Annotated in this window: 49 protein-coding genes (1 of these 49 only partly in view); 24 read left to right on the top strand and 25 right to left on the bottom strand. The window is 71.2% G+C overall.

Translation table 11 applies throughout. The annotated features are described in order from the left end of the window. Window positions 1–2,099: the 5' portion of a TPR end-of-group domain-containing protein gene (locus tag ABD340_RS24245; RefSeq protein ID WP_344591836.1), read on the bottom strand. 424 nt of this gene lie to the left of the window's left edge; only the first 2,099 of its 2,523 coding nucleotides appear in the window; its start codon is at window positions 2,097–2,099; the stop codon falls past the left edge of the window. Window positions 2,100–2,279: 180 nt separating this feature from the next. Here ABD340_RS24245 and ABD340_RS24250 point away from each other — a divergent pair, with 180 nt between their 5' ends. Then, complete coding sequence (locus ABD340_RS24250; protein ID WP_344591838.1) at window positions 2,280–3,233, top strand: phosphodiester glycosidase family protein; 954 nt, start codon at window positions 2,280–2,282, stop codon at window positions 3,231–3,233. 171 nt (window positions 3,234–3,404) lie between these two features. On the opposite strand, the gene ABD340_RS24255 is transcribed toward ABD340_RS24250, so the two are convergent. Further along, entirely contained in the window at window positions 3,405–3,818 is a 414-nt protein-coding gene (locus ABD340_RS24255; protein WP_344591839.1) for a hypothetical protein, read from the bottom strand. 377 nt (window positions 3,819–4,195) lie between these two features. Then, on the bottom strand, window positions 4,196–4,705 hold the full coding sequence (locus ABD340_RS24260; protein ID WP_344591841.1) for a methyltransferase family protein: 510 nt from the start codon (window positions 4,703–4,705) through the stop codon (window positions 4,196–4,198). A gap of 268 nt (window positions 4,706–4,973) precedes the next feature. Between ABD340_RS24260 and ABD340_RS24265 the strand changes: the two genes are divergently transcribed. The 5 genes from ABD340_RS24265 (at window position 4,974) to ABD340_RS24285 (ending at window position 10,901) form a co-directional block, all read left to right on the top strand. After that, entirely contained in the window at window positions 4,974–6,224 is a 1,251-nt protein-coding gene (locus ABD340_RS24265; protein ID WP_344591843.1) for a cytochrome P450, read from the top strand. Between the two features lie 4 nt (window positions 6,225–6,228). Next, window positions 6,229–7,350: an NAD(P)-dependent alcohol dehydrogenase gene (locus tag ABD340_RS24270; RefSeq protein WP_344591845.1), complete on the top strand. Its 1,122-nt coding sequence runs from the start codon at window positions 6,229–6,231 to the stop codon at window positions 7,348–7,350. 9 nt (window positions 7,351–7,359) lie between these two features. Continuing rightward, complete coding sequence (locus tag ABD340_RS24275; protein WP_344591847.1) at window positions 7,360–8,379, top strand: NAD(P)H-dependent flavin oxidoreductase; 1,020 nt, start codon at window positions 7,360–7,362, stop codon at window positions 8,377–8,379. Window positions 8,380–8,644: 265 nt separating this feature from the next. Continuing rightward, a complete protein-coding gene (locus tag ABD340_RS24280) occupies window positions 8,645–10,282 on the top strand; it encodes a TlrC/CarA/OleB/SrmB family ABC-F type ribosomal protection protein (RefSeq protein WP_344591849.1) in 1,638 nt (545 codons plus the stop codon). Between the two features lie 73 nt (window positions 10,283–10,355). Then, the gene (locus ABD340_RS24285) at window positions 10,356–10,901 is read left to right on the top strand and encodes an AAA family ATPase (RefSeq protein ID WP_344591851.1); all 546 of its coding nucleotides are present in this window, start codon (window positions 10,356–10,358) and stop codon (window positions 10,899–10,901) included. A 42-nt stretch (window positions 10,902–10,943) separates the two neighbouring features. On the opposite strand, the gene ABD340_RS24290 is transcribed toward ABD340_RS24285, so the two are convergent. From ABD340_RS24290 to ABD340_RS24310, 5 genes are all read right to left on the bottom strand, one after another. Further along, window positions 10,944–11,405: a carboxymuconolactone decarboxylase family protein gene (locus ABD340_RS24290; RefSeq protein ID WP_344591853.1), complete on the bottom strand. Its 462-nt coding sequence runs from the start codon at window positions 11,403–11,405 to the stop codon at window positions 10,944–10,946. An 81-nt stretch (window positions 11,406–11,486) separates the two neighbouring features. Continuing rightward, window positions 11,487–11,966 (bottom strand): RrF2 family transcriptional regulator, encoded by a 480-nt coding sequence (locus tag ABD340_RS24295; RefSeq protein WP_344591913.1) that lies wholly within the window; start codon window positions 11,964–11,966, stop codon window positions 11,487–11,489. Window positions 11,967–11,968: 2 nt separating this feature from the next. Then, window positions 11,969–12,835, bottom strand: a complete 867-nt coding sequence (locus tag ABD340_RS24300; protein ID WP_344591855.1) for an arylamine N-acetyltransferase family protein — start codon at window positions 12,833–12,835, stop codon at window positions 11,969–11,971. Window positions 12,836–12,848: 13 nt separating this feature from the next. Further along, entirely contained in the window at window positions 12,849–15,944 is a 3,096-nt protein-coding gene (locus tag ABD340_RS24305; RefSeq protein WP_344591857.1) for an AfsR/SARP family transcriptional regulator, read from the bottom strand. Window positions 15,945–16,118: 174 nt separating this feature from the next. After that, window positions 16,119–16,352 (bottom strand): cell division protein SepF, encoded by a 234-nt coding sequence (locus ABD340_RS24310; RefSeq protein ID WP_344591859.1) that lies wholly within the window; start codon window positions 16,350–16,352, stop codon window positions 16,119–16,121. A 103-nt stretch (window positions 16,353–16,455) separates the two neighbouring features. On the opposite strand from ABD340_RS24310, the gene ABD340_RS24315 reads away from it, so the two are divergent. Further along, a complete protein-coding gene (locus tag ABD340_RS24315) occupies window positions 16,456–17,334 on the top strand; it encodes an NAD(P)-dependent oxidoreductase (RefSeq protein ID WP_344591861.1) in 879 nt (292 codons plus the stop codon). 59 nt (window positions 17,335–17,393) lie between these two features. On the opposite strand, the gene ABD340_RS24320 is transcribed toward ABD340_RS24315, so the two are convergent. Further along, entirely contained in the window at window positions 17,394–17,927 is a 534-nt protein-coding gene (locus ABD340_RS24320; RefSeq protein ID WP_344591862.1) for a TetR/AcrR family transcriptional regulator, read from the bottom strand. 83 nt (window positions 17,928–18,010) lie between these two features. On the opposite strand from ABD340_RS24320, the gene ABD340_RS24325 reads away from it, so the two are divergent. Beyond that, window positions 18,011–18,883: a TIGR03620 family F420-dependent LLM class oxidoreductase gene (locus tag ABD340_RS24325; RefSeq protein ID WP_344591864.1), complete on the top strand. Its 873-nt coding sequence runs from the start codon at window positions 18,011–18,013 to the stop codon at window positions 18,881–18,883. Between the two features lie 54 nt (window positions 18,884–18,937). Here the strand turns inward: ABD340_RS24325 and ABD340_RS24330 are convergent, their stop codons facing one another. Beyond that, window positions 18,938–19,105 (bottom strand): hypothetical protein, encoded by a 168-nt coding sequence (locus tag ABD340_RS24330; protein WP_344591865.1) that lies wholly within the window; start codon window positions 19,103–19,105, stop codon window positions 18,938–18,940. Window positions 19,106–19,604: 499 nt separating this feature from the next. On the opposite strand from ABD340_RS24330, the gene ABD340_RS24335 reads away from it, so the two are divergent. Together ABD340_RS24335 and ABD340_RS24340 are read left to right on the top strand one after the other, a co-directional pair. Further along, on the top strand, window positions 19,605–20,048 hold the full coding sequence (locus ABD340_RS24335; RefSeq protein WP_344591867.1) for an inorganic phosphate transporter: 444 nt from the start codon (window positions 19,605–19,607) through the stop codon (window positions 20,046–20,048). Between the two features lie 18 nt (window positions 20,049–20,066). Further along, window positions 20,067–20,297 (top strand): hypothetical protein, encoded by a 231-nt coding sequence (locus tag ABD340_RS24340; protein ID WP_344591869.1) that lies wholly within the window; start codon window positions 20,067–20,069, stop codon window positions 20,295–20,297. A gap of 8 nt (window positions 20,298–20,305) precedes the next feature. Here the strand turns inward: ABD340_RS24340 and ABD340_RS24345 are convergent, their stop codons facing one another. Further along, window positions 20,306–21,262: a zinc-binding dehydrogenase gene (locus tag ABD340_RS24345; protein ID WP_344591870.1), complete on the bottom strand. Its 957-nt coding sequence runs from the start codon at window positions 21,260–21,262 to the stop codon at window positions 20,306–20,308. A gap of 93 nt (window positions 21,263–21,355) precedes the next feature. Here ABD340_RS24345 and ABD340_RS24350 point away from each other — a divergent pair, with 93 nt between their 5' ends. Beyond that, the gene (locus ABD340_RS24350; protein ID WP_344591871.1) at window positions 21,356–22,117 is read left to right on the top strand and encodes a hypothetical protein; all 762 of its coding nucleotides are present in this window, start codon (window positions 21,356–21,358) and stop codon (window positions 22,115–22,117) included. Here the strand turns inward: ABD340_RS24350 and ABD340_RS24355 are convergent. Beyond that, window positions 22,107–23,471, bottom strand: coding sequence for a hypothetical protein (locus ABD340_RS24355; RefSeq protein WP_344591872.1), 1,365 nt, complete (start codon window positions 23,469–23,471; stop codon window positions 22,107–22,109). The two genes, ABD340_RS24350 and ABD340_RS24355, sit on opposite strands and share 11 nt — an antisense overlap. A 485-nt stretch (window positions 23,472–23,956) precedes the next feature. Next, window positions 23,957–24,505, bottom strand: a complete 549-nt coding sequence (gene def / locus ABD340_RS24360) for a peptide deformylase (protein ID WP_344591873.1) — start codon at window positions 24,503–24,505, stop codon at window positions 23,957–23,959. 231 nt (window positions 24,506–24,736) lie between these two features. Between def and ABD340_RS24365 the strand changes: the two genes are divergently transcribed. Next, window positions 24,737–26,032, top strand: a complete 1,296-nt coding sequence (locus tag ABD340_RS24365; RefSeq protein WP_344591874.1) for a PucR family transcriptional regulator — start codon at window positions 24,737–24,739, stop codon at window positions 26,030–26,032. Here ABD340_RS24365 and ABD340_RS24370 read toward each other — a convergent pair. Beyond that, window positions 26,007–26,921 carry a CE1 family esterase gene (locus tag ABD340_RS24370; RefSeq protein ID WP_344591876.1) on the bottom strand — a complete coding sequence of 305 codons (915 nt, stop codon included), beginning with the start codon at window positions 26,919–26,921 and terminating at the stop codon, window positions 26,007–26,009. The two genes, ABD340_RS24365 and ABD340_RS24370, sit on opposite strands and share 26 nt — an antisense overlap. Window positions 26,922–27,069: 148 nt before the next feature. Here ABD340_RS24370 and ABD340_RS24375 point away from each other — a divergent pair, with 148 nt between their 5' ends. The 3 genes from ABD340_RS24375 (at window position 27,070) to ABD340_RS24385 (ending at window position 29,746) form a co-directional block, all read left to right on the top strand. Continuing rightward, window positions 27,070–27,726 carry a hypothetical protein gene (locus ABD340_RS24375; RefSeq protein WP_344591877.1) on the top strand — a complete coding sequence of 219 codons (657 nt, stop codon included), beginning with the start codon at window positions 27,070–27,072 and terminating at the stop codon, window positions 27,724–27,726. Further along, complete coding sequence (locus ABD340_RS24380) at window positions 27,723–28,202, top strand: DUF6644 family protein (protein ID WP_344591879.1); 480 nt, start codon at window positions 27,723–27,725, stop codon at window positions 28,200–28,202. Before ABD340_RS24375 ends, ABD340_RS24380 begins: the two co-directional genes overlap by 4 nt. Before the next feature lie 101 nt (window positions 28,203–28,303). Continuing rightward, window positions 28,304–29,746, top strand: a complete 1,443-nt coding sequence (locus tag ABD340_RS24385; protein ID WP_344591880.1) for a serine hydrolase — start codon at window positions 28,304–28,306, stop codon at window positions 29,744–29,746. An 89-nt stretch (window positions 29,747–29,835) separates the two neighbouring features. Here the strand turns inward: ABD340_RS24385 and ABD340_RS24390 are convergent, their stop codons facing one another. From ABD340_RS24390 to ABD340_RS24410, 5 genes are all read right to left on the bottom strand, one after another. After that, complete coding sequence (locus ABD340_RS24390) at window positions 29,836–31,113, bottom strand: ABC transporter substrate-binding protein (RefSeq protein ID WP_344591881.1); 1,278 nt, start codon at window positions 31,111–31,113, stop codon at window positions 29,836–29,838. Window positions 31,114–31,117: 4 nt separating this feature from the next. Beyond that, complete coding sequence (locus tag ABD340_RS24395; protein ID WP_344591883.1) at window positions 31,118–32,125, bottom strand: branched-chain amino acid ABC transporter permease; 1,008 nt, start codon at window positions 32,123–32,125, stop codon at window positions 31,118–31,120. Next, window positions 32,122–33,003, bottom strand: coding sequence for a branched-chain amino acid ABC transporter permease (locus tag ABD340_RS24400; RefSeq protein ID WP_344591884.1), 882 nt, complete (start codon window positions 33,001–33,003; stop codon window positions 32,122–32,124). Before ABD340_RS24400 ends, ABD340_RS24395 begins: the two co-directional genes overlap by 4 nt. A gap of 2 nt (window positions 33,004–33,005) precedes the next feature. Continuing rightward, window positions 33,006–33,770, bottom strand: a complete 765-nt coding sequence (locus ABD340_RS24405) for an ABC transporter ATP-binding protein (RefSeq protein WP_344591886.1) — start codon at window positions 33,768–33,770, stop codon at window positions 33,006–33,008. 129 nt (window positions 33,771–33,899) lie between these two features. Next, window positions 33,900–34,658 carry an ABC transporter ATP-binding protein gene (locus ABD340_RS24410; RefSeq protein WP_344591887.1) on the bottom strand — a complete coding sequence of 253 codons (759 nt, stop codon included), beginning with the start codon at window positions 34,656–34,658 and terminating at the stop codon, window positions 33,900–33,902. 209 nt (window positions 34,659–34,867) lie between these two features. Here ABD340_RS24410 and ABD340_RS24415 point away from each other — a divergent pair, with 209 nt between their 5' ends. The 4 genes from ABD340_RS24415 to ABD340_RS24430 all read left to right on the top strand — a co-directional run bounded on the left by ABD340_RS24415 (window position 34,868) and on the right by ABD340_RS24430 (window position 39,752). After that, a complete protein-coding gene (locus ABD340_RS24415) occupies window positions 34,868–36,289 on the top strand; it encodes a PucR family transcriptional regulator (RefSeq protein ID WP_344591888.1) in 1,422 nt (473 codons plus the stop codon). Window positions 36,290–36,416: 127 nt separating this feature from the next. Continuing rightward, window positions 36,417–38,006, top strand: a complete 1,590-nt coding sequence (locus tag ABD340_RS24420) for a long-chain-fatty-acid--CoA ligase (RefSeq protein WP_344591889.1) — start codon at window positions 36,417–36,419, stop codon at window positions 38,004–38,006. Next, on the top strand, window positions 37,918–39,255 hold the full coding sequence (locus tag ABD340_RS24425) for a DUF6351 family protein (protein WP_344591890.1): 1,338 nt from the start codon (window positions 37,918–37,920) through the stop codon (window positions 39,253–39,255). The genes ABD340_RS24420 and ABD340_RS24425 overlap by 89 nt, the downstream gene beginning before the upstream one ends. Window positions 39,256–39,398: 143 nt before the next feature. After that, a complete protein-coding gene (locus tag ABD340_RS24430) occupies window positions 39,399–39,752 on the top strand; it encodes a DoxX family protein (RefSeq protein ID WP_344591891.1) in 354 nt (117 codons plus the stop codon). Here the strand turns inward: ABD340_RS24430 and ABD340_RS24435 are convergent, their stop codons facing one another. From ABD340_RS24435 to ABD340_RS24445, 3 genes are all read right to left on the bottom strand, one after another. Further along, entirely contained in the window at window positions 39,753–41,186 is a 1,434-nt protein-coding gene (locus ABD340_RS24435) for an ATP-binding protein (protein WP_344591893.1), read from the bottom strand. It lies immediately after the preceding gene. Then, window positions 41,183–42,841 (bottom strand): NAD(P)/FAD-dependent oxidoreductase, encoded by a 1,659-nt coding sequence (locus ABD340_RS24440; RefSeq protein ID WP_344591895.1) that lies wholly within the window; start codon window positions 42,839–42,841, stop codon window positions 41,183–41,185. Before ABD340_RS24440 ends, ABD340_RS24435 begins: the two co-directional genes overlap by 4 nt. Window positions 42,842–43,147: 306 nt before the next feature. Continuing rightward, complete coding sequence (locus tag ABD340_RS24445; protein ID WP_344591896.1) at window positions 43,148–43,540, bottom strand: ATP-binding protein; 393 nt, start codon at window positions 43,538–43,540, stop codon at window positions 43,148–43,150. A 113-nt stretch (window positions 43,541–43,653) separates the two neighbouring features. On the opposite strand from ABD340_RS24445, the gene ABD340_RS24450 reads away from it, so the two are divergent. Both ABD340_RS24450 and ABD340_RS24455 read left to right on the top strand, forming a co-directional pair. Beyond that, entirely contained in the window at window positions 43,654–44,439 is a 786-nt protein-coding gene (locus tag ABD340_RS24450) for a helix-turn-helix domain-containing protein (protein ID WP_344591898.1), read from the top strand. Next, window positions 44,436–44,603, top strand: coding sequence for a DUF397 domain-containing protein (locus ABD340_RS24455; protein WP_344591899.1), 168 nt, complete (start codon window positions 44,436–44,438; stop codon window positions 44,601–44,603). The genes ABD340_RS24450 and ABD340_RS24455 overlap by 4 nt, the downstream gene beginning before the upstream one ends. Window positions 44,604–44,692: 89 nt before the next feature. Here the strand turns inward: ABD340_RS24455 and ABD340_RS24460 are convergent, their stop codons facing one another. Next, complete coding sequence (locus ABD340_RS24460) at window positions 44,693–45,127, bottom strand: Rrf2 family transcriptional regulator (RefSeq protein WP_344591901.1); 435 nt, start codon at window positions 45,125–45,127, stop codon at window positions 44,693–44,695. Window positions 45,128–45,255: 128 nt separating this feature from the next. Here ABD340_RS24460 and ABD340_RS24465 point away from each other — a divergent pair, with 128 nt between their 5' ends. Continuing rightward, window positions 45,256–46,011, top strand: coding sequence for an SDR family NAD(P)-dependent oxidoreductase (locus tag ABD340_RS24465; protein WP_344591902.1), 756 nt, complete (start codon window positions 45,256–45,258; stop codon window positions 46,009–46,011). Between the two features lie 69 nt (window positions 46,012–46,080). Further along, entirely contained in the window at window positions 46,081–46,428 is a 348-nt protein-coding gene (locus ABD340_RS48040) for a transposase (protein ID WP_425547431.1), read from the top strand. 47 nt (window positions 46,429–46,475) lie between these two features. On the opposite strand, the gene ABD340_RS24470 is transcribed toward ABD340_RS48040, so the two are convergent. Beyond that, window positions 46,476–47,081: a TetR/AcrR family transcriptional regulator gene (locus ABD340_RS24470; RefSeq protein WP_344591904.1), complete on the bottom strand. Its 606-nt coding sequence runs from the start codon at window positions 47,079–47,081 to the stop codon at window positions 46,476–46,478. Window positions 47,082–47,160: 79 nt separating this feature from the next. Here ABD340_RS24470 and ABD340_RS24475 point away from each other — a divergent pair, with 79 nt between their 5' ends. Next, window positions 47,161–47,931: an SDR family oxidoreductase gene (locus ABD340_RS24475; protein ID WP_344591906.1), complete on the top strand. Its 771-nt coding sequence runs from the start codon at window positions 47,161–47,163 to the stop codon at window positions 47,929–47,931. 118 nt (window positions 47,932–48,049) lie between these two features. Here ABD340_RS24475 and ABD340_RS24480 read toward each other — a convergent pair. Further along, window positions 48,050–49,157: RNA-guided endonuclease InsQ/TnpB family protein (locus ABD340_RS24480; protein WP_344591907.1), on the bottom strand; the 1,108-nt coding region annotated here is incomplete at its 5' end.

Here is a 49,157-nt window from a genome sequence, read left to right on the forward strand (position 1 = left end):
CTCAGATCCAGCAGCCGGGTGCCGCGGACGGCGTCGAGGTCGATGACGCCCCCGCCCCGCACGCGCAGAACCTGGGTGTTCTCGCTGGGATTCAACGGGTCGCGGTCGGCCCAGATCGTGGATTCGCCGGGGCCGTTCTCCCTCTCCCGGTCTTGGGCCATGTCACCCAGATCGATCTTCAGCTCGTCGTCCTCGTGCGTCCAGTCGCCTCGGTCGAGCGCCTCGACATGCCGGCGGAGCAGCGAGGTGACCGAGTCGGCGACATATCCCGGGCCGTGCCTGCGCAGGCCGATGCGGATGACCTGGCCGGGGCGCCCGCCCGGTCCGGGGTCCATGTCGACGGCGAGGTACTCGTCGTTGCCGGCGGTGGCGAACGGGATCCAGCCGTCCCGGTCGGACGAGCGCCGGACGGCCCAGGGCGGGCCGGGATCGAGAATGCCGCGCTGCGGATCGGTGAAGAGCAACGTCGTGCCGTCCATCCAGTAGCGGGCGTGGCCGGGCCCTAGATAGGACAGGTCAGAGGCGGTCATCCATACGTAGCCGTTGTCGATGATCCCGGTGTCGCCGTCGCCGTCCATCACCTCGTAGAGGGCGCGCAGGTCGTCGGGGAGCGGGTAGTCCAGGTCGGCGAAACTCTCCTCGCGATCCTCCGCCGGAGGGGGCAGCTCATCGGGGTGGCCGAGGATCGCCTCGCGGCGCCGGAGGTAGTCGCCCAGCAGCCGGACGGCCTCGTCGGGATCGCCCGCCTGGGTCGGATCGGCGGGCCCGTCCTGATCATCGCCGGGATCGTCGGGCAGCGCCTCCTCGTCGAGGACGCAGGCGGCGGCCGAATCCTCATCGACGCCGCCGACGGCGACCTCGAACCAGCCCGAGGCGTGCACGGCCATCCTGATCACCTTGCCCCGCCTGTGGGGGAAGGGCAGCGGCTCGCCGTGCAGGTCGCGATCGTGGTTCTTGATGCCGTCGGCCATGGTGTACCAACCGCTGGTGCCTCCGCCGCCCCTGAGGTCGGCGCTCCGCCAGCCGTCCGGGGCCTGGGCGGCGACCGTCGCCGCGATCCGCCGCAGCACGTCGGTGGTGTGCGGGTCCTGTTCGTTCTCGCCGGCCCGGCGGCCGGTCAGCCGCTGAAAGCCCGCATGGCGGCGCAGGCCGGCGAGGTCGGGGTCGGCGAGTATCTCCTCGGTGATCCACGGTTCGAGGCGGATCGCCTCGGCGAGGTCGTCGAGCGCGGCTTCCTCGTCGCCCAGCAGTGATCGGACGTAGCCGCGGTAGTGGCGCACCTTGGCGCCGGGGTGGAGGGACGCGGCCTCGTCGAGCACTCGCAAAGCGTCGTCGGGACGTCCGGACTTGGCGAGCCTCAGCCCTCGGGTCAGCCAGCCGCGCAGGAACGCGGGATCCTCCCGGGTGGCGCGCTCCCAGTCCACCGGCCGGATGCTCTCCAGCAGGCAGATCGCCGGGCCCGCCATGCCGCCGTCCGCGGCCCGTTCCAGGGCCGCGGCGGCCTCCGCCGGATCGGCCTCCTTGAGCAGCCAGCCCCTCCACAGCTCGGCGAGCCCGGCCTCCGCCCCCGCGGCCAGCGCACGATCGAACGCTGCGAGCGCCACATGCAGCAGCTTCGCGTCGAGCGCTGCGAACGCGACGTCCAGCCAGCGATCGGGCGACCCGTCCGCGGCGGCGACCGCCGGGGCCAGCGGCCCGGACGGGCGGCGGGGCATGTCCTCCAGCATGAACCCGCGGAGCCCGACGGGCTGCAACGACCGCTCCGTGAACACCGCCGCGTGGGCCATCAGCGGCTTCAGAACGTCCCGGACGAAACTGCCGCCCGCCGATGCCGCGGCAAGGAAGTCCAGCACGACGGCCGTACGGTCGAAGGTCATCCCCTTCGGATCGGTGAATCCGAGCACGTCGACCACGTAGACCTCGCCCTCGGCCTCGAAGATCAGCCCTTCCGGGATGTCGCCCTCGCACCGTCCGGCCTTCGTCGGCCCGTAGGCGCAGCGCCAGCGCGTCCCGTCCGGCCAGGGGCGCTCCACCGCCCCGTCCTCGGACGGTTCCCAGCCCGCCGTCACCAGCCGCTCGCGCACCCTCTCGACCGTCATGGCGCCATTATGAACATCAAGATCACGCGTTGTGGACGTCGGCGGACCGGCATGAGTGTTCCGGCCCAGGACCGCTGTCGGCGGCGGGAGCCGTCTGGCATGATCACTCGGATGTCGGAGGAGCAGTCGGACAAGCCGGGCAGTCCTCGGGGGTTTCCGCGACCGAAAGGGTGGCGGTGGTTGCTCGCCCTGATTCTGGTTCCCTCCCTGGTGGCGCTGCTCGTGGTGGTGGTGGCTTACGGGAAGGGCGGCTGGTACGGCGTCAACGTGGTGCTGCGCCGCGGCGCCAGCATCTGGGTCGACACGTCTCCGAACGACCCTCGCCTGTCGCCTGGCATCCGGTTGTCGCTTGCCGGGCAGCGCACGCCTGACCCGGCCGGACCGGTGGGCTGGCGCCAGGTCGCCGCCGGGCTGGACGTCGCCGAGCTGCCCGTCAGGGTGGCCGGGAAGCCAGTGGACGCTCTGCTGCTCAGCAGGATCGACCCGGCCCGCTACCGGTTCCGGGTGCTCAGCCGCCCGGCCGGCGACCGGGACGTCGGCGAGTGGATGGCGGCCACCGGGGCGGCGATGGTCGTCAACGGCAGCTACTACGCCAAGGACGGGCCCCCGGACACCCCCGTCGTCAGCGATGGCCGCCGGCTCGGGCCCGCGTCGTACCAGGCCACGCACGGGGCGTTCGTGGTGGGTGGGCCCGGTGCCCGGCTGGCGGACCTCGCCGGTGTCGACTGGCGGCGGGTCACCGCCGGTGCGAGCCAGGCGATGGTGTCCTACCCGATGCTGATGGGGGCCGACGGGCGCGGCCGGGCCGTCGGAGACGAGCGATGGCTGGCCAACCGCAGCTTCCTCGGGCAGGACGGCGCCGGGCGGATCATCGTCGGCACCACCCGTGACGCCTATTTCTCCCTGCCCTCGCTCGCCGCGTTCCTTCCCCGGGCCGGGCTCGACCTGCGCCTGGCCCTGAACCTGGACGGCGGGCCGGTCGCCTGCCAGAAGGTGTCGGCCGGCGGGTACCTGCGGGACTTCTGCGGGCGTTACGAGACGGCGGTGCACGGTGGCCGGCTTCAGTTGCTGCGGCCGCTGGTCGACTTCCGGCGCTCGGCCCTGCCGATAGCGCTGGTCGCCGTCCCGCGCTGAACCGCCAGAACGCGTGCCCGGGCAGGTTGCCGCGCGCCAGTCGCGGCAGGACCTGGGCGGTCAAGGGCCGGCGGGTCCTCAAAACGAGTCTGGCCCCGCGGCGTTGCCGCGGGGCCAGTCATTACTGGAGACCGGCCTGGTGAGCCGGTCCCTGTTGCACGACTGCAGCCGTCAGGTGTCCTTGCGGGCGCCGCCGCGGACGAAGTGGCCGATGCTGCGGACGATTTCGCGGACGTTGACGCAGGCGATGAGGCCAGCGTAGAGGCCGGCGGCGAGGCCGGCGCCGCTGCCGAGGCAGACGGCGGCGAGGCCGCCTTGGAGGACGTTGGCGCCGTCCATGTCACCGCTGGCATAGCCGCCGATGGCGCCGGCGATGATGCCGCCGAAGAAGCAGGCGATGGCCTTGGCGACGCCGCTGATGCGGACGTCTCCCTCCGCGTCCTGCAGGTTGACGATGTAGTGGGTGAGGGCGATGCCGGCGATGCCGGCGCCGACGCTGAGGCCGACGGTGGCGAAACCGTCACCGATGATCACACCAGCGCCACCCAGGAGGAAGGCGGCGAGGTAGGCACAGATATGCCACATTGGGTTGCTCCTTTTGCGTAGGTGCCCATGCCTTTACATAGGGCGTTCGGGGTAACCGTTCCGCGGTCGGCCTGCCGCGCAACACCCAGCCAGGAGCTTGAGGTATGACACTTTCCTCATCGCGCGGCCGCCAGGACGTCACCGCGCACCGCGCTTCCGGCACGCGGCCGAAGGCGCCGAACGAGCGACAAGCACCCAAGGAGAGCAGAGATGCTCTGCCGCGGGTCGCGGCTCAGGGGCCCTCGACGGCCGGCGGTGCCCCTGGCTGCCTTCTCCCGCGCCGGAGTACCGGCCAAGAGTGAGGAGACGGCTGTTGTTACCGCGCCGGTATCCGGGTGTGGGATCTGAGGCGCGCCGTCCGCTGACCGGCGCGACCGTCAGCCGGGGTGCCAGGGGTGGAGGCGGGGGATCCAGGCGGGGACGGCGTGGCGGTATCGGTCGTAGTCGGCGCCGAAGCGGCGGAGGAGGACCGGTTCCTCGCGCCAGCGCACGTACGAGCCGACGATGCCCCAGACGATGGCGGCGTACACCAGTAGGACGGGGCGGACCAGCATGAGTGTCTGGCCCAGGACCATCGCCAGGATCGCCACGTACATCGGGTTGCGGACGTACCGGTAGAAGCCGCCGACGACCAGCCGCTGCGGCGGCGCTGCCGGGAGCGGGGTGCCGAAGCCCTCCACCACGAACCGCCAGAACGCGTGCGAGATCACGTACAGCCCCGGCAGGAAGAGCAGCAGCCCCGCCGCCCGCAGCGGCCACCAGAGTCCGTCGCCGGACTCGTAGCCGGTGAGCAGCCACGGCACCAGCAGCGCCACGGTGATCGGTGTGAGAGAGAACGCGATGCTGCCGAGGGCCGCGCTCCGTCTGCTCCTGGTCTTTCCGGCCATGAGGTTCACCTGCCCCATGAGTTCAACGGCTGATGAATTTCATGCTAACCGTCCGGGGGGCGCGCGTCGAGGGGCGAACTTCCGCTCCGCGGGGCCTCGGGGCGGTCGGGTGGTTAGCATTTGGCGTGCGGCTCGGGTGTGCGGTGGAGTCGACGCGCGCCCCGGCCGGTCGAGTTGACCGAATGGGGTTCGGGATCTACGTTCCTTGCGGGCGGCGTTCGACACTTAGCTTCGGGGGAAGCCCCCCACTCCGGCTGGAGGAGCCCAGATGAGCCTCACTGTGGAGGAGGCGGGCCGGACGCTCGCCGATCCGGACGCGTACGCCGACGAGGACCGGCTGCACGCGGCGATGGCGCTGCTGCGCCGCGAAAGACCGGTCAGCTGGGTGGAGGCGCCCGGTTACAACCCGTTCTGGGCGATCACCAAGCACGCCGACGTGATGGAGATCGAGCGCAACCACGAGGTGTTCCTGAACGCCCCGCGCCCGCTGCTGACCACGGCCGAGTGGGACGAGATCAACCGGACCCGGGCCGAGCAGGGCATCGCGCTGCGCACCCTCGTCCACATGGACGACCCGGACCACCGGGTGGTGCGGGCCATCGGCGCCGACTGGTTCCGGCCCAAGGCGATGCGCGGGCTGGAGCCGCGGATCAAGGAGCTGGCCCGGCGGTACGTGGACCGGATGGCGATCCTCGGCGACAGCTGCGACTTCGTCCGGCAGGTGGCGGTGCACTACCCGCTGTATGTGATCCTGTCGCTGCTCGGGCTGCCGGAGTCGGACTTCGACCGGATGCTCAAACTCACCCAGGAGCTGTTCGGCGGTACCGACACCGACATGCGCCGCGGGGAGACGGCCGAGGAAACGCTCGAAGTGCTCACGGACTTCTTCGCCTACTTCCAGGAGCTCACCAAGGCGCGGCGGGCCCGGCCGACCGACGACCTGGCCTCGGCGATCGCCAACGCGAAGGTCGACGGGGAGCCGCTGAACGACTACGACACCACCTCGTACTACGTCATCATCGCCACGGCCGGGCACGACACCACCAGCTCGACGATCTCCGGCGGGCTGCGGGCGCTGATCGACAATCCCGACCAGCTGCGGCGGCTGCGGGACGAGCCGGAGCTGATGCCGCTGGCGGTGGACGAGATGATCCGCTGGGTGAGCCCGGTCAAGGAGTTCATGCGCACCGCGACGCGCGACTACGAGCTGCGGGACGTCAAGATCCGCGCGGGCGAGTCGGTGCTGCTGTCCTACCCCTCGGCCAACCGGGACGAGGAGGTCTTCGACGACCCGTTCCGGTTCGACGTCGGCCGCGATCCGAACAGGCATCTGGCGTTCGGGTTCGGCGTCCACTACTGCCTGGGGGCGGCGCTGGCGCGGATCGAGACGCGGGCGTTCTTCGAGGAGCTGCTGCCGCGGCTGGAGTCGATCGAGCTGGACGGGACGCCGGAGAGCACCGCGACCACGTTCGTGAGCGGGTTGAAGCGGCTGCCGATCCGCTACTCGCTGCGCGGCTGAGCCGATGCGCGTCGACGCCGCCGTGCTGCGCGCCGCGGACGGGCCCTACGCGATCGAGCCGCTGGAGCTCGCCGACCCCGGGCCCGGCGAGGTGGTCGTGCGGATCGCCGGCGCCGGGATGTGCCACACCGACCTGCTGGGACGCGCCCCCGGCGACCGGGTGCCCAAGCCCGTGGTCCTCGGCCACGAGGGCGCGGGCGTCGTCGAGGCCGTCGGCCCCGGCGTGACCGAGGTCGCGGTCGGCGCGCACGTGGTGCTGTCGTTCGACTCGTGCGGGTCGTGCCGGAACTGCCGCGCGGCGCGTCCCGGCAACTGCGCGCGGATGGCCGCGCTGAACATGGCGTCGGTGCCGCTGGACGGCGTGCCGCGCGCGGCCGGTGAGGACGGGCGGCCGGTGCACAACCGGTGGTTCGGGCAGTCGTCGTTCGCCACGCACGCGCTCGCGACCGTGCGGAACGTGGTGCCCGTCGACCGGGACGCGCCGCTGGAACTGCTCGGCCCGCTGGGCTGCGGCATGCAGACCGGCGCCGGGTCGGTGTTCTTCTCGCTCGGCGTGCGCGCGGGCGACAGCCTCGCCGTGTTCGGCGCCGGCGCGGTCGGCCTGGCCGCCGTCATGGCCGCCCGGATCGCCGGCGCCACCACGATCGTCGCCGTGGACGTCAACGGCGCGCGGCTCGACCTGGCCCGCGAACTGGGCGCCACGCACGTCCTGGACGGAGCCGAGGGCGGCCTCGCCCAGCGTATCCGCGAGATTTCGGGTGGCGAGGGCGTCCAGTACTCGTTCGACACCACGGCCGTGCCCGGCGTGGTGTCGGCGGCGGTGGCGTCCCTGCGGACGACCGGCGTCTGCGGACTGGTCGGCATCGGCGCCGAGGAGTACCGGCTCGACCCGAGCCTGCTGCTGATGGGCCGCACGGTGAAGGGCATCATCGAGGGCGACGCCGTGCCGCAGACGTTCATCCCCCGGCTGGTCGAGCTGTGGCGGCAGGGCCGCTTCCCGTACGACCGGCTGATCGCCACCTACCCGCTCGACGAGATCGGCCGTGCCGAGGCCGACGCGCTCGCCGGCAAGGTCGTCAAGCCGGTGCTGCTCCCCGGTGAAGGCCGGGCCGCTCGGCCTTCGTAGGATCGTCGTATGCGGGAACGGCTGCGGCTCGACCATCCGATAGTGCAGGCGCCGATGGCGGGCGGCGGGTCGACGCCGGCGCTGGCGGCGGCCGTGGCGGAGGCGGGCGGCCTCGGATTTCTGGCGGCCGGCTACAAGCCGGCCGCCGCGGTACGGGAGGAGATCGCCGCGACCCGGGCGCTCACCGCGCGGTCCTTCGGCGTGAACCTGTTCATGCCGTCCGCGGACGCGGTGGACGATGCGGCCGTCGCCGCGTACCGGGAGCGGCTGGCGCCCGAGGCGGCGCGGCTCGGTGCGGAGCCGGGCGCCGTCCCGCCGGGCGGCCGGACCGACTCCTGGGACGACAAGATCGCCGACCTGCTCGGCGATCCGCCGGCCGTGGTGAGCTTCACCTTCGGCTGCCCGGACGCCGAGACCGTCAAAGCCTTCCAGGACCGGGGCGCGTACGCGATCGTGACCGTGACCACGCCGCGCGAGGCCGTGACGGCCGCCTCCGCCGGAGCCGACGCGCTGTGCGTGCAGGGCGCGGAGGCGGGAGGGCACCAGGGGGCGTTCACCAACGCCTTCGACGATCCGATCCCGCTGCGTACGCTGCTGGCCGCCGTCCGGTCCGTCACGACGCTGCCGCTGATCGCCGCCGGGGGGCTCGGCTCCGCCGGGCACATCGCCGAGGTGCTGGGGCTCGGCGCGGCCGCGGCGCAGCTGGGCACGGTGTTCCTGCGGTCGCCGGAGAGCGGTGCCAGCGCTGTGCACAAGGCCGCGCTGGCCGACCCCGGCTTCACCCGCACCGCGCTGACCAGGGCTTTCAGTGGACGACCCGCGCGCGGCCTGGTCAACCGGTTCATGACGGAGTACGGCGAGCACGCGCCCGCCGCCTACCCCGACGTCCACTACCTCACCGCGCCGCTGCGGAAGGCGGCCGCCGCGCGCGGGGACGCGGAGGCCGTCAACCTGTGGGCGGGCACCTCGTTCAAGGAGGCCGCCGTAGCGCCCGCCCGCGACATCGTCGCCGCCCTCACCGCCGGGTGACGACGCCCGGGATCCGCGAGCGAAACCCGGTCTGGAAAAGGTCTTGCGCTGATGCCGTTCGATCTCTACTGTGACGCGCATGGGTACGCTGTGATCGATGAGGGCGGGCGGCGTTGAGCCTGGCTCCGCCGTGGCCGTGTCCTCTCCCGCGTTCGTGAAAGCACCTCTTCTCTTCCTCTTCTAAGAAGGTCGTTCTCCGGCCTCCTTCGGTGCTGCGTGCGCGCGGACATGTCATCCCCCCTCATCGAGCACAGGAGGTGTGCCCATGCGCACTGCCCAATTGGCCTTGCACGGCGTTACCAAGCGCTACACCGACCGCGTCGTCCTCGACCGGGTCGAGCTCACGGTCCGGCCCGGGGAGAAGGTCGGCGTCATCGGGGACAACGGGGCCGGGAAGTCCACGCTGCTCAAGGTCCTGGCGGGGGTCGAGCCGCCCGACAACGGCGAGGTGCGCCTCGTCGCCCCGGGCGGGGTCGGCCATCTGGCGCAGACCCTCGGGCTTCCCGCGAGCGCCACCGTTCAGGACGCCGTCGACCTGGCGTTGGCGGACCTCCGGGAGATCGAGGTCCGGATGCGGGCCGTCGAGACCGGGATGGCCGCCTCCGACGGCGAGGGGCTCAGCGCCCTGATGGAGGTCTACGGGGGTCTCGTCGAACAGTTCGAGGCCCGCGGCGGCTACGAGGCCGACGCCCGGGTGGACGGCACGCTGCACGCGCTCGGGCTGCCGGGGCTGGAACGGGACCGCGCGCTGGGCACTCTGTCGGGCGGGGAACGCTCCCGGCTGGCGTTGGCGGCGACGCTCGCGGCCCGGCCGGAAGTGCTGCTGCTGGACGAGCCCACCAACGATCTGGACGACCGGGCCGTGCGGTGGCTGGAGGAGCATCTGCGCGCCCATCGCGGGACCGTCGTCGCCGTGACGCACGACCGCGTGTTCCTGGAACGGCTGACCACGACGATTTTGGAGGTGGAGGAGGGAAAGGTCTCGCGTTACGGCAACGGCTACGGCGGCTACCTCGCCGCCAAGGCCGCCGAGCGGCGCCGGCGGCTGCGCGAGTACGAGGAGTGGCGGCAGGAGATCGACCGCAACCGGCGGCTCACCGAGGTGAACGCGGCTCGGCTCGACGCCATCCCGCGGAAGATGTCGTTGGCGGTCTTCGCGGCCGGGCCGTTCCGGGCGCGCGGACGCGGGCACGGCGCGATGAGCCGGATCCGCAACGCCAAGGGACGCCTGGAGCACCTGACCGACAACCCTGTCGCCCCGCCGCCCGAACGGCTCGCCTTCGCCGCCCGCGTCGACACCGCGGACGAGCGGGGCGACATCGCGGCCGAGCTCACCGACGTGCGCGTGGGGGCGCGGCTGCGGGTGGAGTCGCTGCGGATCCGGCCCGGGGAACGCCTCCTGGTCACCGGCCCCAACGGCGCCGGAAAGAGCACGCTCATGCGGGTGCTTTCCGGGGAGCTCCGGCCAGAGGACGGAACGGTGCGGCGCCCCGTCCGGGTGGGCCACCTCCACCAGGAGGAGCCTTCGTGGCCGCCCGGCCTGACCGTCGTCCAGGCGTTCGCGCGCGGCCGGCCGGGCGACCTGGACGAACACGCCGAGACGTTGCTGCCGCTGGGCCTCTTCAGCCCCGACGACCTGCGGCAACGCGTCGGCGACCTGTCCTGCGGGCAGCGGCGCCGGATCGAGCTGGCACGGCTGGTGACCGAGCCGGTCGACCTGCTCTTGCTGGACGAGCCGACCAACCACCTGTCACCCGCCCTGGTGGAGGAACTGGAGGAGGCGCTGGCGGGCTACAAGGGCGCGCTGGTGGTCGTCACCCACGACCGTCGTATGCGCGACCGCTTCAACGGCACGCGCCTGTCGATGCACGCCGGGCGCGTCGCCGAGCTCCAGGCGGCATGATGCAGCACTGCGAGTCGACGTGCGACGACATCCCCGGCGCCGTCGCCTACGTCGCGCGGGAGCCGGGTCCTCCATGAGTGAACGGTTCGTGGTGGTGACGGGAGGGCCGGGGTCGGGGAAGAGCTCGCTGATCGACCATCTGGAGAAGGCCGGGTTCGCGCGGTCGGAGGAGGCGGGGCGCGGCGTGATCCGTGATCAGGTCGCGGTCGGTGGTCCCGCGCTGCCCTGGAACGATCCCGGCCTGTTCGCCGAGCTGATGCTCTCCTGGGAGATGCGTTCGTACGCGCTGGCGGCCGAAGGCGCGGGCCCGGTCTTCTTCGATCGCGGCGTGCCGGACGTCGTCGGCTACCTGCGCCTGGAGGAGCGGCCCGTGCCGGCCCATGTGGCTGAGGCGGCGCGGCGGTTCCGGTACCACCGCCGGGTGTTCGTCGCGCCGCCCTGGCCGGATATCTACCGGCGGGACGAGGAGCGCAAGCAGTCCTTGGACGTGGCCGAGCGGACCTACGAGTCGATGGTGGAGACCTACCGCGAGTACGGCTACGAACTGGTCGAGCTACCGCGGAGCCCGGTGGAGGAGCGGGCCCGGTTCGTCCTGGAGTCGCTGGGAACGCTTTTGTGACCACAGGCGGCGGCCCGGCTGTTCGCCGGGCCGCTGTGGCGGTCAGATGGCGCGGGCGGAGCCGGCGGGCTGGCGGATGGTCACGTTGATCCGGTTCCAGGCGTTGATCGACGCGATGGCCATGACCAGGGCGGCCAGGTCCTGCTCGCTGTAGTGGTCGGCGGCCAGGTCCCAGACGTCGTCCGGGACGCCGGCCGGGTTGTCGGCCAGGCGGGTCGCCGCCTCGGTCAGGGCCAGCGCGGCCCGCTCCTCGTCGGTGTAGTACGGGGCCTCGCGCCAGGCCGCCACCGACCAGACGCGCTCGTCGGTCTCGCCCTCCTTCTTGGCGTCGCGGGCGTGCATGTCGACGCAGAAGCCGCAGCCGTTGATCTGGCTCGCCCGGAGCTTGATCAGGTGCAGCGTGGACGAGGGGATGCCGCACTGCCCGAGGAAGGCCTCCATGGCGAACATGGCCTTGTAGGCGCCGGGGGCGAGTTCGGTGGGGTTGGCGATGCGTGCCTGCATGGTGGCGCTCCTTCAATTAATTGGATACTCGATATCCAGATTTTGGATACGAGACGGCCATCGTGGTCGGGGAAGCGAAACTCAGTTGCGGTCGTGCCAGGCGCGGAGCTTGGTGCCCAGACCCGGGGCGTTGGCCTCCGCTTCGGCCTTCACATCGGCCAGCGTCTGCTCGGCCAGCGCCCGCCGCCAGGCCAGCTCGCCCCGGCGCATCGCGGAGCTCACCGCGCACGGGACGTCGGAGGCGCCGTCCGCGGAGTCCCTCCCGGCCCCGCGCCGCCGGATCTCGGTGCACTGGAACGCCGGTTCCGGCCCCTCGATCGCGGCGACCACGTCCATCATGGTGATCTTCTCCAGCGGGCGGGCCAGCCGGAAACCGCCCCGAGCGCCCGGCGTGGACGTGGCGATCCCCGCCCTGACCAGCGACTGGAGCTGCTTGTTGAGGTAGGGCGGCGGCAGCTCGAAGTGCGCCGCCAGCCTGGTCGTGGACACCGGCTGGCGGTCCTCGCCCAGCCAGTCGAGCAGCAGGCAGATGTGCGCGCCCCACTCGACGCCCTCGTTCATCCTCACCCGGCCACCCCCGCGACGAGCCGGGACTCGTCCTCGGCGTCCAGCTCGATGCCGAAGACCCCGGCGAGGACCTTGGGGACCTCGCCCGGCTCCAGCGTCCGGGTCTCGACCGGCTCGGCGCGCCCGTCGGCGTGCGTGGTCGTGAACTTCACGCCGTCCAGTTCGTGGTGGACGTACGGGCCGTACCGCTGGGCGTAGACGCGTCCGGTGAACGGCGACCGCGGATGCGTGGACACGAAGTGGTTCCCCACCTCGTAGTCGATCCGGTACGCCGGCGCCACGGCGAACGTGTGCCGCCGCAGCCACCCCCGCGGGCCGCGCTGGTGCAGCGCCCACTGCTGGACGCCGGCCACCCCGCCGAGCGAGCCGGTGAGCCTTTCCAGCCGGTACGCCCAACCGTCCTGCTCCGACTCGGCGCCGTCCGTGAACTCCAGGGGCGCCAGCGGACCGGCGCCGAAGCCGACGTCGCAGATCCAGAGCCGCCCGTCCAACTCGACGCGGACCAGCGCGTGCGTCGCCGGCAGGAGCTTCTCCATGCCCATCGAGACGCGGGCGGTGAAGGCGGTGAAGGTGAAGCCGAGCCGTTCCAGCACCGCCGCGAACAGCTCGGTGTGCTCGAAGCAGTAGCCGCCGCGCCGCCTCCGGACGAGCTTGTCCTGGACGGCCTCCACCCCCAGCGGGATGCCGCGGCCCAGGAAGATCTCCAGGTTCTCGAACGGGATCGAGGTGACGTGCGCCCGCTGGAGGGCGCGCAGGGTGCCGAGGGTCGGGGCGCGGTCGCCGTCGTACCCGAGGCGTTCGAGGTAGGCGTCGAGGTCGAGCCGCTCGCCCTGCCAGGCGAGATCTTCGGCCGGGTGCGTCATGCCACCTCCTCGCTCAATCTGGATAACTGACATCTAGATTAGACCACGATCCGTCCGCCGCCAACCCCTCCTCGAACGCGGCCTCGAAACCGTCCGCCCCCAGGCCCGCCCGTGCCGCCGCCGCGATCCGGTCCACATCGGCGCGCTCGCCCGGCGGGAGCGGAGCCCCGATCGACGCGCGCATCGCGGCGGCCGTCCCCAGCAGCCTCGCCGCCGCCGCGTGCCGTCCCGCCAACGCCCGCGCGCCCGCCAAGCCCTCCACGGCCAGTGCCACCGCGCGCGGATCACCGGTCGCGCGCGCCGCGTCCAGCGCCTCCCGATGCAGCGCCAGCGCGGCCCCGGCCGCCCCGCGCTGCTCGGCCACGAAACCCAGCTGGGTCAGCACGAACGCCACCCCGGTACGGCCGCCGATCGTGCGCAGCCAGTCCAGCCGGGCACGCAGATGCGACTCCGCCGCGTCCAGATCGCCGCGCCGCCGCGCCACGAGCGCCAGCCCGAGCTCCGCGAACTCCAGCGCGGACCGGCTCGGCACCTCCCCCGCCAGCCGGAACGCACGCTCATGCAACTCGTGCGCCCGGTCCAGATCACCGGTCAGCAGCGCCAGCCGCCCCAACTCCGCCAGCCGGAACGCGGCCTGCTCGCCGAGCCCGAGCTCTTCCGCCAAACCCAGCGCCTCGCCGCGCAGCGCCGCCGAACGCCCGTAATCGCCGACGATCTCGGCATGCCGGCCGAGCGCCTCGATCGCCTCCAGCCGTCCCCACGGATCGCCCAGCTCGCGGAACATCCGCAGGCTCCGCTCACCGTCGCGGGCGAGCGCGTCCAGGTCACCCCGCACCATTGCCTGCTTGGCACGCAGGCTGAGCGCCGCGGCCGCCCCCCAGCGATCACCGTGCGCCTGGAACGTCTCCAGCGCCCGCGCGACCCGCGCCGCGTTCGCGTCCAGATCGCCATACGGCCAGTGGACGTACCCGAGGAACCACTCCGCCCTGGCACGCGCCACGGGATCGTCGAGATCGTCGTACGCGCGCAGCGCCTCCAACCTCAGCCGTTCGGAGTCGTCCCCGTCCCCCGAGGACATGACCATTCCGGTGCGCCATGCCAGCGCCTCGGCCCGCCGGCCCGGATCGGCGTCCGCGGCGACGGCCAGCGCGGCGTCCAGCGACCGGGCCGCCTCCCCGAACCGCCCCCGCAGATACCAGTACCAGGCGAGCCCGTTCACCAGGCGCAACGCAAGATCCCCGGTGGCCTGCTCCAAGGCCGCGCGCAGGTTGCCGCCCTCCCGGTCGAGCCGTTCGAGCCACCGCCGCTGCTCCGGCCCGCGCAGCCCGGACGCCCCGCGCTCGGCCAGCTCGGCGTAGTAGCGCGCATGGCGCCGCCGGACGGCGTCCCGCTCGCCCGCCTCCTCCAGCCGCTCCAACCCGTACGCGGCGACCGACTCCAGCAGCCGGTAGCGCACCCCGCCGTCCTGGACGACCGTGACCAGCGACCGGTCCACCAACCGGGCCAGCACATCCAGGACGTCCGTCCCCGGCTCGGCGCAGACCCGCTCGGCCGCCTCCAGCGCGCAGCCGTCCGCGTGCACGGCCAGACGTCGCAGTACTTTGCGCTCCGGGTCGTCCAGCAGCTCCCAGCTCCAGTCGATCATCGCGCGGAGGGTGCGCTGCCGGGCGGGCGCGTCCCGCCGTCCCGAGGCCAGCACCCGGAAACGATCGTCGAGCCGCCCGGCCAGCTCCCGCATGCCCAGCGCCCGCACCCGGGTGGCGGCCAGCTCCAGGGCCAGCGGGATCCCGTCCAGCCGCGCGCAGATCATCGCGACCGCCGCGTCGTCGACGACCGCCCCGGGCGCCGCGGCCGAGGCCCGCGCCAGGAACAGCGCGGCCGCGTCGGACCGCCCCAGCGGCCGGACGGCCAGCAGCCGCTCGCCCTCGATCCCCAGCGGCTCCCGGCTGGTCGCCAGGATCCGCAGCCCGGGCGCCGCCGCCAGCAGCCGCATGGCCAGCTCCGCCGCCGCTCCGATCACGTGTTCGCAGTTGTCGAGCACGAGCAGCATCCGCCGGGCCCGCAGCGCCATGGCGAGCCGTTCCACCGGGTCGCCATGGCCGGAGTCGTCGCGCAGGCCGAGCGTCCCGGCCACGATGTCCGCCAGCTCGGCCGGCCCGCCGGACGCCGGTTCGACCAGCCAGACCCCGTCCGGGAACACGGCCGGCGGATCGGCCGCGGTCGCCAGCGCCAGCCGGGTCTTCCCCACCCCGCCCGGCCCGGTGAGCGTGACCAGACGGGCGGCGGCGAGCACGCCCCGGGCCTCCTCGATCGCCTCATCGCGGCCGATCAACTCGCTGAGCGGCGCCGGAAGGTTCGTCCGCGGACGCGCCGGGAGCCCCTGGCGCAGGATCGCCTCGTGCAGCGCGGCGACCTCCGGGCTCGGATCGACGCCCAGCTCGTCCGCGAGACGACCCCGCAGCTCCCGATACGCGGCCAGCGCCTCACCCTGGCGTCCAGACAGGTAGAGGGCCCTCATGTACGCGGCGCGGAGGCGCTCCCGCAACGGGTGCCGCGCCACCGGACCGGCCAGCTCGCTCGCCACCAGGACGTGCTCGCCCACCTCCAGACGCGCCTCGGCCAGATCCTCCAGCGCGCCGAGCCGCCGCGCCTCCAGCGCCATGATCGCGGCCTGCGCGAAACCCGCGTCGGCGAAGTCCGCGAACGCCTCACCTCGCCACAGCTCCAGAGCCTCGACCAGCAGCGACACCCGCACCCGGGGATCGGGCGCCCTCCCCGCCCGAACCAGCAGCGACTCGAAACGCCCGGCGTCCACGTCCGCGGTCTCCAGCGCGTAGCCCGGAGGCCGGAAGGCGATCAGCTTGCGCGCACCCGGCTCCGCGTCGTCCAGCACCTTGCGCAGCTGGGAGATCCGCGCCTGGAGGGTGCCGGTCGGGTTGCGCGGCGGCCGCCCGTCCCACAGATCCTCGACCAGCCGCCCGGACGACACGGCCCGTCCCGGCGTGACCAGCAGATCGGCCAGCAGCGCCCGCACTTTGGGCTCGGGCACATGGACGAGGCGGCCATCGTCCGTCCACACGCCCAGCGGACCGAGCACCCCGAAACGCACACCGCCAGGCTAGGGGGTGTTTCATAAGCCTGCTGTCCGGCTGCGCGACGCCCAGGCACGCACCTCGCCGCGTTGTTGTCGGTCGACAGCCAAACCCGGGCTGACTCCCTCCTCCGCCTTGCGATGCACGCACGTGAACGCCGCTCGCTACGGACGAGACTTATGAAACACCCCCTAGACGAGCGCGGGCTTGAGCCTCCCCGCGGGCAGCAGCAGGAAGACCTTCGGGCTGAGACGCTCCATGTCGCCGCCGCGCCCGCAGATCAGGCCCGCGGCGAAATCCACAAGCTGCCGGGCCTCGTCGTCGGACAGGAGCGTGAGGTCCATGACGACCACGTAGCCCTGCCGGAAGAAGTGCCCGACGTAGATGACCTCGGCGTAGTCCTTGGGCTGCAGCGTCTTGACCACCACATCAGTCTGCCCTGTCCCTCCTGTTCGTCAAGACCCAGGGTGTCCGTAGTAGATCCGTAGCGCCGTCTCCCAATGTGGGTTCCAACGAAAAGGAGCACACATGACAGCGAACGTTACGGTCGTCGGCCTTGGCCCCATGGGAGCGACCATGGCCGAGACCTTTCTCGCTTCGAAACACCCGACCACGGTGTGGAACCGCACGGCCAGCAAGGCCGACCCCTTGGTGGCCAAGGGCGCGACCAAGGCGGCCACCATTGCCGACGCCCTGGCGGCGTCCGAACTGGTCGTCATCAGCCAGATCGACTACCAGGCCATGTACGACTCGCTCGGCCCGGCTGTCGACGCACTGAAGGGGCGAGTGCTGGTCAACCTCAGCTCGGGCAGCCCCGAGGAGCTGCGCAAGGCGTCCGAGTGGGCGTCCGAGCACGGTGCCGTACTGGTCACCGGCGGCATCATGGCCCCGCCGCCGGGCATCGGCAAGCCGGGCTCGTACGTCTTCTACAGCGGCCCCGAGTCGGCCCTCGACTGCCACGGCGAAACCCTGAAGGTGCTGGGCGACGTCACCTACGTCGGGGACGACCCGGGCCTGGCGATGCTCTACTACCAGGCGCAGCTGTTCCTGTTCTGGTCCACGCTCAGCAGTTACATGCACTCGGTCGCGCTGCTGGAGACCGCGGGCGTGAGCGCGCGCGACTTCCTGCCTTTCGCGGCCAGGTTGGTCCGCGAGCTGGCCGAGGAAGGCCCGATGGCGTTCCTGCACATCCTCACCGACGAGATCGAGGCCGGCGACTTCCCGGGCGACCTCAACAGCCTCAAGATGCAGGCCGTCGGCGCGGCCCACGTCGTCGAGGCCAGCCGCGACGCCGGGATAGACACCGCCTACCCCGCCGCACTCCGCGACCTCTTCGAACGCGCCGTCGCCGCCGGCCACGGCGCCGACGGCCTGGGCAGCGTCATCGAGGCGCTCAGAAAGCCCTGACCGCTCATCGGCCGGTTCCGCGCTCCTGGTTCTGCTCAACCTGCCGCTGCTTGTGATCGCTAGATGGGGCGTAGGCCGTCCAGTAGGAGGTTCAGGAGTCGCTCCGTGCGGCCGCCGCGGGTCTGCTCGTCGGCCCAGGCGATGCCGTAGACCATGGTGAGGAACTCCGGCGCCTCCACGTCGGGCCTGATCCCGCCCGCCTGCTGCGCGCGGGACAGGAGGTCCGTGCCCGCGGCGTTCATCGCCTTGCACGAGGCGTACAGCTCGGTGGACTCGTCCCGCAGGGTCGTGACGAACGCCGTGGTCAGCCCGCGGTAGGCGGTGCTGGACTCCATCACGGCGAGCGCCCAGGCGGCGAGCGCCTCCCTTGTGGCGGGGGCGTCGCGCGCCTGGGCGGCCAGCGCGTCGAACCCGTCCCGCAGGAGGGCCTCCAGGAGCGCGTCCCGGGTGGGGAAGTGCCGGTAGAGGGTCCCGATGCCCACGCCTGCGCGGCGTGCGATGTCTTCCAGGGACGCCTCGACGCCGCTTTCGGCGAACGCGGCGCGCGCCTCGGCGAGGAGCCGCTCATAGTTGCGTCGTGCGTCGGCTCGCATGTCCTTCTCCTTGCGAAGCGGAGGCTGCCTCCTTATCCTAGTGGAGGATAAGCGGAGGCAGACTCCGCTTGGGAGGGATTGCCATGGATGCGATTCGCGGCCGGTTCGGAGTCTGGGTGGCACCGGCCACCCTGTTGAACACGCCCGTCGCGGTGCAGCGCGAGCAGTTCGCCCGGATCGAGCGCCTCGGCTACGCCTCCCTGTGGAGCGGCGAGGCGCCCGCCGCCTCGAATTTCGGCGGTCGCGAGGCGTTCGCGCAGCACGGGTTGATGCTCGCCGCCACCGAACGGCTCGTCGTCGGCACCGGCATCGCCAACATCAGCATGCGCGCCCCGGCGGCCATGCACAGCGGCGCCGCCACCCTCGCCGAGGCATACCCTGACCGGTTCGTCCTGGGCCTGGGCGGGCAGTCGGGCGAACGTCCCCTGACCATGCTCCGCGAGTACCTTGACGCGATGGACGCCGCCTCCTGGGGTGTCCCCTACCCGCGCGTGCTCGCCGCGCTGGGCCCGAAGGCGCACCGGCTCGCCCGCGAGCGGGCCGGCGGCGTGCACCCGTTCCTTCAGCCCGTCGAGCACACGGAGAACGCCCGTGCCGCGCTCGGCCCGGACGGCCTGCTGATCCCGCACCAGGCCGTCGTCCTCGAAACCGACCCGGACGCCGCCCGCGGCCGCCTCCGCGCTCTCTTCGGCGCCGGCTGGGCCGGCGACAACCCGTACACGCGCAACTTCAGGCGGCTGGGCTACACCGACGACGACCTGCGCGGCGGTCCCAGTGACCGGCTTGCCGACGCTCTACTGGCCTGGGGTGACGAGCCCGAGGTGGTCAAGCGGCTGCGGGCGCACCTGGACGCGGGCGCCGACCATGTGCTCGTCCACCCGTTGGCGCCCGACCTGGTCTCGGCCGTGGACCAGCTGGAACGACTGGCCCCGGCGCTGAACGGCGCTCGCGGCTAGGCGATCCCAGGAGCCGCGGGCCCTGGACGGTGGTGCCGTCCAGGGCCCGCGGGGTCAGCGGCCGCGCTGCAGCTGGCGGGTGGGCAGCCGGCGGGCGTTGCGGCGCTGCGCGCCGCGGGCGAAGGCCGCCGACTTGGGGTCGGCGTTCCGGCCCTTGCCCTTCTTCTTCATCGCCTTCTGGAAGGGCGTTTCTTCGCTTGCGTTGTGGTTTTGGGCACGCATGGGCTAACACCTCCGGGCACGTTGGAATTCGGCCATGAAAGGCCGCAAAGAATGGTTCCGATGAAAAGCGCCGGTAGGGGAGCGTGACTCGTCGCGCCCGGTCGCGTCGATGCCGGAGCAGTGCTCGGGACAGCGGGCGATCAGGTATGCGTGCGACGGGTGGGCGCCCCTGGGCGCCGAGGATGGGAGCGGGCCGCGGAAAGCGCCGCGGCGGCTCGACCGGTGGGAATCACAGCTCCATGGCCGCAATATTAGCCGCATGATCAGGGTGCGTGTCAACCCCGTGCATTTATATTCGGGTGGTGTCGAACGATCGATTCCGGGCTGTGTTTCAAAGTCCCGGCCTACGGCGCTCGCCCCATCGGCCAGGTGACGCGCTCGTGCGGTACCTGAGGCCACTCGGTCACGTCGGTTCGGTGGTGCTTTAGCCGCCCGCGACCTGCGGTTGGCAGCCGCCGGCGTGCGGGTCTGGTCGCGCTGTGCAGATGGTGTTGATCCCATGGTGGCGGGGTGGGTCGGAATCATCAGGACGATGGGCAAGGGCATCACCGACATCGAGTCGCCGCAGGGGTTCGCCGCCGAGTCCGGCGCGACCTCGGTCATCCTCGCCTCCACCCACCTGGGGTTCGCGCTGTCGACCACGCAGGTGTGCTCGGGCGCGATCCTCGGGTCCGGGCTCGGCCGCAGGCTGGCCGAGGTCCGCTGGGGCGTCGCGGGACGGATGGCGATGGCCTGGCTGCTGACCCTCCCCTCCGCGGCGGCCGTCGGCGCGCTGGCCGCCTCGGTCAGCACCCGCGGCGACGCCGGGGTGCTCGTCACCGCCCTCGCGGCGCTCGCCGTCGCAGCCGGGATCTACGCGGCATCCCGCCGCGCGCCGGTCGACTCCCGCAACGTCAACGAGGTCCCCGAACGCCGGACCGAGTCCGCCGCCACGGCGGCCTGAGAGCACTGGAGCAGCCGCATGGACATCAAGTGGTCATCACTCGGCCAGGTCTTCGTGGTGAGCCTGGGCGCGACCGTCGCCGTCGTGGTGATCTTCGCGGTCGGCCTGCTGGCCGCCTCCGCCCGCCAGGCCGCGGCGGAGCGCGGCCGGTCCACGGTCATACCGGCCACTGCGGCATGCCTGTGCTTCGCCGCCTGCGCCGCCATCGTCCTGTACGGCGTCTACCTGATCGTCCCCCACTTCCACTAGGGCTGGGGCTAGGGGAGCAGCAGGGTTTTGCCGATGACGGTGCGGGATTCGATGGCGGTGTGGGCGTCGGCGGCGCGTTCCAGTGGGAAGGTCTGGCCGATGACCGGGCGGAGGCGTCCGGCGGCGGCCTCGTCCAGGGCCTTGCCGAGGAGGCGGCGGCGCTCGTCCAGGTCGTACTGGACGTCCTGGATGCCGCGTACCTCGATGCCGCGGTCGGCGCGGGCGTCGGCGAACCCGCCGGTGGTGGCGCCGTGTGCGGAGAAACGGCCGCCGTCCGCTGTGGCCTGGAAGGCGGCGTTGCCGATGTCGTCGCCGACGCCGTCCAGGACGACCTGTGCGCCGGTGCCCCCGGTCATGGCACGGGCACGTTCGGCCCAGCCAGGCTCGGAGTAGTCGACGGTGGCCTCGGCGCCCAGTTCGCGGGCCAGGGCCAGCTTCCGTTCGCCGCGTGCGGCGGCGATGACGCGGGCGCCGGCGGCGCGGGCCAGCTGGACGAGCAGGATGCCCATCCCGCCGGTCGCCCCGACGATCAGCACCCATTCGCCGGGCCGGACGGCGGCGGCCTCGATCACGCCCATCCCCGTGACGCCGTCGTGGATCAGGGCGGCGGCGTCTTTGAGGTCGGCGAGCCCGTCCGGCACGCGGAGGGGCGTGTCCGCGGGGACGACGACCCGGTCGGCGTAGCCGTTCTCGGTGAAGGTGGCGACGCGGGCGCCGAGCAGGGCCGGGTCCGCGCCCTCGCCGAGCGCGGTCACGGTGCCCGCGACGCCGCCGCCCGGGACGTACGGCGGGGTGATATCGAAGAATTCGCCGGCCCGGCCGGCCCGGATCCACGTCTCCACGAACAGCGTGTCCATCGCCACGACCTCGATCAGGACCTCGCCGGGGCCTGGCAGCGGGTCGGGCGCTTCGTGCGGCTGGAGGACCTCGGGACCGCCGAACTTCTTGGCTTCGATCAATCGCATGGACCCAGTCTGAAACCTCAAGTCTTGTTGAGGTCAAATCTGATCTGCTGGGTTCCGGGGCGTTTGCTCGGAAAAAGCGGAATAGTTAGTGGGATGTCGATGCCGCTCCCATCGCCGTCCCGCCCCGGCGCGGAGATGATGATGCTGGCCCTGGGCGGTGCGACGCCGCCCGCGTGGGGGTGGGGGCTGCTCCAGACCTCGCAGGCCATGCTCATGGAAATGGCCGGGCTCGCCCCGCATCCCGAGTCCTGCCGGTCCGGCGCGCCGGACGCGTACTGGGCGGACATGGCCATGCGAGACCAGGCAGGCCGGGTCTGGACGGGCACCAAGACCTTCCTGCCGCGCCGGATCGACGGCGTCCAGATCAGGGCGGACGTCGCCACCGCGCTGATGTCGCCCGACACCGCGTTCATCCCCGGCATCCCCGGCGCCTGGTCGGGGGTGGTCGCGGGCGTGCCCGGCCACGGCTACCTCGACCCCAACGGGGTCGGGCGGCTGCCCGTCCACCCGGACGCCGTGGCCGCGGTGACCGCGCATTTCCGGGTGTTCTTCCCGGTGGACGGCGGCCATGGGACGGTCATGCCGCTTGTGGAGAGGGCGACGGGTCTGACCGGGCGGTCGTATGTCCTGGCCGCGTTCCTCGCTCAGGACGTCCAGGCGCACCGGCATCACCTGGACGTCCTGCGGGCCGCGGAGCCCGGATGGGAGCACACGGGCAACGCGTGCCATCTCGTGCGCGGCGCCGAGACCGTGCGGCTGGAGCATCTCTGGCTGGACGGCCGTTCGTGCGAACTCCCGGTGGCGGAGTTCCACGCCGTCCTCGACGCCTACGAGGATCTTCTTCCTAGGGGTTGACCGCCCACACCATGCGTCGGCCTTCTCCATCGCCGTTGGACTTGTTCCCGGGGTGCTCGGAGACCGACCAGATCGCGCCCAGCGTCGGGGAGGTCGCGCTCCCGCCGGGCCAGTGCGACAGGTCCTCCGGACCGATGGGCAGCGGCGCGTCGCCCGTGGCCCGCAGAGGCCCGGTGACCGCGGGCGGCCGGACGTCGGGAACCGCGGTGTGGAGCGTTCCGGCCGAGGTCAGGCCGTGGCTCTGGCTCAGGTACCACTTGCCGCCGAACCGGGTCGCGCCCTGGACGTTGCTGACCGGGAGGGTGTAGGCGGCGTTCGCGTTCCACCGGCGGTCGGGGTCCATGATCAGCTCGCCGCCGCTGAACGCGCCCGCCATCGGCCAGGTGGCCACCCGGCCGTTGGTGTCCTCGGTTCCGGCGCAGTACTCGCCGGCGATGAGGGTGTCGGTGCCGCTGCGGTCGAGCGAGGTGTGGGAGAAGTTCGGCGATCCGTCCTCGGCGCCCACGTTGTCGGAGCACTTCGTCCCGGTGGCCGCCGTGTGCGTCCACGAGCCGACCTGCGGCATGATGTAGCGGTAGCCGTACCCGTAGTAGGTGCCGTTCTGGTACCCGATCAGGTGGTCCCCGTCCGTGGTGCCGTTCTCCGAGGCGCCCAGGTCGAAGATGCGGCGCATATCGAACACCCTGAAGCCGCGCCCGGTGTCGGCGACGAACAGGTAGTCGCCGTACCACACCATCCCGCCGGCGTGCAGCGAGGTGTTGTAGTTGCCGTTGGTGTTGTCCTGTGACACCCGGACGGAGTCGTAGCTGGTGATGCCGTTGCTCTGCTTGGGATACACGAGCAGGACGTGCCGGTACGCGCCGGTGGTGCGGTTCATGAAGCTGACGCGGACGCCCTTCACCGTGCTGTCGGTGTTGGCGTCGTACCAGCTCACCAGGACCGGCTGGTAGCCGTCGCCCCACTGCTGGTCGGCCTGCATGTCGGCGACCGTGGTCACGCCCTGCGGGTACCACTGCGTGGACTCGTTGTCGTCGTCCTGGAAGCACAGGCTCCGCTGGATCGACGGCTTCACGCCGGGGCCCACCGCGGCCGAGTTGCATGCTCCGCCGACGGTCACCGGGGCACCGTCGTCACGCTTCCGGTTGAGGTCGTTCATGATGTTCGTGACGGTGCCCTTCTTCAGGGGAAGGGCGTCGGCCCGGTCGCGCAGCGCGGTGCCGTAGGCGTTGGGGCGAAGCTGGAAGTTCGCCAGGGACAGCACGTCGGCGGAAGCGGGACTCTGCAGGGCGATCAACGCCGTGCCGGTCAGGGCGACTGTGATCGCGGGGGCGGGCGTTCTGCGGCGCCACTCCATACGGTGCTCCTCGATCTCGGCTCCTGGCCGACGCGGAGGCACTGTTGAGCTGAACCGTCGGGACGTGCCGGGGGGCGTCCGACCAAGATCATCAATGGGAACCCCGTCAATATCCCACAAAGATCACATTTGTGCCAGAGGTAACTTTTCTGGACAAATCGCCCAGCGTGCGACGGCAGCCGAACCGTTCGGGGGTGGCAGGCCGCCTTACCGTGATCACAGGCCAGGGGCCGTCGGCCGCCCGTTCACCCGGAAGCCGCGTCCGCGACAGGCGTCCGCGCAGACGCCCGTCCCGGGCATGGCGACGGCCGACGCGGCCCGTAGGGGCGCGCCCCGTGGCCTGACACCGCACGGGATTTCACTGCGACGCCGATGGCACGAAATGGCGGTTATTCGCGCCTGGACCCGAGGCAAACGCGCAAGTGCGAAAGAAGGCCGTCGTCACCGGCGGGACGCACGGAATGGATCGGCCGGTCGGCCACCGGCTACTCGGCTGAGGCGGAGGCCGCCTCAAGGTCGGCGAGGAACGCCTTGTGATCCTTGAGGACGTTCTTGCGGGCGCGCCCCGACAACCGGTCGATGTAGAGGCGGCCTTCCAGGTGGTCGGTCTCGTGCTGGAGGCACCGCGCCAGCAGGCCGGTGCCTTCGACCGTGACCGGGTTGCCCGCCGCGTCGAAGCCGTGGCAGGTCGCGCGGTCGGGACGGGCCAGCCGCGCCTGCGCGCCGGGCACCGACAGGCAGCCCTCGTCGCCGTCGTCCAGCCGGCGCTCGCCGGGGCCGGGCGGCTCCAGGGTGGGATTGACGACGACGCCCTTGTGCGGGACGTCGTCCTCGTCCTGGCAGTCGTAGACGAACACGCGCAGGTCGACGCCGATCTGGTTGGCCGCCAGGCCGACGCCCTCCGCCGCGTACATGCTCGCGAACATGTCGTCGACCAGCAGTGCCAGCTCGTCGTCGAACCGCTCGACCGGGCGGCACGGCCGATGCAGGACGGGCGTCCCCACCAGCGTGATCGGTCGTACCTCTCCGGCCATGCATCCTCCCTCGACGTGCACCCAGGATGCCATGTCCCGGGCGAGATCTGACCGGGTGTGACGATGGCGGTCACAGAGAGGATTGCCCCGGAGTGGGGCTTATGTGGACATTGATAATCGGCGCGCCCAAGAAGCTGCCGCTGTTGACTATTCCTGTGGAGGCCGTCGCGCAACTGTGTAAAGAGTGGTGTGCGGAGAGCGTTCGGGGGACCTGGGCAAGGGAGGTCCAGCGTGAGCGAACGAGCCAGAGCGTCCGCGACGAGGCAGCGGCTCGCGGACGTGCCGACGGGCCTGGCACGGCCGCTGCAGCCCTACCTCGAGGCGGCCGCGGCCGAGATGGTCGCCGAGATCCAGGGCCTGGTCCCCGAGTACGCGCGACCGGCCGACAGCAAGTACGGGCGCAGGATGCGGTGGACGGTCGAGCAGACCGTCCGGCACTTCGTCGACGCCATGGGCGAGCCCGGCGCCGACTGGGACGAGCTGACCGACATCTACCTCGGCATCGGCGCGTATGAGGCGCGCAGCGGCCGCAGCCTGGACGGGCTGCAGACCGCCATCCGGGTGTGCGGGCAGGTCGCCTGCCGCCGCTTCATCAAGGACGCCCGCCGGCTCGACTGGTCGCTGACCGTCCTCGGGCAGATCATCGAGTCGCTGTTCGTCTTCCTGGAGAAGCTGGCCGGCGCCGCCGCGCAGGGCTACGCCGACGCCCAGCGGCGCCTGGCCACCGAGCGGGAGCGGCACCGCTGGCGGCTGCGCGACCTGCTGGTCGTCGAGCCCCCCGCCAGCCTGGAGGCGGTGCGCGAGCTGGCCCGGCCGGCCGGCTGGGACCCGCCCCGCACCCTCGCGCTGGTCGCCCTGGGCCCCGCCATGGACGACCAGGTGCCGGTCACGCCGCCGACGGTGCTCGCCGACTGGCACGGCCCGGCGCCGTACCTGATCGTCCCGGATCCGGACGGGCCCGGGCGGGAGCGGATGCTGGCCGGGCTGGTCCGGGGCCGGCCGGCGGCGGTCGGCCCGACCGTCCCGCTGAACAAGGGCGCGGTGTCGCTGCGCTGGGCCCGGCGCACGCTGGACCTGGTCGTCCGCGGCGCCATCCCGGAGAAGGCGCCGGTCGACTGGATCGACCACGTGGCGACGCTGGTCGCGTCCATGAGCGAGGAACTGATCGATCTCGCGGTGGGCGTGCGCTTCGGGCCGCTGATGGAGCTGCCGCGGCACCGCCGGGAACCGCTGGTCGGCACCCTGCTGGCGTACATGGAGAGCCGCGACAACGCGGTCGCCGCGGCGGAACGGCTGGTCGTGCACGAGCAGACCGTCCGCTACCGGATCCGCCGCCTCGAACAGCTGCTGGGCGACACCCTGTACGACCCGGACCGCAGGATCGAGCTGCTGCTCCTGCTGCACACCTGGGTCCGCTTCCCGGACGTGCCGAAGCATCTGGACGATCAGCGGCCGGACCGTCCCGCGCAGGCGGTGGCCGCGGCCGCGCCCAGGGAGGAGGTCACCCGCGCCGTTCGTGCCCGCTGAGGAACCGCCAGATCAGCGGGCTCGCCATGACCTCCGGGTCCACCTGGCCGCTGGGCCACTCGTGCCCGCCGTCGAAGATCGTGCAGAACTCGACCTCGGCGCCGGAGCCGTCGCGGCCCGTGGTGCGGCCCGTGCTACGGCAGGTGGTCTTGGCCGTGTCCAAGGTGATCCGGTGCAGCGGCGGCAGCCGGTTGGCCGTGCGCCAGAACTCCATCACGGCCGCCACCGGCGGGAACGGCTCGGGGTTGTTCCAGTCCTGGTTGCCGCCCCCGCCGTAGGGGACGGAGAAGTCCGCGGTGCCGTGGAAGGCGATCACCGGCACCGGGTCGCGGGGCGCGCACTCGACCGCCAGCGATCCGGAGACCACGCCGACCGCCGCCACCCGCGAGGACCGCTCGCACGCGTACCGGTAGGCCATGCCGCCGCCGTTGGAGAACCCGGTCAGGTAGATCCGGCGCGGGTCGGCCAGCCCCTCGCGCACCAGCGTGTCGATCAGCGAGTCGAGGAAGCCCACGTCGTCGATGCCCGCCATCCGCGCGAACCAGCAGCAGCCGCCGGCGTTCCACGTCCGCATGAAGCCGTCGGGGTAGGCGACCAGGAAACCGTTCTGGTCGGCCACCTCGTCCAAGCCGGACTGGCGGCGGATGTAGTTCATGTCGTCCAGGCCGCCGTGCAGCGCGATGACCAGGGGTTGGGGCGCGGATGTCCGTCCGGGCGGGACGTGCAGAAGGTAGTCGCGCTGCCAGAAGCCGCCCATGGTCAGGGTGCGTTTGTGCGTGCCGGGGCCGGGCGGGGCGGCGGCGTTGGCTGTGGACGGCGCGGTCGCCGGGACGAGCAGCAGCCCTGCGGCCAAGCAGAAGGCGAGCGTGACGCGGCACACGGTCCTCATGTCGTGCGATCATCCGTCCGCTCGCGCGGGCGCGCTACTCGCCGGGCCAACGATCGGGGGACGGAACCTCGCGTTCAGCCGCACATCTTTTTCGTGCGCTTTTATGCGGGCCCTTATACGAATGGACTCCCCGACTGGAAGGAAGCTCATGCGACGAGGGCGTACCAGCCCCGGTAAGGCCATCGGGCTTCTCATGCTCCACGGCATGCTCGCCCACCACGGAGGCGGTGGCAGTTACGACGCCAGTAGGCCGCTCTACCTGCGCGGCCGGGTCATCCAGGCGCGGTACGGCTTTCCCCATGGGCAACTGCGGATCGAGGTGCCCGCGAACCTCACCGTCCCGAACAGGCTTCCCGGAGTCGAAGGGCTGCGCGGTCACGACGACTGGGCCGGACCGCCCATAGCGGAAGGAGCCGGGCAGGCGCGCGACCTGCTCCTTCCCCCGGACATCACGGGCACGCTCGGGGGCATGTCCGGTCGTCCACAGGTTGGGGACGAAGTCGCGGCCGTCGTGTACCGCCGCTGTGACGCCGAAGGCGACGAGTACTCGGGCGAACTGCGCGTGCAGATGTTGTACGCGGCCGGGGGATCCCACCCTTATCGCGGCACTCTCACCCGTTTCGTGGACCGCTGCCTCCAGGCCGCGCGTACCCGGTCGGCCGCGCCGGCGGCGTCCGGCGGTCCGGCGGCGCCCGCGGCCACCCGCTCGGACGACCCGCCGCTCTTCCTCCTGGGCGGGGGCGCCGCGCTCGCCGCCGGATTCGTCATCGCCCTGGTCCGCCTGCGCACCCGCCGCGAGCGTTGAACGAGGTCTTCGCGTGGCTGGAGGCGACCGCGCCGGCCACGGCCGTCCGGGAAGGCCGGTGGGCATACCCCGTCACCGAGTCGGTCCACCTCATCGGCCTCGCCGTCATGTTCGGCGCGATCGCCGTGTTCGACATGCGCCTGCTGGGGTTCTCCAGGCGGCTGCCGGTGAGCGGGCTGGCCGCCCACGCCCTGCCCTGGTCGCGTGCGGGATTCGCGCTGGTCGCGGTCAGCGGCGCGCTGCTGTTCTCGGCGAACGCCACGCAGGTGGCCCACAACACCGCGTTCCAGGTGAAGATCCTGCTCATCGGCGCGGCCGGCCTGAACATCCTGCTCTTCCACACAGGACCGTTCCGCGGCGTCCAGGACTGGGACACCGCGGCCCGCACACCGGCGTCCGCCCGCGCCGCCGCCGTCATATCCCTGCTCACCTGGCCCGCCGTCATCGTCTGCGGGCGCCTGATCGCCTATGCGTGAGGCTCCGGCGTACAAATCCGTCCGAAATCGTTCCTGAGCGAAATTGGTCCGGTGGAGGCCCCTATGATCATCCACTCGATCAGTACCGCAAGGGGGACGCGTTGAAACGATCATGGATGTACGGGTCCGTCGGACTCCTCTCGGCCGCCGCGCTGGCGGGATGCGGCGCCCAGGCCGGCCCGGTGGACACTGCCAGGGTGGCGAACCAGACGAACGGCAAGCCGAGCGCCGTCGCGCTCCAGCTCCAGAAGACCGTGAACGCGCTGCGCTTCCAGGAGGTCCTGGACACCGCGCCGCCCAGCTCCGCGCAGGCCAAGACGCTGATGAACCCCGTCGACAAGGAGGCCCGCAACGGGCTCGAGCAGCGCCGCAGCCTCCTCGCCGCCGCGGACGACGCCAAGCCGATCTCCCAGCAGCCCCAGCTCGACGCGACGGTCATCGAGCTCGACAAGAACGGGCGGCCCGTCTCCTCCGGCACCGTCCTCATGAGCCCGACGTACAAGAAGCCCGTCGTGGTCCCCGTCGACAAGAACATGTCCACCACCGCCGTCCGGTGGCGGCAGTGGGACGACGCGGGCTGGTACGCCAACAAGGGCCAGGGCACCGTCGACATCGTCCCCGGCCGCGAGGGCGCGAGCCTCGACTTCATGAGCCCCTACCCCGCGTCCGTCCTGAAGCTCATGGTCAACTTCGGGGTGCTGCAGCTGGTCGACCAGGGCAAGGTCAAGCTGGACGCCACCTACGACTACAAGCCGACCGAGACCAGCTCCCTGTGCGGCGGCGCGACCAGCAAGACCGTCTCCCAGTACATCGACGAGTCCCTCACCTGGTCGTCCAACGCCGCCTCGTGCGCACTGGTCAAGATGCTGCACGACAACGGCGCCGTCGACGGGCTCAACAAGACCTTCCAGTCCCTCGGCCTCCAGACCCTGCAGCTCAAGAACACCAACCCGGCCAACGGCGGCCGCTGGGGCAACCCGGTCACGATGAGCTCGCTGGACACCGCCAAGCTGCTCACCCTCGTCAACGGCGCGCCCGGCACGGTGTGGACCGGCCCCGACGGCAAGCCCGTGACCAGCGCCGTCCTGAGCGCGACCGCCCGCAAGTTCTTCCAGGACAAGCTCAGGTCGCAGGGCTGGAACGACATGCTCTCCACCCCCAACTGGTGCGGCAAGTACCCGGCGCCCGGCATCCCGCACGCCGTCCCGTCCCGCTGGGTCGGCCCCGACGGCACCGTGACCGTCAACGGCTCGAAGTTCGGCCGCGACGTGCGGCCTTGCAACGGGAAGGCCGAGGTGTCGTTCGCCCACAAGACCGGCTGGGTGAACAACAGCGCCGCCGACGCCGGCATCGTGAAGGCCCTGCCGGGCAAGGGTGGACGCAGCTACATCGTCGTGGTCTTCTCCAACCTCGGCACCCAGTACGTCGACGCCGACCGGCCGGCGACCCCCGAAGGCATCTACCCCTTCGCCTTCACCGAGAAGTTCGCCAAGCTCGGCAAGATCGTCGACACCTACGAGAAGTCCCGCGCCGCGCGCGGCTAGCCGCCCCTGATCGAACGCGGGCCCGGAGGATACGCCGTCCAGGCGCCCTCCGGGCCCACGCCGACCCCGCCGTCGCCGGGAACGGCGGGTCAGCCGGTCAGCGGGCCGAACGCCTTGCGGGTGTCGATGACCTCGCCGAACAGCTCCCAGCGCTCGCCCTTGAAACGCATCAGCTGCATCGACTCGATCGGGAAACCGTCGTCCTTATCGGTCGTCATGGTGACGCCGGGCAGCAGCATCGGGATCTGGACGTTGTTCAGGTTGCGCATCGCGTCCCGCAGACCCTCGCGGGTCGGGCACTTGGCGGCCTGCATCGTCTTGTGGAAACTGCTCGCCACCGCCCAGCCGAACGCGTGGTACGGCACCGACGGGTCGGCGCCCGGCGCGTACTGCTTCATCTTCGCCGTGTAGAGCTTCATCTCCGAGTCGTCCTTCCACTGCGGATCGATCGGATCCTTGTAGTAGGTCGCGGAGACGACGTTCTGCACGTTCTTGAACCCCACCGGGCGCAGCACGGTGACGGACGAGGCGACGTTGTTGACGATGTGCAGCGGGTTCCAGCCGGTCAGCTTGGCGTCGGCCGCCAGCGCCTGCGACCCGAACTTCGGCGTGGTGATGTTCAGGAACACATCGGCCTTGGAACCGGCCAGGTTGCGCATCTGCGGCTCGACGCTCGGGTCGGAGACCTCGTAGCTCTGCTCCTGCGCGATGGTGATCTGGCCGCCCTGGATCGCCTTCTTGAACCCGCCCAGCAGGTCCTTGCCGAAGTCGTCGTTCTGGTACAGCACCGCCACCTTGGCGTTGGGCTTCTCGGTCTTGAGGAACTGGGCGTACACCCGGGCCTCGGACACGTAGTTCGGCTGCCACCCGATCGTCCACGGGTGCTTGGTGTCGCTGCCCCACTTGGACGCGCCCGTCGCCACGAACACCTGCGGCACCTTGCGCTGGCCGGCGTAGTCCCAGGTCGCCGTGGTGGACGGCGTGCCGAGCGTCTGGAACAGCGCGAACACCCGCTCCTGCTCGACCAGTCGGCGCGCCTCCTCCACCGCCTTCGGCGGCTGGTAGCCGTCGTCGCGGACGACGAACTCCACCTTGCGCCCGCCGATGCCGTTCTGCTCGGCGTTCACGTAGTCGAAGTACGCCTTGATGCCCTTGGGGATGTCGCCGTACGCCGACGCCGGACCCGACAGCGGGTAGATGCCGCCGAGCTTCAGCGTCTTGTCCGTGATGCCCGTGGTCTGCTGCCCCTTGCACGCGCCCGAGGCGGTGGTGGCCCCGTCGTCCTCGCCGCGGCCGCCGCACGAGGCCGCCGCCGTCGCCACGAGCAGCACCGCCGCCGCCGTCCCGCCGAACCTTGAAGACCGCATGGCCCTACCCCTTTCGAAGGGTCTTGTCGAACGAGTGCGCAGCGCGTCCCGCCAGCCCGGCCAGCCCCGTCGGGGCCACGTACATCACCCCGATGATCAGCAGACCGAAGATCACCCCGGGCGCCGCCTTGTTGATGTCCTGCGACAGGCTCGGCACGAACATCACGAACAGCCCGCCGAGCAGCGGACCCCACATCGACCCCAGGCCGCCGACCACGATGCCCGCCAGCATCGTGATCGACAGGTTGACCGTGAACGAGTCCGGCGACACGAACCCGATCACCCACGTGTAGACGCAGCCCGCCGCACCCGCGAACATCGCGCTCCACGCGAACGCCAGCCGCTTGTAGAACGCGAGCCGCACGCCCATGACCTCGGCCGCCGTCTCGTTGTCCCGGACGGAGTGCAGCGCCCGCCCCACCCGCGAACGCAGCAGGCTGGAGGTCACCACGAACGCGGCGAGCGCCACGACCAGGGCCAGGAAGTACAGCCACTGGTCCTCGGCCAGGCCCGTCCAGGCGGGCGGCCGCGGCTTCGCCAGGGTCAGGCCCATCGACCCGCCCGTCACCGACTCGAACCGCTTGAGCAGCGGCACCAGAAAGATCGCGATGGCCAGCGTGACCAGCGCCAGGTACAGGCCGCGCAGCCGGGTCGCCGGCACGCCCAGCGCCAGCCCGATCACGAACGCGAGCACCGCCGCCAGCGGCAGCGTCACCGGGTACGGCAGCTCCCAGTGGAACATCATGGTCGCCGCCCCGTACGCGCCGACCGCGAAGAACGCCCCGTGCCCGAGCGAGATCTGGCCGCCATGCCCGACCAGCAGGTTCAGCCCGAGCAGCGCGATCGCGTACACCAGCACCATCGTCAACTGGAACACCCGGAACGGGACGAGCTGGAACGGCGCGTAGCACGCCGCCACCAGCAGCACCCCGACCAGGATCCACTGCCACCGCGCCAGCGCGGCCTGGACCAGGCCCGAGGGCGCCTCGCTCCTGCTGCGAGCCTCGCTCATGCCCGCTCCACCGCCGCCCGTCCGAACAGGCCCTGGGGCCGCAGCAGCAGGACGACCAGGATGACGGCCAGCGGCACGCCGACCTTGAGATCGGAGCCGATGAAGCCGACATAGGCGCCCGCCAGCGTCTCCGCCACCCCCACGATCAGGCCGCCCACCACCGCGCCCACCGGGCTGTCGAACCCGCCCAGCGTCGCCGCCGCGAACGCGTAGATCAGAACGCCGCCCATCATGTTGGGCTCCAGGAACAGCAGCGGCGCCACCAGCACCCCCGACACCGCGCCGACCGTCGCGGCCAGGCCCCAGCCCAGCGCCAGCGTCCACCCGACCCGGATGCCGACCAGCCGCGCCGACTCCGGGTTGGCCGCCACCGCGCGCATCCCCAGGCCGATCTTGGTGTGCCGGAACAGCAGGTACAGCAGCCCCATGACCCCGGCGACCACGGCCATGACGCCCAGCGTGGAGTAGGCCAGGCTGAGCCCGCCGGCCTCCAGTGCGCCGCGCGGGAACGGGTTCGGGAAGTCCTTGATCAGGAACGACCAGATCCAGCCCGCCGCCGCGTTGACGAAGATGAACAGGCCCACGGTGACGATCACCACGGTCAGCTCGGGCGCGCCCTCCACCGGCCGGATGATCACCCGTTCGATCAGCATGCCGCCGATGAACGACACCGCCAGCGTCAGCACCAGCGCCAGCCAGAACGGCACCCCGCCGCTCACGAACTGCCAGGCGATATAGGTCGCGAACATGGCCAGCTCGCCCTGCGCGAAGTTGACGATCCCGGTGAACTGGTAGATCAGCACCAGCGCCAGGGCCAGGCTCGCGTAGATCGCGCCCGCGCCCAGCCCCTCGATGATCTGCTGCAGGAACTCGACCATGCCTAGATCCGGTATCCGAGATAGGACTGGGCGACCTGCTCGTCCGCCCGGATGTCGGCCGCCGACCCCGACAGCACGATCCGGCCGGTCTCCAGCACGTGCGCCTGCCCGGCGATGCCCAGCGCCAGATGTGCGTTCTGCTCGACGACGACCACGGTGGTGCGCTCCTCCTGGTTGATCGACTGCACGATGCTGAACAGCTCGCGGGTGACCAGCGGCGCCAACCCCAGCGACGGCTCGTCCAGCAGGAGCAGGCGGGGACGCAGCATGAGCGCCCTGCCGATCGCGAGCATCTGCTGCTCGCCGCCCGAAAGGCTGCCCGCCGCCTGCTTCAACCGGTCCTTCAGCACCGGGAAGTAGCCGTAGACGCGGTCCAGATCGTCCTGCACGGCGGCCCGATCGCGCCGCGCGAAGGCGCCGAGCCGCAGGTTCTCCTCAACGCTCAGCGGCATGAACGTGCCCCGCCCCTCAGGCACGTGCGCCACCCCGAGCCGCGCCACCGAGTCCGGCGACCGCCCGGACAGGGACGTGCCGTCCAACTGCACGGTGCCGCGCCCGCGGACCATCCCGCACAGCGCCCGCAGCAGCGTCGTCTTGCCGGCCCCGTTCGGCCCGAGGATCGCGCAGATCTCGCCCCGCCCGACCGACAGCCCGACACCATGCAGCACGCGGACGTCCCCGTACCCGGCATGAAGCCCGTCGACCACCAGGAACTCCCGCCCAGACCCTTGCCCGACCTCCGCAGCGTCTTCCTTAAGGCCACTCATGCGTCCTCCTAGTAAGGAACGCGCACGCCCCCACACCCTCGCTTCGCTCGGTCATGCGGTGTCCTTGTGGGGGGACGACCCCCCACACCCCCCGCAAACCGCGCGCACGCATGCCCTCGCTTCGCTCGGTCATGCCGCGGTCCCCAGGTAGGCCTCTATTACGGCGGGGTCGCGTTGGACTTGTTCGGGTGGGCCTTCGGCGATCTTGCGGCCGAAGTCGAGGCAGATGACCCGGTCGCAGATGCCCATCACGAAGCCCATGTGGTGCTCGACGACGATCACGGTCACGTCGAGGTCGTCGCGGATGGCGCGCAGTGCTCCGGAGAACTCGTCGACCTCGGCGTGGCTGAGGCCGTTCACCGGCTCGTCCAGGAGCAGCAGCTTGGGACGGGCGGCCAGCGCGCGGGCCAGTTCGACGCGTTTCAGCGTGCCGAACGGCAGCCCCGCCGCCGGGTGGTCGGCGAGGGCGGTCAGGTTCAGGCGTTCCAGGACCTCGTCGGCCTCGGCGCGCAGCCGGGCCTCCTCCCGGCGGACGCCCGGCAGCCGCAGGCTCGCGGTCAAGAAGCCGGCGCGGCCGTGGTGGTGCGCGCCGACCATGGTGTTCTCGCGCACCGACATGCGCGGGAACAGGCCGAGGTTCTGGAAGGTGCGGGCGATGCCGAGCGCGGCGATCGCGTGCGGGGGTTCGGCGAGCAGGTCGCGGCCCTCGTAGCCCACCCGGCCGGCGTTCGCCTGGTAGCGGCGGGTCAGGCAGTTGAAGAGGGTGGTCTTGCCGGCGCCGTTCGGGCCGATCAGTCCCACCATCTCGCCGCGTTCCACGGTGAAGCCGACGCCGTCCAGCGCCGTTATGCCGCCGAAACGGACCGTGAGATCGTGAACCTCCAGCATCCGGCCTCCTGAGCGCGGGTGGGCGGTGGTCGGTCGGGGGCACAGAACGGTGTTCGGAGTAGGGCGTCAGCGTAGGATCCGCCGTTCAGGCCGCACATTGGGCGCGGGAACCCAAGATGCGACCGGGGAGTTGTCCGTCGAGCACAGCGTGCGTCTCGGACGTGTCACGGGCCGTTGACGCTGCGGCGAACGGCATGGATCATCCGGGCATGTCCGGTGGTCTCAGCACGGGAATGCGCACCGTCCGTACCGAACGCTCTCGTATCCTTTCCGAGCTCCTCGACCGTGTGGACGAACTGGCGGACCGCGCCGTCGCTGCCATGCGGGCGGAGATCCCCGCCTACGACGTGCAGGACGCGGCATTCCACGCCGACGTGCGGGAACATGTCGGCCGCCACTACCGCATCAAGCTGGCCGTGCTGCTGGAGGAGCGCACGGTCACCTTCGACGACGTCGCCTTCACCAGGCGCGCCTCGATGCGCCGCGCCCAGGCCGGGTTCGCCCTGGCCGACTACATCAACGCCTTCCGGGTCGGCCAGCAGGTCTTCTGGGAGGCGATCATCGAGCACGCGGGCGGCACGTACCCCGGGCACGAGGCCGCGCTGTCGCTGGCGTCGGCGCTGATGCGCTACATCGACTTCGCCAGCACCCATGCCGCCAACACCTACGTGGAGTTCCAGCAGTACGCCGCGGCCGAGGCGGTCCGGGAGAGCCGCGACCTGGTGGAGGTCCTGCTGGCGGGGGAGCTGCCCACGCGCGGCCCGCAGCTGGCCGCCGCGCACGCGCATGGCCTGGGCCCCGACGCCCGCACCCCGCTGGTGGTGATCACAGCCGTGCTGGTGGGCCAGGACACCGCCGCGGCGCCGCGTCCCGGCGCCGAGGCCGAGTGGAAGAGCGCGAGCCTGGCGGTCACCGCCGCCGGGACCGGGGCGGGCGGCGGCACGGACGCCCGGCACGCGGCGTGCGCGGCCATCGCCCGGACGGGGGTGAACGGCCGGCGCACCCTGTCGGTCGTCCGGCAGGCGGAGATCGTCGCGGTGGCGGCGCTGGGCCCGGGCGGCGACCCGGAGAAGCTGTGCGACCGCCTCCAGGAGGTGCAGGAGAGCCTGCTGGCCGAGGGGATCGTGCTGGCGATGGGGATCAGCACGGTGGTGTCCGGGATGGTGCAGATCCCGCGCGCCTACCAGGAGGCGCGGGCCGTGCTGGAGTTCCTGCCGGAGGACGGCGGGGTGGCGGCGCTGCCGCGGATCAGCCCGTTCGAGTACATGGCGCTGCGCGCCGACGACACCGCCCGCCACCTGGTCGACCCGCGGATCACCGGGCTGCTGGACGAGGACAGGGCGCGCGGCGGCGTCCTGACCGCGACGATCCGCGAGTTCGCGTCCGCCGACCTCAACCTGCGGGCCGCGGCGGAACGGCTGCAGATCCACCACAACACCGCGCAGTACCGGCTGCGCCGCATCCAGGCGAGGACCGGCCGCAACCTGCGGCACATCACCGATCTGGTGGATCTGCTGGTCGCGATCGCGCTTCAGGACGCGCTGCCGCCGGGCACCAATCCCGGGCGGAAAAGACTGGTCTCCGCGACCAATGAGGGCGATGGGACAGCCGACGTAACGTCTCACCCATGACCGAGCGAAGCGAGGGCGTGCGTGCCGGTTCTTGTCGGGGGGTGTGGGGGGTCGTCCCCCCACAGGGACGCGGCATGACCGAGCGGAGCGAGGGTGTGCGGGGTGGGTCCTCTCACGATGATGGGTCATGAACCTGGCTGACCGGCTGCGGACGGCCGCCGGACGGTTCGGCGGAAGGACGGTCCTCACGCTGGACCGGACGGGGCTCAGCTACCGGGCTCTGGACGCCATGAGCGCCCGGGTCGGCGAGCTGCTGCGGCGGCGCGGGATCGGCCGCGGCGACCGGGTCGCGATCATGCTTCCGAACGTCCCGGAGTTCGCGGTGGTCTACTACGGGGCGCTGCGGATCGGGGCGGTCGTCGTCCCGCTCGACCCGCTGCTGAAGCGCCGGGAGATCGCCGCCTACCTGGGGGACTGCGCGGCCCGGTTGGTGATCGCCTGGCACGCGTGCGCGGAGGCGGTGGAGGCCGGGACGGCCGGGACGTGCGCCGACTACCTGTTCGTGGTGCCCGAGGAGTTCCGCCGGCTGCTGCGCGGGGTGCCGCCCGAGGACGCGGTCGTGCCGATGGCGGGCGGGGAGACCGCGGTCATCCTCTACAGCGCCGGGACGACCGGCCGGGCCAAGGGCATCGAGCTGTCCCACGCGAACCTGGACGTGAACGCGGCCACGGTGGCCCGGATGCACGCGCTGGGTGTGGACGACGTCGTCCTGGGGGCGCTTCCGCTGTACCACGCGTTCGGGCAGACCTGCGCGCTGAACGCCGCCGTGCGGGCGGGTGCCCGGCTCACCCTGCTGCCGCGGTTCGAGCCGGGACGGGCCCTGGAGGTCATCCGGCGGGACGGGGTGACGGTGTTCCAGGGTGTCCCGGCGATGTACATCGCGCTGCTCGACCAGCCGGGCGTGTCCGATCTGTCGATGCTGCGGATCTGTGTGAGCGGCGGCGCGGCGATGCCGGTGGACGTGCTGCGCGCGTACGAGACCCGGTTCGGCTGCCGCATCGTCGAGGGGTACGGGCTGAGCGAGACCTCGCCGGTGTCGGCGGCCAACCGGGCCGGTGCGGGCCGCCGTCCCGGGTCGATCGGGCGGCCGGTCCGGGACGTGCGCATGCGGGTGGTCGACGAGCGGGACCGGGAGGTTCCGCCGGGCGAGATCGGGGAGATCGTGGTGCGCGGCCCGAACGTGATGAAGGGCTACTGGAACGATCCGGAGGGGACGGCCGAGGCGCTCCGCGGCGGCTGGTTCCACACCGGCGATCTGGGCCGGGTCGACGGCGACGGGTTCTTCTTCCTGGTCGGCCGCCGCCGCGACGTGATCATCCGGGGCGGGTACACGGTGTATCCGCGGGAGGTCGAGGAGGTGCTGTACGAGCATCCCGCGGTGCGCCAGGCGGCGGTCGTCGGCGTTCCGCATCCGGAGCTGGGGGAGGAGGTCGCCGCCGCGGTGGCGGTGCGGGCCGAGGTGCCCCCGGACGAGCTGCGCGCCTTCGTCAAGGAGCGCGTGGCGGCCTACAAGTACCCCCGGCGGGTCTGGTTCGTCGACGAGCTGCCGACCAGCCCCACCGGAAAGGTCATCAAGCGTGCCCTGGAGCCGCCGGCCGCGGCGGCCCGTCCCCGAGGAGGTGACGGCCGTGCGCCGTCCCACGATGCTGCTCGCCGTGCTGTGCGCGGCGGCCTCGATCACCGCGATGCCGGCCCAGGCGGCCGCGCCCCCTCCTGATCCCGTCCCGGACGACCAGCCGCTTCCCGGTTACACGATCGGCAATCCGCCGCTGGCGCCGGTGCCGGTGGACGGGCGGCCGTCGCGCGTCCTGCAGGGGGTGAAGGGCCACGCCGCGTTCAACATCGAGGTGCCCCCGAACTGGAACGGGCAACTGGTGATGTGGGCGCACGGCTACCGTGGCACGACCCGTGTGCTCAGCGCGGAGACGCCCTCCTACGGGTTGCGGCAGAAGCTGCTCGACCAGGGGTACGCGTGGGCCGCGTCGTCCTATTACGCCAACGACTACGACGTGCGGGCCGGGGTGCTGAGCACGCGCCAGCTGGCCCGGCATTTCGCCCGGACGATCGGCAAGCCCCGCAAGACGTTCATCGCGGGCGTCTCCATGGGCGGGCACGTCACGGCGCGTTCGATCGAGGAGTTCCCCGGGTTCTACGACGGCGCGCTGCCGATGTGCGGGGTGCTCGGCGATCACGAGTTGTTCGACTTCTTCCTGGACTACCAGGTGGTCGCGCAGGATCTGGCGGACCTGCCCGCCTATCCGACCCCGCCGGACTACGTGACCTCGATCGTCCCCAGGATCCAGCAGGGGCTCGGGCTGACCGGCCTCACCCCCGGCGGCCCGGACACCACCAATGACCTGGGTAAGCAGTTCCGTGCGATCGCGGTGAACCGCAGCGGCGGGGCACGCCCGGGGGACGCGGCCGCGTTCGCGTACTGGCAGAACTACCTGTTCTCCCTGGGGGCCCCACCCAGCGGGGACTCCCTGGCGCAGCAGCCGCGGCGGATAGCGACCAACCTGCGCACCCGGTACGCGCCGAGCACGCCGGTGAACGTGAACAGGACCGTCCAGAGGGTGCGCCCGGTCGAACCCGGCAGCCGCTACACCGACCGCCTGACCCAGGTCCCCAGCGTTTCGGGACGCCTGGACGTGCCAATGGTGTCGCTGCACAACCTCGGCGACATGTTCGTGCCGTTCTCCATGGAGCAGCGCTACCGCGCCGACGTCGCACGCAACGGCCGGAGCGGTCTGCTGGTGCAGCGCGCGATCCGTTCGGTGGGGCACTGCGAGTTCAGCCCGGCTGAGGCCGGCAAGGCATGGGACGACCTGATCCGCTGGGAGCGCGGCGGGCCCCGTCCACAGGGCGACGACGTCTCCCGCCCGGGGAAGCCCGACTACGGCTGCCGTTTCACCGACCCCGCCGTTCATGGGACGGGCACCCGTCCCCTCTATCCGGCGTGCCCGTGACGTAGGCGGATCAGCCGGAGGACCTCGGTCTCGCGTTCGGTGAGGCCGAGGTCCGTCGTCACGTGCAGGACGACCGGTGGAAAGGCGGGCCGCCCTACTCCGCCGTGCGGTGTGGGGCGAATCTGGCGGGGCAGAGGGTGGGCATGTTCATACTCACCGTGATCTTCGCGGTCGTGACGGCGGCCGTGTTCGCCTTCGCGGGGTATTACAAGGTCAGCGGTGCCGAGCAGCAGATGGACGAGGCCCGCCACCTGGGCGTCGAGTGGCCCGCCTACCGGCTGCTCGGGGGCGCCGAGCTGCTCGGGGCACTGGGCCTGCTGATCGGGCTCTGGCTGTCCTGGCTGGGCGTCATCGCCGCGTTCTGCCTGGTCGCGCTGGCGGCGGGCGCGCTGATCGTGCACGCCAAGGCGGGCGACCGGCTGGACGCGATGCGCCCGGCGATCGGCTTCGGGGCGCTGGCCCTGGCCACCCTGGTCCTCCGCCTGATCACCGTCTGATCAGGACCCGCCGCTCGGGGGCCGCTCGTCCAGCGGCAGGAACACCTGGAACCTGGTGTCGCCGGGCTCGGACTCCACGCGCAGGTCGCCATGGTGGCGGTTGACCACGATCCGCCAGCAGATGTCCAGGCCCAGTCCGGTGCCGTCGCCGACGGGCTTGGTGGTGAAGAACGGCTCGAAGATCCGTTCTATGTTCTCCGGGGCGACGCCCGGACCGGTGTCGCGGATCTCGACCATCAGGCGGTCGTCCGCGCTGCCGGTGCGGACGGTGAGGGTGCCCGAGCCCGCCATCGCGGCGGCCGCGTTGTCGATCAGATTGGTCCACACCTGGTTGAGCTCGCCCGCGTACGCCGGGATCGCCGGCGCCGCGCGGTCGTACTCCTTGACCACCCTGATCCCGCTGCCGATCTTGCCGGACAGCATGACCAGGGTCGAGTCGAGGCCCTCGTGGACGTCGATCCACTGGTACGGGGCGCGGTCCATCTGGGAGTACTGCTTGGCGGCGCTCAGCAGGTGGGAGATCCGGGCGGTGGCGTCCTCGATCTCCCCCATCAGGCTCTCGGTCTCCAGGGCGTAGCCGAGCCAGCGCAGCGCCGCGTTCAGGAACGCCTCCCCGACCGCGTCGTTGATCTCGTCCAGGTCGGCCACCGCGATACCGGCCGGGACGAGGATCGGCGCGAGGTCCCAGCCGTCGGCCACATCGTGGTCGTCGAGCCAGTCGATCAGTTCGTCCTCCCGGTCGGCCGACTCCATGGCGCCGAGCCTGGGCGCCGCGGCGACCCGCTTGACCAGCCGCTCCTGGGCGTCGATCAGCTTCTCCAGCAGGCCCGGCTCGATGTCGTGCTGGGCGAGCAGGGCCAGCTTGTGCCGCATCCCGGCGACCCGTTCGCGCAGCGACGCGGTCGCCCGCACGGCCGCCGCGGCGGGGTTGTTGAGCTCGTGGGTGAGGCCCGCCGACAGCGCGCCCAGCGCCAGCAGCCGCTCCCGCTGGCCGATCACCAGCTGGGTGTTCCGGTTGCCCGACAGCATCCCCTCCAGCAGGTGGGTGGGCATCGGGTACCAGGCGCGGAACCGCTCCGCGAACTCGTCGGCCGGCAGCAGGAAGAAGGAAGATTCGGTGACCGCGTACGCCGACGCCCCGTACCGCTGGTCGTCCTCCCCGTCGACGAAGAACTGGATGGCGCCGAAGTACACGCCGCGCCGACTGCTGCGGTTGATCTCGACTTCCTCGCCGCGGACCGCCCTGGTCATCCGCAGCGTGCCGGACAGGAGCACGTAGAAGCAGGTGGCCGGCTCGCCCTCGCGGACGATCGCCGACCCCTCCGGAAGGGCCTCGACCTTGCCGTGGGAGGCGATCCAGTCGAGCTGCTCGGGGGTCAGCCGTTCGAACAGGAACAGCGTCCGCAGCTCGTCATGGCTCAGCGCGTCGTTCACCGTTCCTCCAGGTATCGGTGCACCAGGGTCACGGCCATCGCGCCTTCACCGACGGCCGAGGCGACCCGTTTGACGGACTGGGCCCGCACGTCCCCCGCGACGAACACGCCGGGGACGGAGGACTCCAGGTAGTAGGGGTCGCGGTCCAGCGGCCAGCCGACCGGCCGGCGCCCCTCGTTGAGCAGATCGGGCCCGGTGCAGACGAAGCCGTGCCGGTCCCGGGCCAGGGTGCCGCCCAGCCAGTCGGTGCGCGGGGCGGCGCCGATGAAGATGAACACGTGCCCGGCCGGGACGGTCTCGGTGTGCCCGCTCTCGGAGTCGCACAGCGTCAACTCCTCCAGATGGCCGTCGCCGCGCGCCGCGACCACGCTGGTGCGCAGCCGGACGGTGATGTTGCCGATCGCCCGGATCTGCTCGATCAGGTAGTGCGACATCGACTGGGCGAGGTCCTTGCCGCGCACCAGCAGCGTGACCGAGCGGGCGTGCCGGGAGAAGAACACCGCCGCCTGGCCCGCCGAGTTGGCGCCGCCGACGATGTAGACGTCCTCGCCCTCGCAGGACTGCGCCTCGGTGGACGCCGACCCGTAGTAGATGCCGCGCCCGGTCAGCTCGGGACAGCCGTCGGCGTCCAGCGCCCGGTACATCACGCCGGTGGCCAGGACGACCGAGTGCGCCGCGATCTCCGAGCCGTCCTCGAACCGGACGACCCTGGCCGAGCCCCGCGTCTCCAGGGCCACCACGCCCCGCGCGGTGAGCACCTCGGCACCGAACTTGCGGGCCTGCCGCCTGGCCCGGTCGGTGAGCTGGGCGCCGGACACCCCGTCGGGAAAACCGAGGTAGTTCTCGATGCGGGAACTCTGCCCGGCCTGTCCGCCGGTGGCCTTCTTCTCCACCAGCACGGTGCGCAGCCCCTCGGAGGCCCCGTACACCGCGGCGCCCAGCCCGGCCGGGCCGCCGCCGACCACGATCAGGTCGTAGAACTCGCTGGCTGGCTCGGTGGACAGGCCCGCGGCCGAGGCGATCTCGGCACCCGAGGGACGGACCAGCGCGGTGCCGTCCGGGGTGACGACGACCGGGATGTCGTCGGGGTCGGCCTCCGCCGCGTCCAGCAGCCGCCTGCCCTCCGGCTCGTCGACCGAGTACCAGTTGTAGGGGACGGCGTTGCGGGCCAGGAAGTCGCGCACCCGGTAGGACGGTTCGGACCAGCGGTGCCCGACGACCTTGATCTCCTCGACCGGCCGGTCGCCGGTCGCCCGCCAGGTCTCCACCAGCGCGTCCACGACCGGGTAGAGCTTCTCCTCCGGCGGGTCCCAGGGCTTGAGCAGGTAGTGGTCGACGTCCACCACGTTGATCGCCTGGATGGCGGCCTCGGTGTCGGCGTAGGCGGTCAGCAGCGCGCGGCGGGCGAGCGGGAAGAGGTCCATCGCCTGCTCGAGGAACTCGATGCCGTTCATCTGCGGCATCCGGTAGTCGGCCAGGATCGCCGCGACCTTCTCGCCGCGCAGTTTGATCTCGCGCAGCGCGTCCAGCGCGTCGGCGCCGGACGCGGCCCGCATCACGCGGTAGTCGCGCCCGTACTGGCGCCGCAGGTCGCGGGCGACGGCACGGGACACCGACGGGTCGTCGTCGACGGTCAGCAGGATCGGCAGGCTCATGGAACGCATCATCCCCCACGAAACGACGAATCGTCCCTTTCAGTCCGTTCCGGAACGGACCATCTCGGGGTGCTGCGAGGGGTCAGCGGGGACGTCGGTGCCGCGTTCGGGGCGGCAGCATGGTCGATTCCAGCCGTTCCATGAGCATCAGTGCGATCAGGGCCACGAGCGGAGCCATCAGCAGCGCCAGGATGGCACTCACCTCCAACCAGAGGGGTTCGGGACTGTGCGGCCGGACCACTTCTGGTCACTAAACCGACAAGAGTGCCTCTACCACCACAAACTACCCCTAAACCCAGGCCCTGCTCAGTGCGCGGGCTCGGCCTCGCACTCGGCCCACACGACCTTGCCGCCCTCATTGAGCGCCCGAGTCCCCCACCGCACCACCAGTCGCGTCATGAGCAGCAGACCCCGCCCCGATTCACTGAACTCATCGGGCGCCCGCACGACCGGAGGCTCGTCCGACCGGTCCCATGCCTCCACCACGGGCCGCCCGTCCCGCAGGTAGACCCGAACGACGATCGGATCCCCCGGCTGCGACCCGTGCTTTATCGCGTTCGTCGCCAACTCGGTCGCGACCGTACGGACGACAAAGCTCTCCAGCCCCCAGGACCCGAGAATCAGCCCCACCCAATCCCGCACCTCCTTGATCGCTTCCGGACGCGCTTTCAACACGATCGTCGGCGGTTCGGCCATCATCCCTCCCATTTTTCGTGACCCATCGCACAGATTCCCTGACTCGGCGTAATCTCGCTGGAGAAGCGTGCGAGGACAAGCGAGTCCTCGTCAGGCGGTTGCAGGGAGGTGGCACCATGGCGTCACGCAAGCCGACCCCGCAGACCATCGCCTTCGGCACGGAACTCCACCGCCGCCGCGAAATGGCCGGCCTCTCCCGCCTGGAACTGGCCAAACTCATCAACGTCAGCCGCAGCTACATAGGCCAGGTAGAGACGGGCGCCACCCGCTGCCGCGAGGACTTGGCCCAGCGCATCGACGAGGCCCTCGGCTGCGCCCCCGCTCTGGAGGACGCCTGGAACGACCTCCTCCGCTCGTCCGGCTACCCCAAATGGTTCGCCGACTACCCCGAGGCCGAATCCACCGCCGCCCTCCTCCGCGCCTACGCTGCAACCTTCGTGGTCGGGCTCTTGCAAACAGAGGACTATGCCCGTGTGCTGCTTGCAGCCGACCACGCGGCGCTTGAGGGACGCCTCAAACGGCAACGGATCCTCACGCGGGATCAGCCACCCCGACTAGTAGTGATCCTGGAAGAGGGCGTTCTAGTGCGAGAAGTCGGCAGCCGCGAAGTCATGCACGCCCAGTGCGAGCATCTCTTGCAGGCCTCGCAACGGGACAACGTCACGTTGCAGATCGCACCCACGGCGTACTACAGGGGTGTTTCAGGAACCTTCAACATCGCCACCCAGCCCAATGGTGAGGAACTCGTTCATCAGGAGATTTCCACTGGCGGCGTCACATCCAACGACGTGGGCGATATCTTGCACCTCGTGAGCGCATTCGCGGAGATGCAGGCGCGTTGCCTGAGCGTCGGTGACTCTCGCGAGTTCCTACGAAAGGCGGTGGTCAGGTGGAGCCCGTGACCTGGCGGAAGGCTCGTCGCAGCAATGATCAGGGTGGCGAGTGTGTGGAACTGGCGAGGCTCCCTGGTGCGGTGGCCGTTCGAGACTCCAAGGACCCGGAAGGGCCGAAGCTCCTGGTGAGTCGTGAGGTGTTCAGGGCGTTCGCGGCGTCCTTGAAGAAGTAGCCCCAGAGGACGAGGCCCCGGCGCGTGCCGGGGCTTCTCTTTTTCTGGGACGCGTCTCGTGCGACTCTGGCAGGGACAAACATGGGGGGCTAGCGGGGTGCCGCGAGTACGTCCCGGAGTATGTTCGCGAGCGTGACGCGGGCCAGCTCGTGTCTCAGGGTCTCCTCGATGCCCTCGTAGATGCCCTGCATCGTCGGCTGGATGCCGTAACCCACCACGCATCCCTGGTCCGGGGTGGTGCGGTGCATCGCGAACAGCGGGCCGGGTTCCACTGCCTCGTACACGTCGAGCAGGGTCATCGACTCCAGCTCGCGTGCCAGCGACCAGCCCGCGCCCACGCCCCGCCGGGACTCCACGAGCCCGGCCCTGCGCAGCTCGCCGAGCAGCCGTCTGATCACCACTGGGTTTGTGTTCGCGCTGGTCGCGATCTGCTCGGAGGTGGCGACCTCATGGCCCTGGCGCTGGTAGAGACCGATCCAGGCCAGCGCGTGGGCGGCGATGGTCAACCTGCTGTTGGCGCTCATGAACCCCTCCTCTCGGCCGCAACGCTTTATGTTACGACGACACAGTCGTAACAGTGAAGGTTGCAACAAGCTGTCGTAACAACTAGTGTTGCGACTATCGGGAAGGGCCAATCAACGAGGTGAGAAGAATGATCAAGCCACTCACGGGCAAGGTCGCCCTGGTCACCGGGGGGTCGCGCGGACTGGGAGCCGCGACCGTACGACTGCTGGCCGAGCAGGGCGCCGACGTCGCCTTCACCTATGTCAGCTCCGAGAAGCAGGCGCAGGCTGTCGTCGACGAGGTGCACGGCAAGGGAGCGAAGGCCGTCGCCTTCAAGTCCGACCAGGCGGACATGAGTCGGGCGCCGGCGCTGATCGACGACGTGGTCGCGCACTTCGGCGGCCTGGACATCCTCGTCAACAACGCGGCGATCGCGGTGGAGCAGGGCCGCACGGTGGACGACCCGGACGCCGACACCGCCGCACTGGACCGGATGCACGCCACCAACTACCTCGGCGTGATCGCCGTCATCCGGGCCGCCTCCCGAGTGCTGCGCGCGGGCGGCCGCATCATCACGGTGAGTTCCGGACTGGGCTCCCGGGTCGGTGGCCCGGGCCGTGCCGACTACTCGGCGACCAAGTCAGGGATCGAGAGGTACACCATGGGGGTCGCACGGGACCTCGGGCCCCGGAACATCACGGCCAACGTCGTGGAGGCCGGACTGATGGAGGGCGGCATGGCAGGGCTGGACCCCGAGATCCTCAAGGCCCTGGTCAGCTCGCTGTCCCTGCAACGCATGGGTCACCCCGAAGAAATCGCCGCGGCGATCGCCTTTCTGGCGAGCCCCGCCGCGTCGTACGTCACGGGCGCGGTGCTGGACGCCCACGGTGGCTACAACGCCTGAACCGGAACCCCTGCCGCGCGCCCCGAAGGACATCGCGCCTTCGGGGGGCGCACCGCCAACGACCCGCGCGTGCGTGGACGGCTCCCACGTGCGCGCGAAAGAGGGGGAGCCGCGACCGCTCCGTCGCCGGTCGACCGGCGGAAGACGGGCAGCAAGCACCAGCTGATCTGTGACGGCAAGGGCACCACGCTGCACGTCATCACGACCGCCGCGAACGTCAACGACATCACCCAATCCCTCGACCTCGTCGACGGCATCCCGCCCGTCGCCGGACGACCCGGCCGGCCTTGGCGGCGGCCGGAGTGCCTCCTGGGCGACAAGGCGAGACCTCGGGTTGCCGGTCACCGTCTCAGGGCCATTGGCAGAACCCAGGCGGAGGTGGCGCAGACCCTGGATGCAGCGCGACGGGCGACGTGAGCAGGAGTGCCACGCCACTCGCGGATGACCGGCGAGCGGTAGAGGATTCACGCGGGCCAGGCGCTCAGGGCGGTTCGGGCGATCACGAGTAGCTCGTCGCGGGTGGCGCCGTCGCGTGCTTGCTGTGCCATGCCCTGGATGGTGGCGCCGAAGAATCGGGCAAGGGCGTGCGCGTCGGTGTCCGGCGGCAGGTGGCCGGCTCGGATATCAGAGTGGATGAGACGTTCGAGGGCCCGGATGTTGGCGTCACGGTGGGCTCGCAGTTCGGCTTCGAGGTCGTCGGACGCCTGTGTGCAGTTGGCGGTCGCGCTGATGATCAAGCAGCCCGGTGGCTTGGCGGGGTCGGCGTAGGTCATCGCGGCGTCGTGCAGTAGGTCGGCGACGACGTCGCGGGCGGTGGCCCCTTCGCGCTCGGCGTCCAGGGTGATCGCGTAGTTCTGCTGGTAGTGCGCCACCGTTTCGCGGAAGAGCGTCTTCTTGTCCCCGAAGGCCGCGTAGAGGCTGGGCATGCTGATGCCCATGGCACTGGTCAGCTCGGCGGTCGAGGTGGCTTCGTAGCCGCGCGTCCAGAACAGGCGCAGCGCCACGTCCAGTGCCGCCTCCCGATCGAAGCTGCGGGGGCGGCCGCGGCGCGGGCGTTCGGTCGTCGTCACGCCAGCATTCTATAGCGTCCACTACGTAAACGCTGCTACGCTCCCCATTTCGTAGCATCCACTACAGAAAGAGGATCGCATGTCATCGCTGGCAGGCAAGACCGCGCTGGTGACCGGGGCAAGCCGTGGGATCGGCCGCGGGATCGCGATGCGGCTCGCCCGGGACGGTGCGCTGGTGGGGGTGCACTACGGCTCGAACGAGGCCGCGGCCAAAGAGACCCTCGCGGATATCGACAGGGCGGGAGGCCGAGGCTTTCTCGTCCATGCCGAGTTGGGCGTCCCCGGCGATGCGGACCGGTTCTGGGCCGGCGTGGACGCGGGCCTGGCCGAGTCGGGCGCCGGCGCGGGCGTCGACATCATTGTGAACAATGCCGCTGTCGGCGCGTCCAGCGACTTCCAGGGCGTGACACCCGAGGAGTTCGACCGTCTGTACGCGGTCAACGTCAAGGCACCGTACTTCATCGTCCGGCAAGGGGTGGGGCGACTACGTGACGGCGGCCGCGTCATCAACATCTCCTCCGGGGTCACCCGCATCGCTGAACCGAGAGTGATGGCCTATGGCCTGACCAAGGGGGCGGTAGAGGTGTTCACTCACACGCTGGCCAAGGAGCTGGGTCCTCGCGGTATCACGGTCAACTCGGTCGCGCCCGGAATCATCGAGACCGACAACACCGCGACGCAGTTCACGACCCCGGAGGCGTGGGCGGCGGCCGCGGCCTATTCGGTCTTCAACCGGGTCGGCCAACCTGCTGATATCGCAGACATCGTCGCCTTCCTCGCCTCCGAGGACAGCCGCTGGGTCACGGGCCACCTCATCGACGCGACCGGCGGATCACTGCTCGGCGTGTGATCCTTTCCCACGCGGCCCGGTGGCAGGTCCAGCCCGGTCGCTCCGGCAAGTCCCCGGCAGTCTTCATCCTTTTTGACCTTCTCCCCCTCGTGAACGAGGGGGATTCCAACCCGTGGCCTCAGGAGAGGGGGACAGGTTGAGGTTCGCGGTTCGTCCGCCCCGGCAACCCGGAGCGTCCCCGCGCAGCGACGGCCGGTCCGGCCGCCGTGCACACGAGTCTGGCCTCGTGGGCGATGTTGCGTGCCGCGTTCACATCGGCGTTGCCGGCGTAGCGGCAGGACCGGCACCGGAAACGCGCTTGGCTCTCGCGCGCCTCCCGATCCGTGGTCCCGCATGCCGAGCAGCGCTGCGAGGTGTAGGCGGGGTTGATCTTGTGGACGCGGCCGGGGGCCTTGTGTTCCAGCCGCTCGACCAGCATGCCCCATCCGCTTGCCAGGATGCCCCGGTTCAGCCCCGCCTTGTGAGCGAGGTTGCGTCCCGGGTGCTGGAGGGTGCCTTTGGCGGAGCGGGTCATGCCCCGGATGCGCAGGTCCTCGACACCGATCACGTCGAACTCGCGGGCCAGCATCGTGGAGGTCTGCTCCACCCAGTTCTTACGCCGGTCGCTTTGACGGGCCTTGAGGCGGGCGAGCGCGGCCTTGAGCCGCGCGCGGCGGCGCGAGCCTCGGCGGGCACGCCCCAGGTTGCGGGACAGCAACTCCAGGCGTCGTGTCTCTCCGGGGGTGAGGCCGGGGACCTTCAGCAGGTCCCCGGTCGACAGGGCGGCGCTGACGGCGACACCCCGGTCCACCCCGACCGCGCTCCCGTTGCCGGGGCCGGGGACCGGGGGCGGGAGGTGCGTGAACGCCACATGCCAGCGCCCTGCCCGGTCACGGGTGACCCGGTAGGACTTCACGCCCTCCGGCACCGGCCGCGACAGGCGGAACCGCACCCATCCGGACTTGGGCACCAGCACCGCGCCCCACTTGCGCGACAACCGCTCGACCTGGTGCGGTTTGACGCCGACCTGCCGGAACCCCTCATGCACACCTTGCTTGCGCCAGGTGGGGCGGCGGTGGGTACCGGCGAAGAAGTTGCCCATCGCCTGCGCGAAGTCACGCAACGCCTGCTGCTGCACGGTCTGAGAACCGGCCCGCAGCCACTCGAACTCGGCACGGGCCGCGGTGAGCTGCCGGGACTGCTCTTTGTAGCCCGGCGCCCCGCCCCGGTACCGGGACCAGAAGAGG

The sequence above is a fragment of the Actinomadura vinacea genome (assembly GCF_039532545.1).
Lineage (GTDB): Bacteria > Actinomycetota > Actinomycetes > Streptosporangiales > Streptosporangiaceae > Spirillospora > Spirillospora vinacea.

Excerpts from the sequence above, each read along its gene's own strand:
- ABD340_RS24315 (WP_344591861.1), top strand. The coding sequence starts at position 16,456 with ATGACAGCGAACGTTACGGTCGTCGGCCTTGGCCCCATGGGAGCGACC.
- ABD340_RS24440 (WP_344591895.1), bottom strand. The coding sequence starts at position 42,841 with ATGAGCCTGCCGATCCTGCTGACCGTCGACGACGACCCGTCGGTGTCC.
- ABD340_RS24300 (WP_344591855.1), bottom strand. The coding sequence starts at position 12,835 with ATGACGCACCCGGCCGAAGATCTCGCCTGGCAGGGCGAGCGGCTCGAC.
- ABD340_RS24390 (WP_344591881.1), bottom strand. The coding sequence starts at position 31,113 with ATGCGGTCTTCAAGGTTCGGCGGGACGGCGGCGGCGGTGCTGCTCGTG.
- ABD340_RS24280 (WP_344591849.1), top strand. The coding sequence starts at position 8,645 with ATGCGCACTGCCCAATTGGCCTTGCACGGCGTTACCAAGCGCTACACC.
- ABD340_RS24270 (WP_344591845.1), top strand. The coding sequence starts at position 6,229 with ATGCGCGTCGACGCCGCCGTGCTGCGCGCCGCGGACGGGCCCTACGCG.
- ABD340_RS24465 (WP_344591902.1), top strand. The coding sequence starts at position 45,256 with ATGATCAAGCCACTCACGGGCAAGGTCGCCCTGGTCACCGGGGGGTCG.
- ABD340_RS24335 (WP_344591867.1), top strand. The coding sequence starts at position 19,605 with ATGGTGGCGGGGTGGGTCGGAATCATCAGGACGATGGGCAAGGGCATC.
- ABD340_RS24395 (WP_344591883.1), bottom strand. The coding sequence starts at position 32,125 with ATGAGCGAGGCTCGCAGCAGGAGCGAGGCGCCCTCGGGCCTGGTCCAG.
- ABD340_RS24285 (WP_344591851.1), top strand. The coding sequence starts at position 10,356 with ATGAGTGAACGGTTCGTGGTGGTGACGGGAGGGCCGGGGTCGGGGAAG.
- ABD340_RS24325 (WP_344591864.1), top strand. The coding sequence starts at position 18,011 with ATGGATGCGATTCGCGGCCGGTTCGGAGTCTGGGTGGCACCGGCCACC.
- ABD340_RS24370 (WP_344591876.1), bottom strand. The coding sequence starts at position 26,921 with ATGAGGACCGTGTGCCGCGTCACGCTCGCCTTCTGCTTGGCCGCAGGG.
- ABD340_RS24430 (WP_344591891.1), top strand. The coding sequence starts at position 39,399 with ATGTTCATACTCACCGTGATCTTCGCGGTCGTGACGGCGGCCGTGTTC.
- ABD340_RS24475 (WP_344591906.1), top strand. The coding sequence starts at position 47,161 with ATGTCATCGCTGGCAGGCAAGACCGCGCTGGTGACCGGGGCAAGCCGT.
- ABD340_RS24345 (WP_344591870.1), bottom strand. The coding sequence starts at position 21,262 with ATGCGATTGATCGAAGCCAAGAAGTTCGGCGGTCCCGAGGTCCTCCAG.
- ABD340_RS24410 (WP_344591887.1), bottom strand. The coding sequence starts at position 34,658 with ATGCTGGAGGTTCACGATCTCACGGTCCGTTTCGGCGGCATAACGGCG.
- def (WP_344591873.1), bottom strand. The coding sequence starts at position 24,505 with ATGGCCGGAGAGGTACGACCGATCACGCTGGTGGGGACGCCCGTCCTG.
- ABD340_RS24275 (WP_344591847.1), top strand. The coding sequence starts at position 7,360 with ATGCGGGAACGGCTGCGGCTCGACCATCCGATAGTGCAGGCGCCGATG.
- ABD340_RS24375 (WP_344591877.1), top strand. The coding sequence starts at position 27,070 with ATGCGACGAGGGCGTACCAGCCCCGGTAAGGCCATCGGGCTTCTCATG.
- ABD340_RS24355 (WP_344591872.1), bottom strand. The coding sequence starts at position 23,471 with ATGGAGTGGCGCCGCAGAACGCCCGCCCCCGCGATCACAGTCGCCCTG.
- ABD340_RS24445 (WP_344591896.1), bottom strand. The coding sequence starts at position 43,540 with ATGATGGCCGAACCGCCGACGATCGTGTTGAAAGCGCGTCCGGAAGCG.
- ABD340_RS24415 (WP_344591888.1), top strand. The coding sequence starts at position 34,868 with ATGTCCGGTGGTCTCAGCACGGGAATGCGCACCGTCCGTACCGAACGC.
- ABD340_RS24350 (WP_344591871.1), top strand. The coding sequence starts at position 21,356 with ATGTCGATGCCGCTCCCATCGCCGTCCCGCCCCGGCGCGGAGATGATG.
- ABD340_RS24255 (WP_344591839.1), bottom strand. The coding sequence starts at position 3,818 with ATGTGGCATATCTGTGCCTACCTCGCCGCCTTCCTCCTGGGTGGCGCT.
- ABD340_RS24320 (WP_344591862.1), bottom strand. The coding sequence starts at position 17,927 with ATGCGAGCCGACGCACGACGCAACTATGAGCGGCTCCTCGCCGAGGCG.
- ABD340_RS24330 (WP_344591865.1), bottom strand. The coding sequence starts at position 19,105 with ATGCGTGCCCAAAACCACAACGCAAGCGAAGAAACGCCCTTCCAGAAG.
- ABD340_RS24450 (WP_344591898.1), top strand. The coding sequence starts at position 43,654 with ATGGCGTCACGCAAGCCGACCCCGCAGACCATCGCCTTCGGCACGGAA.
- ABD340_RS24290 (WP_344591853.1), bottom strand. The coding sequence starts at position 11,405 with ATGCAGGCACGCATCGCCAACCCCACCGAACTCGCCCCCGGCGCCTAC.
- ABD340_RS24265 (WP_344591843.1), top strand. The coding sequence starts at position 4,974 with ATGAGCCTCACTGTGGAGGAGGCGGGCCGGACGCTCGCCGATCCGGAC.
- ABD340_RS24405 (WP_344591886.1), bottom strand. The coding sequence starts at position 33,770 with ATGAGTGGCCTTAAGGAAGACGCTGCGGAGGTCGGGCAAGGGTCTGGG.
- ABD340_RS24295 (WP_344591913.1), bottom strand. The coding sequence starts at position 11,966 with ATGAACGAGGGCGTCGAGTGGGGCGCGCACATCTGCCTGCTGCTCGAC.
- ABD340_RS24460 (WP_344591901.1), bottom strand. The coding sequence starts at position 45,127 with ATGAGCGCCAACAGCAGGTTGACCATCGCCGCCCACGCGCTGGCCTGG.
- ABD340_RS24420 (WP_344591889.1), top strand. The coding sequence starts at position 36,417 with ATGAACCTGGCTGACCGGCTGCGGACGGCCGCCGGACGGTTCGGCGGA.
- ABD340_RS24260 (WP_344591841.1), bottom strand. The coding sequence starts at position 4,705 with ATGGCCGGAAAGACCAGGAGCAGACGGAGCGCGGCCCTCGGCAGCATC.
- ABD340_RS24400 (WP_344591884.1), bottom strand. The coding sequence starts at position 33,003 with ATGGTCGAGTTCCTGCAGCAGATCATCGAGGGGCTGGGCGCGGGCGCG.
- ABD340_RS24340 (WP_344591869.1), top strand. The coding sequence starts at position 20,067 with ATGGACATCAAGTGGTCATCACTCGGCCAGGTCTTCGTGGTGAGCCTG.